Origin of the sequence: Enterococcus sp. AZ077 (assembly GCF_051714965.1) — a bacterium.
Lineage (GTDB): Bacteria > Bacillota > Bacilli > Lactobacillales > Enterococcaceae > Enterococcus_B > Enterococcus_B hirae.
In genome coordinates this window covers 2,725,172-2,782,842 of record NZ_JBIOSX010000001.1, presented here as the reverse complement: position 1 = coordinate 2,782,842, position 57,671 = coordinate 2,725,172, and the positions used below count along the sequence as shown (strand labels likewise).

The 57,671-nt window shown below is 36.7% G+C and carries 56 protein-coding genes and 1 other annotated feature (2 of these 57 running past the window's edge); of the genes, 44 read left to right on the top strand and 12 right to left on the bottom strand.

The features are described from left to right. The 6 genes in view from IGL28_RS12920 to IGL28_RS12895 are tightly spaced (at most 26 nt apart) and all read left to right on the top strand, a layout consistent with a single transcriptional unit that may run on beyond the window. On the top strand, window positions 1-17 hold the 3' end of the coding sequence (locus IGL28_RS12920; RefSeq protein WP_010720675.1) for a PTS sugar transporter subunit IIA. 445 nt of this gene lie to the left of the window's left edge; only the last 17 of its 462 coding nucleotides appear in the window; its start codon lies off the left edge, out of view; it ends in the stop codon at window positions 15-17. 23 nt (window positions 18-40) lie between these two features. Then, window positions 41-1,387 (top strand): PTS galactitol transporter subunit IIC, encoded by a 1,347-nt coding sequence (locus IGL28_RS12915; RefSeq protein WP_034700117.1) that lies wholly within the window; start codon window positions 41-43, stop codon window positions 1,385-1,387. Between the two features lie 22 nt (window positions 1,388-1,409). Further along, window positions 1,410-1,694: a PTS sugar transporter subunit IIB gene (locus IGL28_RS12910; RefSeq protein WP_010720673.1), complete on the top strand. Its 285-nt coding sequence runs from the start codon at window positions 1,410-1,412 to the stop codon at window positions 1,692-1,694. 26 nt (window positions 1,695-1,720) lie between these two features. Beyond that, window positions 1,721-2,548, top strand: a complete 828-nt coding sequence (locus IGL28_RS12905; RefSeq protein WP_081128970.1) for a class II fructose-bisphosphate aldolase — start codon at window positions 1,721-1,723, stop codon at window positions 2,546-2,548. Between the two features lie 12 nt (window positions 2,549-2,560). Beyond that, window positions 2,561-3,256, top strand: coding sequence for a triose-phosphate isomerase (locus IGL28_RS12900; protein WP_081128968.1), 696 nt, complete (start codon window positions 2,561-2,563; stop codon window positions 3,254-3,256). After that, window positions 3,253-3,768 carry a YjbQ family protein gene (locus IGL28_RS12895; protein WP_034700170.1) on the top strand — a complete coding sequence of 172 codons (516 nt, stop codon included), beginning with the start codon at window positions 3,253-3,255 and terminating at the stop codon, window positions 3,766-3,768. Before IGL28_RS12900 ends, IGL28_RS12895 begins: the two co-directional genes overlap by 4 nt. A 250-nt stretch (window positions 3,769-4,018) precedes the next feature. Here the strand turns inward: IGL28_RS12895 and IGL28_RS12890 are convergent, their stop codons facing one another. The 4 genes from IGL28_RS12890 to IGL28_RS12875 are packed head-to-tail and all read right to left on the bottom strand — an operon-like array spanning window position 4,019 to window position 7,362. Beyond that, window positions 4,019-4,624, bottom strand: a complete 606-nt coding sequence (locus tag IGL28_RS12890) for a response regulator transcription factor (protein ID WP_081128967.1) — start codon at window positions 4,622-4,624, stop codon at window positions 4,019-4,021. Then, window positions 4,617-5,732: a sensor histidine kinase gene (locus IGL28_RS12885; protein WP_034700105.1), complete on the bottom strand. Its 1,116-nt coding sequence runs from the start codon at window positions 5,730-5,732 to the stop codon at window positions 4,617-4,619. Before IGL28_RS12885 ends, IGL28_RS12890 begins: the two co-directional genes overlap by 8 nt. After that, window positions 5,729-6,481, bottom strand: coding sequence for an ABC transporter permease (locus IGL28_RS12880; RefSeq protein WP_081128965.1), 753 nt, complete (start codon window positions 6,479-6,481; stop codon window positions 5,729-5,731). The genes IGL28_RS12885 and IGL28_RS12880 overlap by 4 nt, the downstream gene beginning before the upstream one ends. Further along, window positions 6,478-7,362: an ABC transporter ATP-binding protein gene (locus tag IGL28_RS12875; protein ID WP_081125499.1), complete on the bottom strand. Its 885-nt coding sequence runs from the start codon at window positions 7,360-7,362 to the stop codon at window positions 6,478-6,480. The genes IGL28_RS12880 and IGL28_RS12875 overlap by 4 nt, the downstream gene beginning before the upstream one ends. A 585-nt stretch (window positions 7,363-7,947) precedes the next feature. Between IGL28_RS12875 and IGL28_RS12870 the strand changes: the two genes are divergently transcribed. After that, window positions 7,948-9,381, top strand: a complete 1,434-nt coding sequence (locus IGL28_RS12870) for a 6-phospho-beta-glucosidase (protein ID WP_034866477.1) — start codon at window positions 7,948-7,950, stop codon at window positions 9,379-9,381. Window positions 9,382-9,503: 122 nt separating this feature from the next. Here the strand turns inward: IGL28_RS12870 and IGL28_RS12865 are convergent, their stop codons facing one another. Continuing rightward, the gene (locus tag IGL28_RS12865) at window positions 9,504-9,872 is read right to left on the bottom strand and encodes a hypothetical protein (protein ID WP_063627656.1); all 369 of its coding nucleotides are present in this window, start codon (window positions 9,870-9,872) and stop codon (window positions 9,504-9,506) included. Between the two features lie 251 nt (window positions 9,873-10,123). Between IGL28_RS12865 and IGL28_RS12860 the strand changes: the two genes are divergently transcribed. The 13 genes from IGL28_RS12860 to essC all read left to right on the top strand — a co-directional run bounded on the left by IGL28_RS12860 (window position 10,124) and on the right by essC (window position 24,922). Next, on the top strand, window positions 10,124-11,773 hold the full coding sequence (locus IGL28_RS12860; protein ID WP_081128964.1) for a MutS-related protein: 1,650 nt from the start codon (window positions 10,124-10,126) through the stop codon (window positions 11,771-11,773). After that, a complete protein-coding gene (locus IGL28_RS12855) occupies window positions 11,766-11,945 on the top strand; it encodes a hypothetical protein (protein ID WP_053765963.1) in 180 nt (59 codons plus the stop codon). The genes IGL28_RS12860 and IGL28_RS12855 overlap by 8 nt, the downstream gene beginning before the upstream one ends. 131 nt (window positions 11,946-12,076) lie before the next feature. Beyond that, the gene (locus IGL28_RS12850; RefSeq protein WP_081128991.1) at window positions 12,077-13,012 is read left to right on the top strand and encodes an ABC transporter ATP-binding protein; all 936 of its coding nucleotides are present in this window, start codon (window positions 12,077-12,079) and stop codon (window positions 13,010-13,012) included. Beyond that, the gene (locus tag IGL28_RS12845; RefSeq protein ID WP_010720659.1) at window positions 13,005-13,775 is read left to right on the top strand and encodes an ABC transporter permease; all 771 of its coding nucleotides are present in this window, start codon (window positions 13,005-13,007) and stop codon (window positions 13,773-13,775) included. The genes IGL28_RS12850 and IGL28_RS12845 overlap by 8 nt, the downstream gene beginning before the upstream one ends. A gap of 260 nt (window positions 13,776-14,035) precedes the next feature. Then, window positions 14,036-14,554, top strand: coding sequence for a GNAT family N-acetyltransferase (locus IGL28_RS12840; RefSeq protein ID WP_081128962.1), 519 nt, complete (start codon window positions 14,036-14,038; stop codon window positions 14,552-14,554). Window positions 14,555-14,670: 116 nt separating this feature from the next. Further along, window positions 14,671-15,633, top strand: a complete 963-nt coding sequence (locus IGL28_RS12835; protein WP_010720657.1) for a tRNA dihydrouridine synthase — start codon at window positions 14,671-14,673, stop codon at window positions 15,631-15,633. Window positions 15,634-16,038: 405 nt separating this feature from the next. After that, window positions 16,039-17,529, top strand: coding sequence for a phytoene desaturase family protein (locus IGL28_RS12830; RefSeq protein ID WP_081128961.1), 1,491 nt, complete (start codon window positions 16,039-16,041; stop codon window positions 17,527-17,529). Further along, the gene (locus IGL28_RS12825) at window positions 17,516-18,385 is read left to right on the top strand and encodes a phytoene/squalene synthase family protein (RefSeq protein ID WP_010737250.1); all 870 of its coding nucleotides are present in this window, start codon (window positions 17,516-17,518) and stop codon (window positions 18,383-18,385) included. Before IGL28_RS12830 ends, IGL28_RS12825 begins: the two co-directional genes overlap by 14 nt. A 260-nt stretch (window positions 18,386-18,645) precedes the next feature. Beyond that, on the top strand, window positions 18,646-18,939 hold the full coding sequence (locus IGL28_RS12820) for a WXG100 family type VII secretion target (protein ID WP_010720654.1): 294 nt from the start codon (window positions 18,646-18,648) through the stop codon (window positions 18,937-18,939). A 151-nt stretch (window positions 18,940-19,090) separates the two neighbouring features. Then, entirely contained in the window at window positions 19,091-19,366 is a 276-nt protein-coding gene (locus IGL28_RS12815) for an EsaB/YukD family protein (RefSeq protein WP_010720653.1), read from the top strand. Continuing rightward, window positions 19,367-20,539 carry a type VII secretion protein EssB gene (gene essB, locus IGL28_RS12810; protein ID WP_081128959.1) on the top strand — a complete coding sequence of 391 codons (1,173 nt, stop codon included), beginning with the start codon at window positions 19,367-19,369 and terminating at the stop codon, window positions 20,537-20,539. 70 nt (window positions 20,540-20,609) lie between these two features. Further along, entirely contained in the window at window positions 20,610-21,383 is a 774-nt protein-coding gene (locus IGL28_RS12805) for a hypothetical protein (RefSeq protein ID WP_241546328.1), read from the top strand. After that, window positions 21,380-24,922: a type VII secretion protein EssC gene (gene essC / locus IGL28_RS12800; RefSeq protein ID WP_338323332.1), complete on the top strand. Its 3,543-nt coding sequence runs from the start codon at window positions 21,380-21,382 to the stop codon at window positions 24,920-24,922. The genes IGL28_RS12805 and essC overlap by 4 nt, the downstream gene beginning before the upstream one ends. A 348-nt stretch (window positions 24,923-25,270) precedes the next feature. Here essC and IGL28_RS12795 read toward each other — a convergent pair whose 3' ends face one another. Together IGL28_RS12795 and IGL28_RS12790 are read right to left on the bottom strand one after the other, a co-directional pair. Beyond that, window positions 25,271-26,503, bottom strand: a complete 1,233-nt coding sequence (locus IGL28_RS12795) for an SWIM zinc finger family protein (protein ID WP_010720649.1) — start codon at window positions 26,501-26,503, stop codon at window positions 25,271-25,273. A gap of 156 nt (window positions 26,504-26,659) precedes the next feature. Beyond that, a complete protein-coding gene (locus IGL28_RS12790) occupies window positions 26,660-27,127 on the bottom strand; it encodes an Rrf2 family transcriptional regulator (RefSeq protein WP_081128958.1) in 468 nt (155 codons plus the stop codon). Window positions 27,128-27,254: 127 nt separating this feature from the next. Here IGL28_RS12790 and IGL28_RS12785 point away from each other — a divergent pair, with 127 nt between their 5' ends. Beyond that, complete coding sequence (locus IGL28_RS12785; RefSeq protein ID WP_053765956.1) at window positions 27,255-28,103, top strand: SDR family oxidoreductase; 849 nt, start codon at window positions 27,255-27,257, stop codon at window positions 28,101-28,103. Window positions 28,104-28,547: 444 nt separating this feature from the next. Then, window positions 28,548-28,988, top strand: a complete 441-nt coding sequence (locus IGL28_RS12780; protein ID WP_010720646.1) for a DUF2798 domain-containing protein — start codon at window positions 28,548-28,550, stop codon at window positions 28,986-28,988. Between the two features lie 153 nt (window positions 28,989-29,141). On the opposite strand, the gene IGL28_RS12775 is transcribed toward IGL28_RS12780, so the two are convergent. After that, window positions 29,142-29,657, bottom strand: a complete 516-nt coding sequence (locus IGL28_RS12775; RefSeq protein WP_081128956.1) for a PadR family transcriptional regulator — start codon at window positions 29,655-29,657, stop codon at window positions 29,142-29,144. A 112-nt stretch (window positions 29,658-29,769) separates the two neighbouring features. Here IGL28_RS12775 and IGL28_RS12770 point away from each other — a divergent pair, with 112 nt between their 5' ends. Together IGL28_RS12770 and IGL28_RS12765 are read left to right on the top strand one after the other, a co-directional pair. Next, complete coding sequence (locus IGL28_RS12770) at window positions 29,770-30,984, top strand: MFS transporter (RefSeq protein WP_128427400.1); 1,215 nt, start codon at window positions 29,770-29,772, stop codon at window positions 30,982-30,984. A 262-nt stretch (window positions 30,985-31,246) separates the two neighbouring features. Next, the gene (locus IGL28_RS12765) at window positions 31,247-31,564 is read left to right on the top strand and encodes a hypothetical protein (RefSeq protein ID WP_010737260.1); all 318 of its coding nucleotides are present in this window, start codon (window positions 31,247-31,249) and stop codon (window positions 31,562-31,564) included. Between the two features lie 88 nt (window positions 31,565-31,652). Here the strand turns inward: IGL28_RS12765 and IGL28_RS12760 are convergent, their stop codons facing one another. The 3 genes from IGL28_RS12760 to proB all read right to left on the bottom strand — a co-directional run bounded on the left by IGL28_RS12760 (window position 31,653) and on the right by proB (window position 34,148). Further along, entirely contained in the window at window positions 31,653-31,997 is a 345-nt protein-coding gene (locus tag IGL28_RS12760) for a hypothetical protein (protein WP_010720642.1), read from the bottom strand. 103 nt (window positions 31,998-32,100) lie between these two features. After that, on the bottom strand, window positions 32,101-33,345 hold the full coding sequence (locus IGL28_RS12755; protein WP_034700060.1) for a glutamate-5-semialdehyde dehydrogenase: 1,245 nt from the start codon (window positions 33,343-33,345) through the stop codon (window positions 32,101-32,103). After that, window positions 33,342-34,148, bottom strand: a complete 807-nt coding sequence (gene proB / locus IGL28_RS12750; RefSeq protein WP_010720640.1) for a glutamate 5-kinase — start codon at window positions 34,146-34,148, stop codon at window positions 33,342-33,344. Before proB ends, IGL28_RS12755 begins: the two co-directional genes overlap by 4 nt. Before the next feature lie 201 nt (window positions 34,149-34,349). On the opposite strand from proB, the gene IGL28_RS12745 reads away from it, so the two are divergent. The 12 genes from IGL28_RS12745 (at window position 34,350) to IGL28_RS12690 (ending at window position 44,783) form a co-directional block, all read left to right on the top strand. Further along, window positions 34,350-34,880: a dUTP diphosphatase gene (locus IGL28_RS12745; RefSeq protein WP_010720639.1), complete on the top strand. Its 531-nt coding sequence runs from the start codon at window positions 34,350-34,352 to the stop codon at window positions 34,878-34,880. 51 nt (window positions 34,881-34,931) lie between these two features. Beyond that, window positions 34,932-36,302 carry a DNA repair protein RadA gene (radA, locus tag IGL28_RS12740; protein ID WP_010720638.1) on the top strand — a complete coding sequence of 457 codons (1,371 nt, stop codon included), beginning with the start codon at window positions 34,932-34,934 and terminating at the stop codon, window positions 36,300-36,302. A gap of 33 nt (window positions 36,303-36,335) precedes the next feature. Then, window positions 36,336-37,496, top strand: a complete 1,161-nt coding sequence (locus tag IGL28_RS12735) for a PIN/TRAM domain-containing protein (RefSeq protein ID WP_010720637.1) — start codon at window positions 36,336-36,338, stop codon at window positions 37,494-37,496. Window positions 37,497-37,712: 216 nt separating this feature from the next. After that, window positions 37,713-39,173, top strand: a complete 1,461-nt coding sequence (gene gltX, locus IGL28_RS12730; RefSeq protein WP_010720636.1) for a glutamate--tRNA ligase — start codon at window positions 37,713-37,715, stop codon at window positions 39,171-39,173. Further along, window positions 39,170-39,410 (top strand) — a binding site (T-box leader). (Overlaps the previous gene by 4 nt.) 75 nt (window positions 39,411-39,485) lie before the next feature. Next, window positions 39,486-40,022: a serine O-acetyltransferase EpsC gene (gene epsC / locus IGL28_RS12725; RefSeq protein WP_010720635.1), complete on the top strand. Its 537-nt coding sequence runs from the start codon at window positions 39,486-39,488 to the stop codon at window positions 40,020-40,022. Next, on the top strand, window positions 40,019-41,431 hold the full coding sequence (gene cysS, locus IGL28_RS12720; protein ID WP_053765951.1) for a cysteine--tRNA ligase: 1,413 nt from the start codon (window positions 40,019-40,021) through the stop codon (window positions 41,429-41,431). Before epsC ends, cysS begins: the two co-directional genes overlap by 4 nt. Next, window positions 41,428-41,823, top strand: a complete 396-nt coding sequence (locus tag IGL28_RS12715; RefSeq protein WP_010720633.1) for a Mini-ribonuclease 3 — start codon at window positions 41,428-41,430, stop codon at window positions 41,821-41,823. The genes cysS and IGL28_RS12715 overlap by 4 nt, the downstream gene beginning before the upstream one ends. Further along, window positions 41,816-42,703 carry a 23S rRNA (guanosine(2251)-2'-O)-methyltransferase RlmB gene (rlmB, locus tag IGL28_RS12710; protein WP_081128944.1) on the top strand — a complete coding sequence of 296 codons (888 nt, stop codon included), beginning with the start codon at window positions 41,816-41,818 and terminating at the stop codon, window positions 42,701-42,703. The genes IGL28_RS12715 and rlmB overlap by 8 nt, the downstream gene beginning before the upstream one ends. 4 nt (window positions 42,704-42,707) lie before the next feature. Beyond that, window positions 42,708-43,238, top strand: a complete 531-nt coding sequence (locus IGL28_RS12705; protein WP_034700055.1) for an NYN domain-containing protein — start codon at window positions 42,708-42,710, stop codon at window positions 43,236-43,238. Between the two features lie 77 nt (window positions 43,239-43,315). Further along, window positions 43,316-43,894, top strand: a complete 579-nt coding sequence (locus tag IGL28_RS12700; RefSeq protein ID WP_034700053.1) for a sigma-70 family RNA polymerase sigma factor — start codon at window positions 43,316-43,318, stop codon at window positions 43,892-43,894. Window positions 43,895-44,007: 113 nt separating this feature from the next. After that, the gene (locus tag IGL28_RS12695) at window positions 44,008-44,253 is read left to right on the top strand and encodes a Veg family protein (protein ID WP_005875105.1); all 246 of its coding nucleotides are present in this window, start codon (window positions 44,008-44,010) and stop codon (window positions 44,251-44,253) included. Between the two features lie 92 nt (window positions 44,254-44,345). Then, window positions 44,346-44,783: a GNAT family N-acetyltransferase gene (locus IGL28_RS12690; RefSeq protein ID WP_010720628.1), complete on the top strand. Its 438-nt coding sequence runs from the start codon at window positions 44,346-44,348 to the stop codon at window positions 44,781-44,783. Between the two features lie 89 nt (window positions 44,784-44,872). Here the strand turns inward: IGL28_RS12690 and mscL are convergent, their stop codons facing one another. Then, entirely contained in the window at window positions 44,873-45,337 is a 465-nt protein-coding gene (gene mscL, locus IGL28_RS12685; RefSeq protein WP_010720627.1) for a large conductance mechanosensitive channel protein MscL, read from the bottom strand. 235 nt (window positions 45,338-45,572) lie between these two features. Between mscL and yfmF the strand changes: the two genes are divergently transcribed. The 8 genes from yfmF to lanM form a co-directional block, all read left to right on the top strand. Continuing rightward, window positions 45,573-46,841, top strand: a complete 1,269-nt coding sequence (yfmF, locus tag IGL28_RS12680; RefSeq protein ID WP_081128942.1) for an EF-P 5-aminopentanol modification-associated protein YfmF — start codon at window positions 45,573-45,575, stop codon at window positions 46,839-46,841. Then, window positions 46,834-48,123 (top strand): EF-P 5-aminopentanol modification-associated protein YfmH, encoded by a 1,290-nt coding sequence (gene yfmH / locus IGL28_RS12675; RefSeq protein ID WP_010720625.1) that lies wholly within the window; start codon window positions 46,834-46,836, stop codon window positions 48,121-48,123. The genes yfmF and yfmH overlap by 8 nt, the downstream gene beginning before the upstream one ends. 230 nt (window positions 48,124-48,353) lie before the next feature. Further along, window positions 48,354-49,244 carry a RodZ domain-containing protein gene (locus IGL28_RS12670; RefSeq protein WP_010720624.1) on the top strand — a complete coding sequence of 297 codons (891 nt, stop codon included), beginning with the start codon at window positions 48,354-48,356 and terminating at the stop codon, window positions 49,242-49,244. Between the two features lie 169 nt (window positions 49,245-49,413). Beyond that, window positions 49,414-49,992: a CDP-diacylglycerol--glycerol-3-phosphate 3-phosphatidyltransferase gene (gene pgsA / locus IGL28_RS12665; protein WP_010720623.1), complete on the top strand. Its 579-nt coding sequence runs from the start codon at window positions 49,414-49,416 to the stop codon at window positions 49,990-49,992. 315 nt (window positions 49,993-50,307) lie between these two features. Further along, window positions 50,308-51,555 carry a competence/damage-inducible protein A gene (locus tag IGL28_RS12660; RefSeq protein ID WP_081204242.1) on the top strand — a complete coding sequence of 416 codons (1,248 nt, stop codon included), beginning with the start codon at window positions 50,308-50,310 and terminating at the stop codon, window positions 51,553-51,555. Between the two features lie 105 nt (window positions 51,556-51,660). Further along, window positions 51,661-52,701 carry a recombinase RecA gene (gene recA / locus IGL28_RS12655; RefSeq protein WP_010720621.1) on the top strand — a complete coding sequence of 347 codons (1,041 nt, stop codon included), beginning with the start codon at window positions 51,661-51,663 and terminating at the stop codon, window positions 52,699-52,701. Between the two features lie 569 nt (window positions 52,702-53,270). Further along, window positions 53,271-54,827 (top strand): ribonuclease Y, encoded by a 1,557-nt coding sequence (rny, locus tag IGL28_RS12650; RefSeq protein ID WP_010720620.1) that lies wholly within the window; start codon window positions 53,271-53,273, stop codon window positions 54,825-54,827. Window positions 54,828-55,301: 474 nt separating this feature from the next. Continuing rightward, window positions 55,302-57,671: the 5' portion of a type 2 lanthipeptide synthetase LanM gene (lanM, locus tag IGL28_RS12645; RefSeq protein ID WP_179133715.1), read on the top strand. Its footprint extends 534 nt past the window's final position; 2,370 of the gene's 2,904 nt are visible here — the first part of the coding sequence; the start codon lies at window positions 55,302-55,304; its stop codon lies off the right edge, out of view.

Sequence of the window (57,671 nt, the reverse complement as noted above, 5' to 3'; positions counted from 1 at the left end):
AAGAAGGATTCGTTTAATAACCATTTTGAGGGGGAGCATTATGTTAGATTTATTACAAAAATTTGTTGATCTCGGATCAATCGTTGTATTGCCAATCTTAATTTTTGTTTTTGGTTTGATTTTAGGAACGAAACCGAGTAAGGCTTTTATTTCAGCATTAACGGTTGGTGTTGGATTTGTCGGGTTGAATTTAGTTATCGATTTATTGACCAATAGCTTAGGACCAGCAGCACAAGCGATGGTTGAACGTTTTGGACTAAACTTAACAACCATTGACGTTGGTTGGCCGGCAGCAGCTGCGATTTCTTATGGAACCGTTTTAGGTAGTTTGGCGATTCCAGTAGCTATCGTAGTCAATGTGTTATTAATTATTGTTGGCTTAACAAAAACACTGAATGTTGATATTTGGAATATCTGGCATGCAGCATTTGTTGCTTCACTTGTCTACGCAGTAACGAATGACTTTGCAATGGGCATGTTGGCAACGGTTATTTATACAATGATGATTTTATTGTTTGGCGATATTTTAGGACCAATCATCAATAAATTCTATGGATTTCCAAATATTACCTTCCCACACGGAACAGCAGCACCTGGGTTTGTTTTTGCCTTACCTTTAAATTGGTTATTCGATAGGATTCCAGGATTGAAAGATTGGCATGCAGATCCAGAGACGATTCAAAAACGGTTTGGCATCTTTGGTGATTCAACAGTCATGGGCTTTTTAATTGGTTTGGTTATGGGAATTTTAGCTGGATATGATGTTGCGGGAATCGGTCAATTAGCGGTGAAAACTGGTGCTGTAATGGTCTTAATGCCTAAAATGGTGGCACTTTTAATGGAAGGCTTAACACCTATTTCAGAATCAGCAAATTCATTTGTTCAAAAACGTTTCCCAGGAAGAGAATTATATATCGGGATGGATGCCGCATTGTCAGTAGGGCACCCAGCTGTATTGTCTTCTTCGTTAATCTTAGTCCCAATCACGATTTTATTAGCAGTAATTTTACCAGGTAACACAACCTTGCCTTTCGGTGATTTGGCAACTATTCCATTCTTAGTTTGTTTGATGGCAGCTGTCTTTGGTGGAAACATTATTCGAACAATCTTAGGTGGGACGATCTACATGGTCACCATTTTATACATCACTTCATGGGTGGCACCATTTTTAACAAAAGCAGCACAAGCGGCAAACTTTGATTTACAAGGACATTCATCAGTAACTGCGATGGCAGAAGGTGGACTGTGGACAACACTTCTATACGTGGGTGGTGCAAAACTATTTGGTTACTTTGCCCTAGTCGGAATTGGTCTGATTATTACAGGTTTACTATTCTACGTGAATCGCATTTTACCTAAAAGAGCAGCTAAACAAACTGAAGCTTAATACAAAATAGGAGAGATGACAGATGAAAAAATTATTAATTATGTGCGGAACAGGTGTGGCTACTTCAACAGTGGTAACAGGAAAAGTAAAAGAATGGTTGAAATCAAAAGGACTCGAAAATGAAGTGAAACTATATCAATCAAAAGTTGCTGATGAGATTGGCAAAATTGATGACTACGATATTGTGGTCAGTACGACCGTGGTTCCTGACAACATTAAAGATAAAGTAATTATGGGGCTTCCTTTATTAACCGGAATTGGCATTGATGGGTTGTTTGACGAAATTGAAGCGAAGATTAAAGCCTAAAAAATACTTGAAAAGAAGGTAATCAAATGTTAGTTACAACGAAAGAGATGTTTGAAAAAGCGCAAAAAGAAAACTATGCGATTCCGGCAGCAAACTTTTTTGATTTAGATTCTGCAAGAACCTTTGTAGAGGTTGCAGAAAAAATGCAAAAGCCATTAATTTTAGCCTTTGCACAAGCGCATATTGAAGAATGTCCTCTTGAAGAAGCAGCATTAATTGCAACATATTTAGCCAAAAAAGCAAGTGTGCCAGTAGCACTTCATTTGGATCATGGACAAGATGAAGAAATCATCAAGCAAGCAATCGAGCTTGGGTTCACTTCTGTGATGATAGATGCTTCGCAGGATGAGATTGAAACAAATATTCGTCGTTCAAAGGCGGTTGCGGAATATGCTCATGAAAGAGGCGTTGTGGTAGAGGCTGAGATTGGACACGTGGGAACGGGAAATAGTTATGAATTTAAGGAAACCACGGACACCATTTATACCGAAGTGGAGGAAGCAGCACGTTTTGCGAAAGAAACCGGCGTCGATTCATTGGCAGTTTCGATAGGCACGGCTCATGGGCAATACAAAGGAACACCGAAAATCAGCTTTGAGCGGTTGGAAGAAATTAAAAATGAAGTTTCAATTCCATTAGTGTTGCATGGGGGCTCATCATCTGGTGATGAAAATCTCCACAAATGTGCTGTTTCAGGGATCAATAAAATTAATATCTTTACTGATTTTATCACAGCAGCAATGGATGTAATTAACGAAGAAAAACCTGAGGATTATTTTACACTTAAACGATTAGCGAACCAAGCGATTGCGGATACGTTATCGCATTATTACGAAGTATTTGCAACAAAATAGAGGAGGGTTCTCATGAGAACAGTAAGAAAACCATTTTTTGTGGTTAATCCTAAATCTTATTTGTATGGTGAACAGGCATTGGAACTAGCAAAAACAGCGGATCAATTAGCTGCAGCATACGACATCGATATCATTTTTACTTGTCAACATGTTGATGTTCGGCTGATTAAGGAAGAGACAACGCAGTTGATTGTGAGTGTTCAACATATCGATGGGATAGTCCCTGGTAGAGGGATGGGACACGTTTTACCTGAAGGCGTTGTAGCGGCTGGAGCAGAAGCGACCTTTCTTAATCACGCAGAACGTCCTTTATCGGTTAGTGAGCTGTGCGATGCCGTCAAGCGAGCAAAGGAACTTGGTCTATTGACTATTGTTTGTGCAAATTCTTTAGAAGAGGCGAAGCTCGTAGCTTCCTTGAAACCTGATGTGATGGTTTGTGAGCCTACGGAATTAATAGGTACAGGTCAAGCAAGTGACATTTCTTATATGATTCAAACCAATGAAGCTGTACGCAAGATGGATCCTGAAATTTTTGTTCTGCAGGCAGCAGGGATTTCAACGGTAGCAGATGTTCGCAAAGCACTTGATTCGGGGGCTGATGCAACGGGTGGAACCAGCGGGATTGTTTGTGCCAAAGATCCTGTGGACACATTGAAAGCGATGATTGAAGAAGTAAGTAAATGGAAAAAGGAGCAATCGACAAAATGATAACTTATACTGAGCAACTTGTTTTGACTTCAAATGGACAGCGAGTGACGTATCATAATATTACCGAACAAGTAAAAGAAATTGTGGCAAAAAGTGGGATAAAAAATGGCATTTGTCTTGTTCAGTCGCCACATACTACTTGTTCAGTTATTTTTGAGGAATTCATGCACGATTTGGATTTTAATGGGGATGAATTTTTGCAGGTTGATTTAAATCGGATTCTTGATCGGATCATTCCTCGAGAATTAACGGAAAATACCGATTATCGTTATCCTGGTCCGAAGCATCTTGATTTCTTGCTGTCCTTAGATGATCCAGACTATGCTGGTGATGCTGGAACGATTTTAAATGGAGATGCACATATCCGAGCATCATTCTTCGGAGCAAGTGAAAATTTCATTGTCAAAGAGGAAACATTAATGACAGGAGCTGTCGGCTCGATTTATTTCATTGATTTTGATCAAAACCGTGTTAGAAATCGAAAATGTCATATTTTAGTAATGGGTGAATAGAAAAGTAATAAGAAACAAACATTTGGGAAACTAATTGAATGATCACACCTATAAAAATTAATACGAAAGATAATAGTTAGTTCATTCCGTTTTTTTGGTTAAACTACTAAAATTCATCATAGAGAATACTATAGGGAAACAAAAACTATTTAGTTTAGAAAAAGTATAGCCAGTTATCTGATCGGTAAATAAGATCATTGGGAAGACCTTGCTTAAGGCGTTCTTCTCAGTGATCTTAATTTATTGTTATTTAAATCCATCCTTGCTTTATTGCAAAATTTATCGCTTCAATTCGTGAACGTGATGCTGTTTTGCTTAGAATAGCAGAGATGTAGTTGCGTACAGTTCCCTCACTTAAAAATAGAGTTTGGGCAATTTGTTGGGTGCTGATACCGGTTTTTAACAACGTTAAAATTTCAAGCTCTCTTGGGGTTAAAGGGTTTTTTTGAGTAATGAATGATTGAATAACCAATCCAGGTGAAAAAATCGTATCACCCGCCATGATTGAGCGGATCGAACGAATAAGTTCTTCACTGGGACTATCTTTTAGCATATAACCGTTGACATTGTTCTGTAAAGCTTGCTGAAAATAGTGTTCTTGCGCAAAGGTAGTCAGAACCATAATTCTCACATCCTGTTTTAATAAACGAAGCTGCTTAGCAATTTCCAAGCCAGTCAACTTAGGCATTTCAATGTCTAATAAAACGATATTTGGTTTCAATTTGATGATGTCAGATAATGCCGTATCACCATCTGTTGCAGAACCAATAACTTCAAAATCTGTTTCAAGATTCAAAATCATCGTTAATGCAGTGTTCAATAATTGTTGATCCTCTGCCAAATACAATTTAATCATGCTCATTCTCCTTAGGCAACGAAATGACAATCTTTACTCCTTGTGTTCCAGTGATCGTCAACTGTCCTTTTTCAGTTTGAATCCGTTCTTTCATTCCGCTGATTCCATAGCCGGTTGATTTTAGTTGAGTGAATCCTTGTCCATTATCTTGAATGGTAATAAAATAGGTGTCTATATTCTCGGTAAAATCAATCATCGCAATACTAGCTTTGCTGTGACGAATCATATTTGTGATGGCTTCTTTAATAACTGCGGATACTGTATGTTGAATGTTCGTCGGCCATTTTTCGGCTAGTTCCTCTCCTACAGAATGAAGCTGAATATTGGTAAGAACTAAATTTTTTTCTTCTTCTAGCATCGTTTGGGCAATTGTCCGCTCTTGTAAATTTGAAACGATCCCACGAACTAATGATAAGTTTTTTCGGGAAGTCTCAGCAATATCATGTAATTCATTGGTTGCTTGGCGTGAATCAATTGCTATTAATTTCTCCGCTAATTCAGCCTTTAATGAAATGATGGAAAACGCTTGGCCTAAATGATCATGGAGATCACGAGCAATACGATCTCGTTCATTTTGGCGCACAACTGCTTCTAAACGTTTATTTTGTTGGTTGAGGCGATAGATCCTCCGATAAGATTCCCCTACCGACTTAGCTGCTAGTGGTGTAATAATAGCAGCTATGATAGTGATACCTACATTAATGTAACTGGATGAATGGGTGAAACGAGTGGTCCACAACATAGCGCCAAGACTAATCATGACGCTTACATAATAACCAGTCAAATAATGATAGAATAAACGTTTGGTTACTGGCAGGGAGCCAATCTCCCAGGCAACGAAAATAAAGAGATATCCATTTTTTTGAAAGATACCAAATAAGCAGGCAATCAATAATTGAAGGAAAACGTCCCATGTTAAAAATTTATGAACTTCATAGCCATCTCGGTAAGCTTTTAAAAAAATAACTAAAAGTAATATAAATAACCAGTCAAACCAAGAATTAAGGGGGAACAATGAATAGATCGTCGGTATTAAAAATACTAACCAGAAATAAGGTGCAATGCCGAATCGTTTTGGGAAAAATATGTGCTTTTCGAAAAAACTCATATGGTAGAAACCTCACTTTTACTTTGAAAAAAGACGACTACTTTGAACAGTACGAATAAAATAATCGTCCAAACTAAGAGTACCCCAAAACTAACAAAATTAAAACGTTGATAATTGATAAATCTTCTTAAAATTACAGCTGTTTGATAAGTTGGTAGCCAGTGTCCAACCTTTTGTACCCATGGGGGCATTATGCTAAGTGGCCACCATAGTCCGCTTAAAATTGCCATGGGAAAAACGATGAGATTACTAAGCAAATTTACTACGTTATCTGAACCTAATAGAGAGATGATCATTCCAATCAATATAAGTGGGAATGATAACAATGGAACGAGGAATAAAAGACCTATTAAATGAAACCAATTAATTGTTAGCTGATTTACTAAAATTCCAGTCATTATTAGTGCCAAAATCGAAAGTATATTTAACGATAGAAAGACGATTAACATCGATAGATAATATTGTGATTTTGAACCTGGACGTAGTGCTACAAATAAATCGAACTTTCTAGTATGATCTTCTAACAGAGTATGTGCGACTGTCATAACAGAACTAATCAATGAGCTATACACCATCATACTAATCATATAAGCGATATTCCATGTTTTCGAAGCTGCTGGTTGTGTTATTACCTGAGTAAATATAAGGTAAAAGCCTGTTGGCATGGCGATACTGAATAAGAGGAAGCGCAAGTTACGAAATACGATGCGTTTATAGTTGATTTGAACTTGAAACAAGAATTTTTTCATTTACCGCTACCTCCAATTACTTTTTGAAATAAAGAAGCCAACGAATTTTGCTGAATGGCTAATTCGTCTAATTGATTAAGATAAGGAATTAAAGCTTCCATCACTACGTTTGGCTCATCAGTTATTAATTGAAGCTGCTGATTAGTTTTTAAACATTCTTTAACAGCTGAAATGGATGTGAATGTTTCTTTTGGTAATGGAGTGGTAAATTGGATGGTTATATGACCACTTTTTTTCCGCAATGATTTCAAGGTACCATCGTATACTAACCTAGTATCTTTTAAAATAAGGATTCGATCTGCAATCTGATCTAGTTCCTCCAGATAATGGTTAGTGATAAAAAAAGTCTTTCCATTTTGCTTCAAACGGTCAATACTTTCCCAGAATGATTGTCGACTATTACTATCCATTCCAGCAGTCGGCTCATCTAAAAAAATTAGTTGAGGGTTTCCTGCCATAGTTGTTGCAAAAGTCAACCGACGTTTTTGTCCGCCAGACAATTGATCTAAGTAACACTTCTCCTTTTCTTTTAAGTTGGCTAAGCGAATCAAGGCTTCATAAGATAATGGGTTGTGATAGTAACTACGAGCAAGATTTAAACACTCTTTGACGGTGACTCGTTCGAGTGACAAGTTTTGTTGCAACATTACACCGACTTTGTCACGGACTTTCCTGATATCTTGGGTTCCCATCACATAAGTAGTCCCTGAATTTGGTTGAATCAATTGGTTAAGTAGATTGATCAGAGTGGATTTTCCTGCACCATTTTCTCCTAATAGTGCGACAGTCTCTCCGGGTGCAATCTGAAATGAGATATTATCTAAAACGGTTGTCCGGTTATACACCTTCGATAAGTTTTGTACATCGATTATTGGATTCATATTCTTTCCTCCTGCTGATGTTATCTTAGCTATTTTTTGAGTTGTAAAACAGTCATGGATGTCATCAGTTGGACATGACAATTGTCATGTCTAAAGAACACAGAAATGTAGACTGCTGACTGAATAGTCAAAAAGTTGTTATTATTAATTAAAGAAGTGGAGAAAAGCTAAACTACCTTGTTGATTGTTCATTATGGAAACTCTTTTCACTTATATCTACTATTAAATTTCGCTAATTTTGATGTGGGGGAGGACTTTTGTTACTTGGCAACCAACTGATTTTTTTCGGAAGTTTGTGATTCATGGGGCACGTAAATTACTTTTATCAGACGTTCTACGGTATAATAAATGACGAACATGTTTCATTCATTTTCCTCTTACAACCAATTGAAAGCGTTTGTATTTTTGATTCAAGAAAGATACTTAGATGCTTGGAGTATACTTTCGTTGATATCATTGATTGGAAAACGATACCTGATGCGCTTGTCACTAAAGTTTTTCCTGACAAGTGTGCATTTGGTGGTGTTCTAACTTCGTTTACTAAAGCAATTGAAATAAATTTGAGATGAAAAAGGAGCGGATAGGATGGCTTTTCCAGAGAATTTTTTATGGGGCGGTGCATTAGCAGCCCATCAATTTGAAGGTGGTGTAATTGGAACGTCAAAAGGGCTTTCGGTGGCTGACGTGATGACAGCTGGCTCACATGGTGTACCTCGAGTAATTACAGATGGAGTTGTGGAAGGTAATTATTATCCCAATCATGTAGGGATTGATTTTTACCATCGCTATAAAGAAGATATTGCACTGTTTGCTGATCTTGGGTTCAAATGTTTTCGTACATCGATTGCTTGGTCACGTATTTTTCCAAATGGAGATGAGCTGGAACCTAATGAAGAAGGTCTTCAATTTTATGATGATGTCTTTGACGAGCTGTTGAAATATGGGATTGAACCGGTTATTACATTGTCCCATTTTGAAATGCCCTATCATATTGCCAAAGAATATGGTGGATTTATGAATCGTCAAACGATCGATTTCTTTCTTAAGTTTGCAGAAGTGGTATTTGAGCGCTATCAAAATAAGGTGAAATACTGGATGACATTCAACGAGATCAACAACCAAATGAACTATTCAAATGATATTTTTGGTTGGACCAACTCAGGGGTTCATTTTGGCGATTATGAAAATCCAGAAGAAGCGATGTACATTTGTGGCCATCATACGTTAGTTGCTTCTGCTAAGGCGGTTAAACTAGGAAAATCAATTAATCCAGATTTTGAGATTGGGAATATGATTGCGATGGTTCCTATTTATCCATTTTCTTCTCGACCAGCGGATCAAATCTTAGCGCAACAGATGATGCATGATCGTTGGTTCTTCTGTGATGTACAAGTTCGTGGACACTATCCAAATTATGCCCTTAAAATGTTTGAGCGTAAAGGGTACCAGATCGATATAACAGAAGCAGATCGACAAGCACTCGCTGAAGGTACAGTGGATTATATCGGTTTTTCATACTACATGAGTAATACGGTCGATTCGCAAGTCCATCAAGATGTTTCAACGAATGTTAGTGGTGGAAGTACGTACTCCGTAACGAATCCATTTATTAAGGAATCCGACTGGGGGTGGGCGATCGATCCAGAAGGTCTCCGTTATTCATTGAATGCTTTTTATGAGCGTTATGAACTCCCATTATTTATTGTTGAAAATGGGTTTGGTGCCATTGATGTTTTGGAGGCGGATCACACGATTCATGATCCTTACCGTATCGAATATTTACGTAGTCATATCCAAGAGATGGAAAAGGCGATCAATGAAGATGGTGTCGTGCTTTTGGGTTACACGCCGTGGGGTTGTATTGATTGCGTGTCATTTACAACAGGGGAGATGAAAAAGCGTTACGGTTTTATCTATGTTGATCGGAACAATGATGGTTCTGGTACGCTAGAAAGGTATAAAAAAGACTCCTATGATTGGTATAAGCGGGTAACAACCTCTAATGGAACAGAGCTTTAGACGAGCAAACATGTAAATAGACCACAAAAAATCAGCTGGTTGTTTTCAAATCAGCTGATTTACTATTTATTTGTATTAAATTGAAAGAGAGTAAAAAGTTTATGCAAGTTGACCAACCTTATTTATAGAACCGTTTTTATTTTTTCCCATAAGTGATCCAGATCCATTGTTCCGTACTCTGCTTTAGAAATAGCTATCACTGGTATCTGAGGGAATTTCTTTTCAATTTCTTCTTTGGCATAGGCAAACGTTGGGGTTAGTAAAATAATATCTGCTTCCGAGGCGTGTTCGTCTATCTGACTTGCTTCATATATTTTAAGAGCCCAAGGTTGATTTTTTTCTCTTAAAAACTTCGCTAATTTCATTTCTAAGAACTGGGTTTGCAAACTACCATTGGTAGAAATAAAATTAAAAGACAGATCAAAAATGACAATAGTTTTCATTTTTTGTTCCGCATGTTTTTGAGGATTGTTCATCGAAGTAGTAGCCATTTGTTTTCTTCCTTTCGTTTCACCTATTCGTTATCTCTAGTATACGACAATTATTTTGTAAGCGCTATTTTAAGTTAGTGGAAATAAGTGTGCTTTTTCTTTTAATTTCATTTCATATAGCTACATAGTGAATAAATTGAATAAATATGAATAAACAGCTATTTTATGTTGAACTTTCATTATTCAGCTCATAAAAGGTGTCAAACAATGCTATACTTTATCCAATGGAAAACAGAATAGGAGAAAAATGTATGGATCAAAAAACATTTATTGTGCTATTGATTTGTGGCGTGATCGTTTTGCTCATTGCTCTAGATTTCAATGCGCGTCGAAAATTAAAAGAAAGTGTCCATCAGAAATGGGGAAGAGTGCCTTATCAACCTCGATTTGATAAAGAAAAAAGTTTAAAGGAAGCGTGGCTCACAGAAAAAGAATTTCGTTCATGGTCAAGTGAAGTGGATGACTTGACGTGGTACGATTTGGATATGTTTGAAGTTTTTGAAGGCATCAACCTGACATACTCTAGTATTGGTTCAGAAGCTTTATATCAACGGCTGAGGAGCTTTAACTTTGGAAAAGATCAGCGATTAGAAAAGTTAATTGCTTTTTACCAAGAAAACCCTCAAACAAGAGAAAAAATCCAATATCAATTTGCACGACTAGGGAAAAAAGATGGTAATTTTACGAAGCAATATTTAGCGGATGGCCAAAGTAAACAGATCGGACATGTCGGCTTTTATACTTTTTTAGGTCTCTTACCGATCATTGGTTTAATTTTATTATTATTTGGACAAGTCTTAGGTATCTATCTAGCGATTGGTAGTTTGATTTTTAACACACTTTATTATCAAGTCAAGAAACAGACATTAGAAACTGAGATTAATAGTATGGGTTACCTAGTCTCAACGATCTCAACAGCGAATCAAGTAGCAAAGATTGCTACACCGGTTCAAGGTGAATTACGGCAAAATGTTAAACCATTAAAAGATATTCCTAAATTTGGGTTTTCCTTTCGAGTTAAAAGTGGGTCGGAAGCAGAAATTTTATTTGATTATGTCAATATGATGTTCATGTTGCCGTTTATTTCTTATCACTTTGTTATTAGCAGGTTAGAGAAAAAAACGAAAGAGGCAATGAAGGTTTGGGAATTATTGGGAGAAATGGAAGTAGCGGCTGCAGTTCTCAACTACCGTACCTACATGCCTATTACCTGTCAGCCAGAATTTACGGATAATGGCGTAGAGGCAGAAGACCTCTATCATCCTCTCTTGAAAGAAGCGGTAGTGAACCCGGTAGATTGGCATCAGAACATTTTAGTGACGGGCTCGAATGCTTCAGGTAAATCTACTTATGTGAAAAGTATTGCGATCAATTGTATCTTAGCACAGACGATCCAAACAGCCCTCGCAGAAAAGTTTACCTTGCAGCACGGTCACGTACTGACTTCTATGGCGATCGAAGATGACTTGTTTGCAGGAGATAGTTATTTTGTTTCAGAAATCAAATCGATTAAACGTCTACTAGATCAAGTGGAAAAAGGGGAAAGATGTTATTGTTTTGTGGATGAGATTTTAAAGGGAACCAATACGATCGAACGGATTGCTTCTTCTGCAGCAGTAGTAAGATGGTTGGCAGATTACCCTTCACTAGCTTTTGTGGCAACTCACGATATTGAATTGACTGAGATCTTGAAAAATGAATGTGAGAATGTCCATTTTGAGGAACAGGTCACAGCAGAAAAAGGAATCAGTTTTGATTTTAAATTAAAGCAAGGTCCAGCAAAAACCAGAAATGCGATTGCATTATTGAAAGTCTTAAATTATCCGGAAAAACTAGTTGCGGATGCAAAAGAAGCAGCAACATTTTTTGATCAACATCGAAAATGGGAGATTTTTGACTAAAACGTACGGACTTAATATGTCAGGCTTGAATGGTCTGTCGCAAACTCATTTTAAAGCAAAAAAGGAAGAAAGCGTACCTTTTCCTGATGGAGAAATCATGCTTTCTTCCTTTTTGGACATGGATAAAAGGATTCGATTTATTTTAGTAGAACAACTGATCGAAAGAAGATGAAATGATTGATTTTATATTGGATGCTCGAATACATAAAATTCTATTTTTATTTTGAAAACTTTATTCATTTTCTTTCAATCATTCCATGTTACAATAGAGAATCAGATGGAAAAAAGGAGATCGTTAAAAAAATGACACAGGCTCTTGAAATAAAGAATTTAAAAAAAGTATACGCAACGGGAGTTGAAGCGTTGCGAGGGATTGATTTAACGGTGGAAGAGGGCGATTTTTATGCCTTGCTTGGTCCTAATGGTGCGGGGAAATCTACGACAATTGGGATCATCACTTCACTTGTGAATAAAACTTCTGGTGAAGTAAAAGTGTTTGGTTATGACTTGGATACTGATTTGGTTCGTGCCAAACAACAAATCGGATTAGTACCGCAAGAATTCAATTTTAATCCTTTTGAAACAGTTCAACAGATCGTAGTGAATCAAGCAGGATATTATGGTGTTTCACGACAAGAAGCAATCAAGCGTAGTGAAAAATACCTTAAGCAATCCAATCTATGGGAAAAAAGAAATGTTCGTGCACGCATGCTTTCTGGTGGGATGAAACGGCGACTGATGATTGCTAGAGCATTGATGCATGAACCGAAACTATTGATTTTAGATGAACCTACTGCAGGTGTAGATATTGAACTAAGACGTGAAATGTGGGAGTTCTTGCGAGAATTAAATGAACAAGGTACCACGATTATTCTAACGACTCATTATTTGGAAGAAGCCGAAATGTTGTGTCGGAATATCGGGATTATCCAATCAGGTGAATTGATTGAAAATACAAGTATGAAATCATTACTTTCTAAATTACAATTTGAAACGTTTATTTTTGACTTAGCACCGTATGAACAAGCGCCAGTTCTACAAGGGTACACTAGTACGTTTGAAGATGATCGGACCCTTGCTGTTGAAGTAGAACGGGATCAAGGGGTCAACGGAATCTTTGATCAATTAAGTGAACAAGGGATAAAAGTGCTTTCGATGAGAAATAAATCGAATCGCTTAGAAGAATTATTCTTGAAAATCACGGAAGAAAATGGTCATGTGGAGGAAAAAAATGTTTAGTCTTTATTTTACAGCTTTAAAAAGTTTAGCCATCAAGGAAACCAATCGCTACTTGCGGATTTGGGTCCAAACACTGGTTCCACCAGTGATTACCACCTCACTTTATTTTGTGATCTTTGGGAAAATGATTGGCGGACGTATTGGTGATATGGGTGGATTTTCCTACATGGAATTTATTGTTCCAGGGTTGATCATGATGTCCGTTATCACTAGTTCTTATTCCAATGTTTCGTCCTCATTTTTTTCTCAAAAATTCCAGAAAAATATTGAAGAAATTTTAGTTGCGCCCGTTCCCACACATGTGATTATTTGGGGATTTGTGATTGGTGGACTGGGACGTAGTATCTTGGTCGGGGCGTTGGTAACGATGATTTCGCTATTCTTCGTTCCGCTAAATGTCTTCTCTTGGGGCATCGTGATTGTTACTTTGCTGATGACCTCGATTTTATTTTCACTAGCGGGTTTGATCAATGGTATTTTCGCACAGTCGTATGATGATGTGTCGATCGTGCCGACCTTTGTCCTTCAGCCATTGACATACCTCGGTGGTGTCTTTTATTCGATCTCTATGTTGCCACCAATCTGGCAGGCAATTTCTAAAGTTAATCCGATCGTTTACATGATTTCAGGATTTCGTTATGGGTTCCTTGGAACGACAGATGTACCCATCATGGTTTCGATCACGATTCTTGTGTTATTTAGTTTAGTGCTTTATTCACTATGCTGGTATTTAATCAATAAAGGTAGAGGGTTAAGAAGCTAGAGTTTGTGGAATGATCAAAAAAACTTATTCTATTTTCTACAGAAACGGATTGACTTGATCAAATTTTTGGTAATAGACAAGAAATAGTTGAGTCTAGGATAGATGCTTATCCTAGACTTTTTTTGTTCGATTAAAGGACTTCCTCATACAAATTTAGACGATCTACTCTTAAATTAACTAAATATAATATGTTAAAATGATAACTAAACTTTAGTTTTTAGTGTTTTATCTAGTATAGAAAAATAAAAAGGGGATATGGAATGACAATTGAATTTCGCGAAACGACGTTAGCTGATGTGCCAGCCGTCATGAAAATCATTAATGAAGCAAAACGGTTGTTAGCTTCCGCTGATAGTCCGCAATGGCAAAATGGTTATCCAAATGAAGAAACGATCAGGCAAGATATCGAAAAAACATGGTCTTATGTTTTGGTAGTCGATGGAATCATTGCTGGAACATTAGCCTTACAAAAAACACCTGATAAAAATTATCAAGAAATCTTTGAAGGAAGTTGGGAAAAAGCTGATGCGCCCTATACAACAATCCATCGCATTGCACTAGCTGATGCATTTCGCGGACAAAAGCTGGCTTACCGACTCGTTGAGTATGCAGAAGCAGAAACAAAGGCCTTAGGAATGGCACAAGTAAGAGTTGATACGCACAAAAAGAATACTAGTATGCAACGTATCATGGCTCATTGTGGGTTTGAGTTACGTGGTATCGTCTATGTTGACGATGAGATAGACAATGAACGATTGGCGTATCAAAAATTGCTTTAGTAAAGGAAGCAGTGGTTTTGCTTCTTTTGTTGATTCCTAGTATAATGACTCTGTTTTTTAGAATAGTGAACGAAGAGTATTACATGGCGAAACTACAATGAAATGGAGAGTTATCAGTGAAAGAAAATTTTTGGGCAGAATTACCGAAGCCCTTTTTTATATTAGCACCAATGGAGGATGTCACAGATGTGGTGTTTCGACATGTTGTGCAGGCGGCAGGAGCGCCCGATGTGTTTTTTACAGAATTTACAAATTCCGATAGTTTCTGCCATCCTGATGGTAAAGAAAGTGTCAGAGGTCGCTTGACATTTACCGAAGATGAACAGCCGATGGTTGCTCATATCTGGGGTGATAAACCAGAATTTTTTAGACAAATGAGTATCGAACTAGCAGAAATGGGTTTTAAAGGGATCGATTTGAATATGGGATGTCCGGTTCCTAACGTTGCTGAACGTGGGAAAGGGAGTGGCTTGATTCTTCGTCCGGAAGTTGCAGCGGAACTGATCGAAGCAGCGAAAGCAGGAGGATTACCTGTAAGCGTCAAGACAAGAATCGGCTATACAGAACAAGAAGAGTTGGAAGGTTGGTTGAGTCATTTATTGAAACAAGATATCGCCAATCTTTCTGTTCATTTACGTACGAGAAAAGAAATGAGTAAAGTAGATGCTCATTGGGAGTTGATCCCTCAAATCGTAGCATTAAGAGATCAACTTGCGCCACAAACGTTGCTTACGATCAATGGCGACATTCCTGATCGGCAAACGGGCTTGGAATTAGTTGAAAAATATGGTGTAGACGGGATTATGATCGGTCGTGGGATCTTTAAAAATCCTTTTGCTTTTGAAAAAGAACCAAGGGAACATTCAGCAACTGAATTGATTGATCTTTTACGTCTGCAATTAGATCTCCAAGACCAATATGCCAAAGAAATCCCCCGTTCAATGACTGGGCTACATCGTTTCTTTAAAATCTATGTCAAAGGATTTCCGGGCGCAAGTGACTTACGTGTTCAATTAATGAATACTAAATCGACCGACGAAGTCAGAGCGCTTTTAAATGCTTTTTCTAATCAAGAGTAACCGATGAAAATTTCAAGAATACTGTATTCTGTTTGTATTTTTGAATCTTATAAAAGAAATCAGAGGTAGATAAAATGCCGAATGATCCGAATGAATTTTCGTGATCATTGGGCTTTTTTTTGTAAAAGTAGTTATTTAATGAGAAAATTGAATGGCAAATGAGACAAAAGTAGCATCTTCGGAAATAAGCTGAAATTTACCAAAAATTTGAGAAGCACCAAGTAGGTAACAATCAACATCAAAAACTAGTTTTTGTGTTTCTTGTCAATTTTCGGAAATTCCTTCTTATTTCTTGATGCTAAACACTTTTGTCTCAACCTCTTTGAGCATATTAGTTTATCACTTGATAAATTTTGCGTTATCATTAAATTTATCAAGTGATAAAAAAGGTAAGTAGGTGATCCCATGAAAAAAATTATTGTCATTGGGGCGGGAGTAGCTGGATTAAGTGCCGCAGTTCGGTTGCAAAAGCTAGGATATGAAGTCACACTGTACGAAAAAGATCGTCAAGTTGGCGGGAAAATGAATCAAATCAAAACGGCAGGATTTACCTTTGATTTAGGACCAACGATTGTGATGATGCCAGAAATTTATCGGGAAGTATTTGAATTTTGTGGGAAAGACCCCGATGACTACATTCCAATGAAAAAAGTTGATCCAATGTTAAAACTGTATTTCAACAAAGAGGAACCAATCGAGTTTTCCAATGATTTAATTGAATTGACAAAGACGTTGGAAAACATTTCGCCAGAAGATACACAAGGTTATTTCGCATTTTTAGCAGATATCTATCAGCGATATACGATTGCAAAAGAAGCCTTTATCACGAAATCATTTCGTGGTTTTTGGGATTTTTATAATCCTAAATCATTATGGGCAGGGATCCGCTTGCGGACATTCAGCGATGCGTATACGTCTATTTCTAAATTTGTGAAGGATGACCGTTTGCGTAAATCATTGGCTTTTCAAACACTTTATATTGGGGTATCGCCTTATCAAGGACCCTCTTTATATACGATTATTCCAATGATCGAATTATTTTATGGTGTTTATTTTATTGAAGGTGGAATGTATACGTTAGCGACTTCATTGGCTCGATTGTTTGAAGAATTAGGTGGAAAGATCGTTTACGAAACATCAGTAGATGAAATCCTAATTGACAATAAGATTGCTAAAGGGATCCGAATCGGGACAGAACAAGTGATGGCTGATGCTATTGTATGTGGCGCTGATTTTCCTTATGCGATGAAGGAATTAATTCCTGATGAAAGAAAACGGGGAAAGTATACAAATAAAAAAATCGCTAAATTTGAATATTCATGTTCTTGTTTTTTGATGTATCTTGGCTTAGACAAGAAATACCCAGAGGAACACTTGCATAGTATTTATTTTGCAGAAGACTTTAAACAAAATGTTGATGATCTCTTTGAACGAGGAAAGTTACCAGATGATCCATCTTTTTATTTGTACCGACCGTCATTGATGGATGATTCGCTTGCACCTGAGGGTCAGGAAGGCTTATATGTCTTAGTACCAGTGCCAGAATTGTCAAAATATGAGAAGTGGACGGAACAAACGATGCAAGCCTATCGCCAAAAAATCATCCGATTGCTCAAAGAAAAGACGATTTTTAAGGATATCGATGAGCATATCGTATCCGAAACATTGATCACGCCCAAAGATTTTTCTGAACGTTTCAATGCTTATAATGGAGCGACTTTTGGCTTAAAACCGACATTGAAACAAAGTAATTATTACCGCCCGCATAACAAATTTTCTGCAGCAGAAAATTTATATTTTTGTGGGAGTAGTACCCATCCTGGCGCAGGGGTACCAATTGTTATGCAAAGCGCAAAATTAGCGGTAGAGGAGCTGTTGAGAGATGATAACCATTAACAATGATCCTTTTCAAGAATACCAAAAAGATTTTGCCTATTGTGAATCAATCATCAAGAAAAATTCAAAATCGTTTTACCTGGCTTTCTCACAGTTGCCTAAACGAAAAGCTCAAAGTGTCTATGCCGTGTATGCGTTTTGCCGACGTGCAGATGATTTGATTGATCGCGACAACAATCAAGCGGGATTGAGACAGTTAGAACGGCAATTGCTAGATTTTAATGAGGGAAAGGTTCCCAACGATCCAGTCTGGCGTGCGCTATCAGTGGTCTTTGACAATTTCCCCATGGTAACCGCTCCTTTTTTTGATATGCTGACTGGTCAACGAAAAGATGCTGATTTTAAGCAACCAGAAACAAGAAAAGATCTTGAAGAATATTGTTATTACGTTGCAGGTAGTGTAGGTTTGATGTTGCTTCCGCTTTTAACTGAGCGCCCAGCTGACATCGTTGTACCAGCTAAAAAATTAGGAGAAGCGATGCAGTTAACGAATATTTTACGAGATGTTGGAGAAGATTATCAAATGGGGCGAATCTACCTGACAAAAGAAGACATGACTAGATTTGGGGTGGCAACTACCATGTTAAAAGAAAAGCAAGCCCAAACACAATTAGTCGCTTTATGGGAATCACTGGCTAAGCAGGCTGAAAACTTATATGAAGAATCATTTGAAATGTTTCCTCTTATTACAGAAGATTGTCGTCAAGCACTTGCCAGTGCTGCGTTTATTTATCGTGAGCAATTAAATATCGTGAGAAAACAGCATTATTCTTTATTTGATAATAAGAATAAAGTTAGTCATTATCGAAAAGTACAGCTTTTAAAAGAGGTCAAAAGTTATCTCAAAAGCTATTGAACCGTCTGATTATTAAAGAACCGAATATAAATTCAATATTGTTGTTTTCAAACGATCATTAGTTGAAAAAATTGAAAGCAATGAGCCCGAGACCAAAAAGGTTGTCGGGCTTTTTATCACTGTTTTGTTACATAGGTCTTTCTATGCGAGAAAAATTTTCAGATAAAAATAAAGATTTAGCGGAATATTTTAGAACTTGTCGTATATTATTCATGACCAAGGTAATAGTTTTACCAACTAAATGCTAGGAGGATGGAAGAATGGGACCAATTGCAGTTACGCCTGATCAATTAAAATCACAAGCGAAGATCTATCAGCAATCAGCGCTCCAAATACAAGAGGCTATCCGAAAAGTAAATACGATGAACCAGCAAATTGCTCATAATTGGAAAGGACAAGCTTTTCAAGCATATCTTGATCAGTATCACCAGTTAGAAGGTAGCGTTAAACAAATGACACAATTATTTGAAAGTATTTATGAGCAACTCAACAACTATGCGAATACCGTTTCAGAACGGGATCGTCAAGATGCTCGGAATTTTGGGTTGCTATAGCGTTTATCAGTAAAAACAAATCTTCGTTTGACTTGTACCCATTAAAACAGCAAATGTCAGTTGTTTTTTAGCTATTTTCATTTGGTTTTTGTTTTGATTCCTTGACTTTGAATGTAAAAAATAAGCCATACATGAAAAAAGGGGTAACTCAATGAAACAGGGAATAGTCATTGATATTTGTTTACAAATCGAACAGCAAACGATCGACTTGCAAATACCTAGGGAAATAACCATTAGGCGCTTAAAGGAATTATTTGTGAACGCGCTTCAGGTTTCTTCGATCGTGCTACCGGCTGCGTTCGATTTAGAAGTGACAAATAAATCAATACGATTGAATGAAGAATTTCTTTTATCAGATTATCCAATTAGTCATGGTGACCAATTGTTAATCAAGCCACGTATCCTTAATGGTGGTGATAACAAGTAATTGAAGAGCGGAAAGGATGTATTTGAAAAAGAAGGTATTAAAATAACCGATGAACGAGTGGAAATTCAGCTACAAGCGAATCAATATGCGCTGGATCAGATCGAACAATATACATTTTTTTTAAAACCTAAAAGAAATTTATTGGCAGGTGACGTTAGCTATTTATCTACAGAAAAATTAATCATTCAATACAAAAAAACAAATCAAATGAAGTGTTTCTCACAGGTTTTGATTAAATTAGATTTTTACCAACGATTATTGCTTGCCCAAAAAGTCAATCAATTGTGTGATTTTATGAATGGACCGATCCAACCATTGCTTCATCCCGATAATTTGTTTCTGTTTGGAGAAGAGATTTTTCTTGCACATCGAGGGTTTATGCAAGTTATCGCTCCATATACGGTCACTGAAAATGATTTTCTGAAGCAATATCGGGCACTGGTGCTGGCTATCTTATATCCTAATTTGAGTTATGAGAGTTTAAATGGAGGAAGTGAAGGATTAACAGATGACTTGTCGAAATTGCTCCATGGAGCAAAAAATGTAACAGAAATCAATCAGATTATTAGCGACCAAATCGAAACACAAAAGGAGATTCGAGCGACAGAATTACGTGTGGTCAGTAGGAAAAATTACTTTATTTTTAAATGGGGTAGCCTTTTATTCAGCTTGTCAACCATCCTTTTTGCTTTATTAACAGGAAATTATGCGTTTTATCAATTACCACAGATAGAACGGAGCGTGGATGCACAAGCAAAATATATAGCCAAGGATTATGCAGGTGTTTTAACGGCTTTAGCAGATGTATCCCCCAGTTTGTTTTCTCAAAGTATCAAATATATAGTGGCTGTTAGTGTCATTCAATTAGATCATTTAACTTCATTAGAAAAAACAGCTATTTTAAATCAATTATCTCAAGAGTCAAGTGAGAATCGTTTGCTTTATTGGATTTACATTGACAGAAATAATCTCCAACAGGCATTGGATATCGCTCAAAACATTGGAGATGAGCAGTATCTTTTGCATGTCTATACTAAGTTATATCTGACAGTAAAAATGAACGATCAAATGAGTGGTGAAAAAAAGCAAAAATTACTAAAAGACTATCAAGAAAAAATTAGTCAATATAGCAAAAAGCCAGGAGAGAATAAATCTGAAAATCCCACAAAATAAGACACTATGCACCGAAAATCAGATGAATATCAGTCTTTCCATCCTTTTTGATCTCTTTTATTTTGGGGAGATGTTTATTCATGAAGTATTTACTCAAAATGATAAAGAGCTGGTGATCGCCGGCAAAAAAATCTGTTATATCAAACAGCATATAAATTTTTCAGACTCTTCGATCAAAGATGATCCGAGGTTTCTGATATTAAAGCATGAAACATTGCAGAGAAAGTGGATCGATCCACCGAAGCAATTGATTGATATTTCATGTGCAACAACCTCTGCCTTGATGATTGAATCAGATGCAATAATTGCGATAGATTATCAGGATAATAACTATCAATTGAGTATATATCCTAGTAAAGCACCCGTTTATTATAACCAGCAACTTGTAACAAAAGGTATATTTACTTTCCAAGTAGGTGATCAGATCGTAGTGGATCAGTGGATTATCGAAAGGCGGGAAAAGCAGTGGCAGATCATCGGTTTAGGTCAAGCGATCCAATTAAATCCATGGGTACTTTCTGAAGTCCCTTATATACCTGAATATCCTAAGCACTTCCCCTTTTTTAGAAGAAGCCCTAGAATCTATCTGGAAGAGCCAAAAGTACAAGTGGAGGTTCGATTACCGAGACACGAAGCAGCTCAGGAGAAACAATCCTTTTTTAAATTGGTTCTCCCGTCTTTAGGTATATTTATCTTAAGCGGAATGTTTCTATTTTTTAGCAATCGAAACCTGCTTCTGATACTAGGTATGTATGGACTTAATTTATTGACGTCCAGTATCTCTACTATCAATTATTTATTAAATAAAAAGAAAATAAAACGAAAAAAAGTGAACAAAAAATAACTATCCAACAATATAGAATCAAAAAAGCTTTTGAATTAAACAGGTTACAGCAAAGACAAAAAGAAGTTTTACAGTACATGTATCCTTCTAATAATCAATTAGCACGAATGACAAAGGAATGTCATCCAAGAATCTATGAACGTCGACCAAAGGATAAAGATTTTTTAACCGTTTGCTTAGGAATAGGCGAACGTCCATCCAGTTTTAAAATTGTTAGTTCTTATTTGGATGAGGATCAATGGAATGATGAAATTCTATCCGATTTTATTCGTCCTTATCAAAAATTAAAGAACGCACCTATTGCGATTTCGTTAGCAACTCAGTCAGTGGGGCTTGTCGGTCCATCGAATGTTTTGCAGGAAGCTCTTCAATCTTTACTATTTCAAATTTCTGTCTTGCACTCTTACCAAGAGGTTGAGTTTATCACTCTTCTTCAAGAAAAAGAATATGAAAAAACATGGAAAAATTGGCGTTGGTTACCACATCATACGTTGCGATCCTTTCCACTTAAACAAAGAGGGCTCCTATTCAATTTAAAAAATCGAGAGTTGGTTTTGAGTGCATTTTATAAGATCCTTTCTAAAAGGAAGCAGCAACTACAACATGCTGATTATCAGAAGATAGCTTTTAAACCAACTTATGTTTTTTCAATTATCACAGAAGAAGGCTTGTGGGAGCATGAAATCAGAGAGTTTTTAACGGAAGAATTAAATCGGTATGGTGTCGTAGTTATTTGGGCGAAGGAATCTATCGATCAGTTGCCTGAAACTGTAACGACGTTAATAGCGTATCAAAGTCAAGATATTGCTATGTTGATCAATCATAAAGAACAACACATTAATCAACCATTTACACCTAATCGTTTACCAACTAGTTATCCACTTGAACAAGCAATTTTTCGCTTAGCTAACTTATTCCATGAAGAAATTGAAAATCAAAATCTGCCAGAAAAAATCAATTTATTAGAGCAATATCAAGTTCAGACTGTTGAGGAGTTAATGATTTCTAAGCGCTGGTTGAACGCAGAGCCAAGTAAGACATTGCGTTCATTGATCGGCTGGCAGAGGAAAAATCAGGGGATCTACTGGGATCTCCATGAACAGGCACATGGACCTCATGCTTTAATTGGTGGCACGACTGGTTCAGGGAAGTCAGAATTTCTGATTACTTATTTAGTGGGATTAGCCATCAATTTTTCTCCTGAAGATGTAGGGATTCTAGTGATTGATTGGAAAGGTGGCGGCCTCGCACAAACAGTAAGTAAGTTGCCACATTTTATGGGTGCGATCACTAATTTAGACCGAGTTGGTACGTCCCGTGCATTGATCAGTATCAAAGCGGAGCTGGAAAAGCGACAAAGGTTACTTGCGACCTATGAAGTAAACAACATCAATGAGTATATGCAGTTATACAAACAACGAAAACAAAGGAACGTTTCTGCGTACCCTGATCAGCCGCTGCCTCATCTTTTTCTAGTATCCGATGAGTTTGCCGAATTAAAAGTCAATGTGCCAGAATTTTTGGAGGAGCTGACTTCAGTAGCGCGGATTGGTCGTTCACTTGGCGTCCATTTAATTTTAGCTACCCAAAAACCAGCCGGAGTAGTCAACGACCAAATCGAGGCGAATAGTAAAAGTAAAGTGGCATTGAAAATGGCAAGTGTTCAAGACTCAAAGGAACTTTTACAAACAACAGATGCAGCTTATGTGTCAAGATCAGGGAGGGGTTATCTTAAGGTAGGAGAAAATGACGTCTATGAATTGTTCCAAAGTGGTTATACAAAAGCACCCTACGCACCAAACCAATCTCTTGAAGATGAACGGATCGTTGCTGTGAATGAATTTGGTCAAAAGGAAGTCCTCTTTGCTCCTACTGAAAAAGATCCGAGGAAAGCAGCGGGCAGTATAGTTACGCAATATGAGGCAGTCAGAAGGTTGATTGTACAAACTTTTCAACAATCAACATTCAGCCAACCATCACAACCTTGGTTACCAGAATTACCAACGTGGTTAGTAATGCCTGTCTTTAAAGGAAATGAACGGAATACATTAAAGGTTCCCATAGGCTTGTTAGATGTACCTCATGAGCAAAAGCAAAGTCATTATTACTATGATTGCGAGAAAAGTAGTCATACCGTTGTATTCGCTAGTTCTGGATATGGAAAATCTACGTTATTACAAACAATTGTTTTAAGTCTTGCAAGACAAAATACTCCAAATCAAGTATGGTTTCATCTAGTTGATTTTGGTACTAATGGCCTTTTACCGTTGAAGAAGTTGCCACATGTCGTTGACATCGTCACTTTAGAAGAAGAAGAAAAAAGACAAAAAATGTTTGTGAGAATCAATCGATCATTGGCGGAGAGAAAACAACTGTTTAAAGAAAAGGGTGCCACAAATCTCTACCAATACCAAGAAAAAACGAGCATCCAATTACCGATCATTTTTATTATATTAGATAGCTACGAGAGTTTGGGGATAGAGGATAAACGAAAAGATTCCATCGATGAAACAATCGTGCATTTACTAAGAGATGGTGCAAGTTTAGGGATTTATCTTATTCTATCTGCAAATCGTGCCGGGAGTATTCGCCTAAATATGATGAGTCAATTTGCAACAAAGCTGTTTATGTATTTACATGATGAAAGTGAAATCAAACAAGTGCTGGGAAGAGAAGCGATTGTTGCGTTGCCTATTAAAGGAAGAGGGCAAGTGATGCTTGACCGACCAACGATATTACAATTTTATTTACCCACTAATGGTCAAAATGAATCAGAAATATTCGAAAAAATGGCAGAAGAAATAACAAATATAGATCAAGACTGGGTAGGAAAACGTCCTGAAAAAATCCTGATGGTGCCCGAACGGTTAACGACAAAAATTTTCAGTCAGTTTGTGCGCAATAAAGAAAAAGACTTGGTGTATCTAGGTTTGAATAAGCAAACAGTTGAGGTGGAATCATTTGCATTTTTTCTTGGAAAGCAGCTAGGTTTATTTTTTACTTCCAATGTACAATTGCAGAGGATGTTTTCATGGTGGTTGTCACAAATGATAGATGTGGAAGAAAATGTTATTTTAATCGATGTTTCTGGAACATTGGAGCAAATAAAAAACGAAGTGACTTCGTATTTTAGCTTGCATGATGTCGCAAAACGAAGTGAGAAATTTACTCATTTCTGGGATGAACTGTGGTTCACGCCAAAAACGAGAAAAATCGTGGTTCTTAATGGACTGGCTGATTTCGTGGAAGAAATGGGGTTACTCTCGGGAGAAGTGGGCAAGTTATTAAATAGAGGAAATTCGTGTTTTCAATTCATTTTTATTGATCTGTTAGCGAAAACTGGCAATTTTTATGGTGGAATGACTCAAATAGTAAAAGAAAATGTTTCTCAGATCCTTTTTGATGGGAGTCTCCAAACTCAAGGATTTGTTGATGATTTTACATTTACAAGAGAAAATAACCCAAATAATAAAAATAGTTTTTACAGTTTAAAGGATGGAAAGTTGGAAATCATAGTAGTTCCTGTCGAAGAAGAGTGAGGGTAAAAATGATAACGCACTAAAAATAATGTACCCGAACAAGAGGGAACGGGCGCAAGGGTTAGCTCCAACAACAGAAGGAAGAATTTTTTGTAATAGCTTCTCAAGTGTTCGAAAATTCATGCGATTTCGAGGAATTAATTCTGGAATGTCTATTTGGTAAGAAGGTATGCTCACCATTTATTCATTTTTACACCTAAAAGAGTCTGGGAAGTCCTTTTTTGTCCCAGACTCTTAACGGTAATTTTTTTTGAAAACTTCTTCTTATTATTGAAGTTTAAAGCATTTTTTTCTGTCTTTGGCAAAAAACTCAGGATCACTCGTAAATAACGTTGGCATAATAAATAGTTACATTTTTTTTTCGAGTAATTTTAATTCTTGGATCATTGCTTTTTTTCGCGGGTATTTTTCTTTTAATTCTTTGATCAACAATTGAACTGAGATCATGCTGTTTGGTAAAGTAGCCATTTCTTCAATATATCTCACCAGTTTATGATAATGATTCCGAGTAGTCATAGTGTGGGCTATTTTCCGCAATTCATATTCATATTTCTGTAATAGTGCTTCGGGAGTCTGTTTTTTTAAAATATTGAAATAACGATTAGCTTCTTTGATTCCAGAGGTCTCTAACACACGATTCAATAATAGATCATAGCATTTTTCCTGTGAATAAAGTAAGCCAATGTCTTGATGATTATGTAATTCTTGGAACAAACGGTTTCGCAACGATATCCATTCGTCTTTTGAACAAGTTTTTTTCAATTGGTGAACTAGATTCATATCTAATGCATCATTCTCAATCAATAACTTAAAAACTTGATTTATGTATGCTTCTTTTTTTCCTAATTTATAATAGAGTTTTTTTAGAGAATAACGATGAAGTTGAACGAGATCAGGAGATTGACGATCCAAAAGCAGACTCTCCTGTAATACTTTTTCTGCTTCTTTGTATATTCTGTTTTTAAGTAAGTAATTAACATATTGTGTTCTGATAGTAGGGGAGTGCCAGTTTTCTTGGATTGTATGTTGAATTTTTTGCTTGGAATAGTTTAAGTACTCCATTTGTTTAACAGATAAAATTTGTTTCTTTTTTTTCAATCCTCTTTTTTTGTCTGCGGGTTCTTTCTTCAACGAGGAAGCAGATTGTTTCTCATAGTATGCTTGATATTTATTGATATCAAAAGAATCATCTGAATAAATATATTGTTGAAAACGTTTTGCTAAGTGGTCATTTTCCTTTAAAATCATCTTTAAAAAAGGACGGATTTGTGAATCTTCCGCGTAGGAAACCAAATATGCGCTGTTATTTGCATCTTTCTTTTGTAAGTATTTATTGTATTCGAATAAAACGGCTACTAAATGGGGACAATGATCGTTCGATAAGCAGGGGCAGCTACAAACCATTTTTTCTAAATAAAAGTGGTCAACGAGGTCAATGATTGCATGATAGTTTTCATTACTAGTAATGTTGGCAGTAATCTGTTTTTGCTTAACCTTAAAGTTTTTTACCTGTTCCCCAATAAAATAGGAGTATCCTAAATCTATTGTAGTTTCTAAAAAATATTCTTTCCAGTTGTTCACCTAATCTCCTCCTTTATATTAATTCTTACTTAATAAGTTTAACGGATAAATGAATGAAAAACAGTATTTTTTTGTTGATACGTAAGTTATTTAATTTTAATATAAATGGCTATTTTTAGGTATATTTTTTATAGTAAAATAATTACCAATTGTTGTTTAAAGAAATTTTTTTATTCTTTCGTGATTGTGAGGGTGTTTTTCAATTTCTAATACAGCAATTTTGTGTAGCAAAGAGTCTAACGTGATATGTGACATTTCTTCCTCTACTTTTGCTTGGAGTTGGGTATAGCTTGCCGTCAATGTTTCTTGAATATTCGCACCAACGATACAATTTGGGTTTGTTTTCGGATCCACTTGAATGAGATTAGTATTTCCTTCAATACTTTTATAAATATCTAAAAGTGAAATTTTTTCAGGAGAACGAGCTAAAGAAGGTGCAGCTTTTCCGACTTGTGTAATAATCAAATTCGCTTTTTTTAGTCGGCTCATGATTTTACGGACATTAGCTGCACTGGTTTCAATACTTTTCGCAATCATCTCACTAGATAACATATCGCTATCTTGAAAAATTGCTATGTAGGCTAAGATGTGGATCGCATCGCTCAATTGTAAAGAATATTTCATACTATCCCATTCCTTTCGACGTTTATTCTTGACTTATTTTAACATACTCTTTAAGATAATGGTGTAACTTAAAAATGTACAGGTTTTATTTAAAAAATTTATCAATGTGAAAAAAGGAGTGGTTAGAATGAATTATCTCATTACTGGAGCAACTGGTGGTTTTGGTAACTATGCTATGGAGTACTTAAAACAGCTCGTTCCTCAGGAAAATATCTATGTGTTGGCGCGGAATGAAGAAAAGGGGAAAACACTTGAAGAAAAGGGTTGGAATGTCCGTTTCGGAGATTATGCTGATTATTCTTCTATGAAAAATGCCTTACAGGGAATTGATCGCTTATTGTTTGTGTCTGGTGCACCTGGTAATCGGCAAGCTGAGCATGAAAATGTTGTGAAGGCCGCAAAAGCAACTGGTGTTTCTTACATTGCTTATACTAGTTTTGCTGATGCCGATCACTCGACCAGTATTCTAGCGCCAGATCATCAGTTTACAGAGAAAGTAATTGCTGATTCTGGAATTGCACATACTTTTTTACGTAATAATTGGTACTTAGAAAATGAATGGCCACTCATTGAACTTGCCTTAAAGAATGGGCGCTTTATTTATTCAGCAGGTGAAGGTAAAACTGGCTGGGCATTAAAACGAGAATATGCCGAAGTTGCAGCAAAAGCACTAGCGAACTTGAACTTTCCAGAAGTTCTTGAATTATCGGGTCAACCGATTACGTATAAAGAACTAGCTAAAGAATTAAAAGAAGTGACAGGCAAACCTATTGATATCGTGGCTACCAATGACCATGAGTTCATCAAAAATTTAGAGGAGGCTGGTTATCCTGAATCTGCTGCACAAATGTTTGCAGCTATTCAAAAAGATATCAAGAATAATCAACTCGATGTTTCCTCAAAAGATTTTGAACAAGCTTTGGGACATCCACTTGTCTCTTTAAAAGATGGACTAGAAGAATTGTTGAATCAATAGTTGTAAAAAGCGGTTGAGACAACGTTTTTAATTTTATAAAACAAGGGTAAATTCTCACAAGTGACAAGAAGTATAAAAATAAGGTTTTTACGGTTGACACTTACCTGCTTACTGTTTCTTATTGAGTTTATTGCTGAAAGTTTAGTCAGTGAAAACCGTGAACAAAAGGTCGTGAAGCATCGTTTAGCTCTGATAACCATAAGAAAGATTTTTTGGAACCAGTTTTTTGGTTTTGAAAAATTCGGACTTATTTCAAAGAGTAGCTGGTTGAACACTGTTTATTCGTTTTCACACCTATTTAAAGAGTCTGGAATCAGGCTCTTTTTTTGCATTTAAGTGATAAGTAGAAGATTGACTTTTTTGAATGTAATAAAAAAAACACTTACGAGAAAATGAGAAATATGCTACGATACTTTTCGTGACAAATTTAAAGGAGTGGTATAGTTGCCTACAAACAAAAAAGAAGGAATTATTTTTACATCACTAATGTGTTTTCTCATGGTCTTAGGAATGAGTGTGTATAATCTCTGGCTTCATGGGGATTTATATTTTTCAAATCTATTGATTGGTTTAGTTCCAGGATTCATCGTGGCGTTTATTCTAGATGTCTTTATTGTTGGTGTGATTGCGAAAAAAATAGCTTTCAAGTTGCCAGTAAATTCAGAAAGTAAATTTCAAATGATCGTAACGATTTCTTGTCTGATGGTCCTAGGAATGGTTACCTGTATGTCGTTGTTTGGTGTTGTGATTGAGCAGGGAATACCTGACCAATTACTTTCAGCATACCTTACCGCATGGAAAATGAATGTGATTGTTGCATTGCCTTTGCAATTACTAATCGTAGGTCCCATCTCTCGATTGGTATTAAGCACGATCCAAAACTAAAAAGATCTTTTAGATTATAAAAAAAGAGGATGCGACTTGTATAGCATCAAGAGATAAAAGAACTTGCCTAAAATTGCGTATACGCTTATTAGGAAGTTTCGTTTATTTTTTGAATGAGCTACTTCAGTCACATGCTCTTTTTTTTAAGAACAATTAATCAAAAAATGTTTGCATCATTTCACGAACCTGTGTACACCATTGTAGTTCTTGCTGGCAAAGTAAAATTCTTCGTTGAATAACGACATAACGTCCAAATTCCTCTTTTTTATTTACTGAAAGATCTGCTAGTTTTGCTTGGTTTTTTTGCATGATTTTGTTTAATTGTTGTTCTCTTGTAAATAAAAGACCCGTCGCTGTTGTTTTATCTAAGGTAGAAAAAGCGTACAGTTTGGCTAAAAATTCATCTTTTTGAGTAGGAGCAGGGGTCTCTTCTTTGATCCATTCTTCTACGATCGCTTTTCCTTCATTGGTAAGGGTATAAATTTTTTTCTGCGAATGTTCTTCGATTTCCATGACAGAAATATAACCTTTCTGGTCTAATTTAGCCAGTGTCGTGTAAATCTGACTGTGGTGAGCTTCCCAGAAAATGGTGATTAATTGTTTTAGTTCATAACCGGAACGAGGTTTAGACAAAAGAACGCATAATAAGATATAGGCTAAAGTATTCATACGATACCTCCTGACTGATTTTCTCTTATTATAGCATATTTTTTGTTTTTGTTTTTACATGTGCATATTGACATGTAAAATAAATCATGTATGATGCTAGATAGAGAAAGGAATGGGGAATTTGGAGAATCAAATAGAAATCAAAGAAGAACTAACAGAGGAAGGACAGGAACAAAGTAAAGGAAAGAATTCAGCGTTAGTAGTCGCTGCAACTTGTATGTTTGCGTTTATGGGAGTTGGCTTAGTAGATCCCATTTTAAAAACGATTGCTGCTCAATTAGATGCAACACCTGCCCAAACGACATTATTATTTACGAGCTACATGTTGGTAACGGGAGTAGTGATGTTGTTTACAGGTTTTTTATCGAGTCGAATTGGTTTGAAAAAAACATTGATGGCAGGTTTGGTCATTATTGTTGTATTTGCTGGCTTAGGTGGATTATCCAATGATATTGGTACATTGATCGGATTGCGTGCTGGTTGGGGTGTAGGGAATGCTTTATTTGTTTCAACAGCACTTGCGACTATTGTAAGTATTTTAGCGGGTAACACTGAAAAAGCTATTATGATGTATGAAGCAGCACTAGGCTGTGGGATGGCTGTTGGACCATTAGTTGGCGGCATACTAGGAAGTGGCTCGTGGCGTTATCCTTTTTATGGGGTAGCTACGTTGATGTTTATTGGCTTTTTAGCATTGGCGATTCTTCTTCCAGAGGCAGGAAAACCACAAAGGAAGGTTGGTTTTTGGGAAGGGGTCAAGGCATTAAGTAATCACAAATTGCGTTCAATTGGTCTGATTGCCTTATTATATAATTTTGGTTTCTTTACGTTGCTTGCCTATGCACCATTCTTATTAGTGGGGTATAGTGAGTTAGAGGTAGGTTTTGTTTTCTTTGGTTGGGGCGTTTTATTAGCAATTGCTTCGATTTTTGTCGCACCAGTACTAGAACAAAAATTCACTACTTACCGAACGATTTTAGCAGCGTTTGTTTTCTTTATTATTTGTTTGGCGTTACTGGGTGCCGGTTCAACTATCCAAATTTTAGTGCCAATCAGCATTGTACTTTCAGGTTTTTTCCAAGGGATCATCAATACATTATTGACAACGATTGCTATGGAGATACCAGGTTTACCAAGAAATGTGGCTTCTTCAAGTTATAGCTTTGTTCGTTTCTTTGGTGGGGCATTAGCGCCATTTATTGCAGGGATCATTGGCGAAAAACTAGGTGAAAGTTATGCTTTTTATTTTGCTGCGATCATTGTCGTAATTAGTGTCTTTTGTATTATCCATCATCAAAATTATTTTGTAACAGATGAAGATCAATAAAAATGAGGTTTTGAAAGAAAGAATAAAAAACGAAAAAAATAGTTAATGACGAATCAATAAAACCTTGAATTTCACATACTGTGTTTCAAGGTTTTTTTTCTGTTATTTGTGACGTTCGATCTACAGTTCTGGTAACTGATATCGTGAGAGGGTTTATTTTTAACATGTGTTTCAACGAAAAAGGTCAATGAATACACTGTTTTTGCCATAAATCATGTTATGATGAGAATAAGACACAGCCAGTAAAAAGTAAGGAAAAGCGATGATTGAAGAATATTTCAAAGAAGTAGGTATCACGTTGGTTGAACTTCCCATCGAGTTGGTGGATGATCGACCCGTTTATGGTGGTTATCTAAAAGAGCTGCCTGTAATCAATGCGACAGGAGAATCTCGAAAAATCATGCACCAGAAACTAGCGAGTATGTATCAAGCCTATCGTGAACAACTACTTACAGATATGGAAATAGAAAAAGAAAAAACAATGAATCTGTCGACAGAAGAATTGTTAAGATATTATGATGGTGAGACATTCGATGGGTTTGCTATTTTTTCTAACGATAATGAAGATCATCTTGGCTAAAATAAGCTATTATCGACTTAAAGTTACGCTAAATGCGTTTCTTTTAGTCGATAATAGCTTATTTCAATCATTGTAGTTATGAGGCATTCTAGTTAAAGCGCTTGGGTAAGTTATTTTTGTTTAATTGATATTTGAAAGACAAATGGAAAATCCCGGCAATCAATAAAGTGATCGTATAAGCAATCGAATGGTGGAACGCTAGATTGTAATTGATCACAGCTAAAATGCCTAAAGCGAGCATATAACTAACATGTAGCCTTTGAACAATGCCTTTAGGACCAATTTTTTGAAGATAAACTTGCCATTTTTCCTGAGTGGGATTAAAATTTCTTTTTTTTATTTGGAAAAAAGTGGCTAAAATCATCACTCCTATAAAGGCAGCGATGTTTAAAGAAATCAAGTATACTAAAAATATCGTGAAAATTTCGAACATAAAAGTAACCTTTCTAACTAAAAAACTTTTCAAGAATCAAAAAATAAAGAAAAATTTTGTCATATTTTTATTGTGAAGACTAAAATGTTTCGTGTGAAACATTTTAGCGGATTTGACCTTCGCCGTAAATGATATATTTCGTAGAGGTCAGTTCATTCAATCCCATCGGACCTCGAGCATGTAATTTCTGAGTAGAAATACCGATTTCAGCACCAAAACCAAAAACAGCTCCGTCAGTAAAACGAGTTGAGGCATTCACATAAACCGCAGCGGCGTCCACTTCGTTCAAGAAACGTTGGCTTGCTTGGTAACTATCCGTAACGATGGCTTCAGAATGTTTTGTATTATGGCGATTGATATGGTCGATTGCTTCATCTAAAGAATCAACGACTTTCACAGCCAGAATATAGTCTAGATATTCCGTATCCCAATCAGCTTTTTCTGCAAGGGTTGCAGTTTCTAAATATTCCATGGCACGCGTATCTGCACGTAGAGAAACCCCATGTTCTACTAATGCTTTTTCAATAACAGGTAAAAAGAAAGGGGCAATCTCTGAATGGATCAACAATGTTTCTGCAGCATTACAAACAGATGGACGAGAAGCTTTTGCATTGACGATGATATTCGTTGCCATGGTCAACTGAGCATCTTTATCGATATAAATATGATTGTTACCAGTGCCAGTCTCAATGATTGGGACTGTGGCTTGTTCCTTCACTCTTCTGATCAAATTTGCGCCGCCTCGAGGAATCAACACATCTAAGTACTCTGTTAATTTCATTAATTCAGCAGCCGTTTCATGAGATGTATCGTCCACAAATTGAACAGCGTAAGGAGACAAGCCAGCATCAGTTAACGTTTGTTGCAGAAGCTTCACTAATAATTGATTGGAAAAGAAAGCTTCCTTTCCGCCTCGAAGAATAACAGCATTCCCTGATTTAAAAGCCAAGCTAGCTGCATCAGTCGTCACATTCGGTCTAGATTCATAAATGATTCCGATGACACCAAGTGGGACACGTTTTTTTCCAATCAGTAACCCATCAGCATTCTTCCACATTTGTTCTACTTTTCCAATTGGATCCTCTAATGAAGCGATTTTACTGATTTCTTCAGCCATATCATGGATACGCTCAGGCGTTAAGCGTAAGCGGTCAAGCATCGTTTCGCTCATCTGATTTTCGGTTGCTTGCTCTAAATCTTTCTGATTGGCTTCAAGTATCGCTCCTTGATTTTTTTTGAGCATCAATGCCATCTGTTTGAGAAGGTCATTTTTCTGTTCTGTACTCATCAAAGCAAGAGTTTGGGCGCTTTGTTTTGCATTTTTTCCAAGTTGATTTAAATCAGTCATACGTGTTCCTCCTTAAATAAGGTTCCAAGTTCTTTACCGGCTAAAAGATCGAAGATAATGGTAGGATTTTTTCCGTTTGCCAGGATCATTGTACTGTTGGCTTCAAAAATACGTAATGCTGCTTGTAACTTACTAGACATTCCTCCTGTTCCAAAGGTGCTGCCAGCACCACCCGCTTGTGCCATTAAACACTCGTCAATGACCGAAACGGTTTGATACATCTTTGCGTCTGGATTTTTTGAAGGATCAGCGGAATAAAATCCGTCAATATCAGATAAAACAATTAATAAATCTGCTGTGATCAATTTTGTAACGATCGCAGATAGTTGATCATTATCACCAAATTTCGTTGTATGTTCAAGTTCATCGACTGCTACAGTATCATTTTCATTAACGATCGGGATGGTTCCCATTGCTAATAACTGTTCAAGTGTGTTGATCACATTGACTCGACTTTGAGGAAAGTCAATCACATCCCGAGTAACGAGGATCTGAGCTGTTTGCTGATTGTAAACACTGAAACGTTGATTATAAATGTTCATCAATTCTGCCTGCCCGATCGCAGCGATTGCTTGTTGTTCCGGGATCGTTGTGGGGCGTGTAGCTTGATTCATTTTGTGCATCCCGACACCAACAGCGCCGGATGAAACTAATACGACTTCTTTCCCTTGATTCCGAAGATCAGACAAGACAAAGGCAAGCTGATCAATCGCAGCGAGGTTGATGTTTCCATTGGGATAGATTAAAGTACTCGTTCCCACTTTAATAACAATTCGTTTGGCTTTTGTAACTTCTTTTCGCATGTGACACCTCTAACTAAATACACGTTTTGATTTCGTTCTATTCTACTTGTTTTACACCATAAAGTCATGTATAAAATTTATTTTTTTATGACAGCAGTATTTTATTCATCTTAACATAAATTAATGAAGAATTTTTTAAGTCGTCCTTTTGGTATCATGAATATGGTAAAATAAATATAGTCTATTTTGGGAGGAAATTCGGTGAGAAAAAGAGGATTTGAAGTTATTTCAACATATGCACAACAAAAGATACAATTACCTCAACGAGCAACTCATCATGCTGCTGGATATGATTTTGAAGCGGCAGAAGATATTGTTATTCCAAGTATTTGGAAAGCTGGATTAAAACAAGGGATAACAGCTCTTTCAGAGGTATTGAAAAATGAAGAAACAACAGTCGACGAGAAAAAATTAAAACCAGTTCTTGTTCCTACTGGGATCAAAGCCTATATGGGAGAAGATGAATTTTTACAGTTAGCCAATCGTTCAAGTAATCCGTTGAAGCGTTTTTTAGTTTTAAGTAATGGAGTAGGTGTCATTGATAGTGATTACTATAATAATGATGCAAATGAAGGGCATATCATGTTCCAATTTACTAATTTTGGTTTGAAGGATGTTGTCATCAAAAAAGGTGAGCGAATTGGACAAGGAATTTTCTTACCATTCTTAAAAGCAGATCAAGACCAAACAGAACAGGCCCGTAAAGGTGGCTTTGGTTCATCAGATGTATAACTACTCAAGGTTTATTTAATTCAAAAATAATTATTTAAAGGAGGCGGGACAATGGCAAAAAAAGCGAAAGTCCAGTTTGTTTGCCAAAATTGTGGCTATGTTTCGCCTAAATTCTTAGGGCGTTGCCCAAATTGCGGGAAATGGAACACGATGGTCGAGGAAATCGAGCAAGATACGACTGACCGTAGAACACGAACAAGTTTGACTGGAGAAAAAGCCAAACCAACGAAAATTGCAGAAGTGATTCCTAAAAAGGAACCACGAGTCAAAACAAAATTAGATGAATTGAATCGTGTTTTGGGTGGGGGCGTAGTTCCGGGGTCAATGATTTTGATTGGTGGCGATCCAGGCATCGGTAAATCCACATTACTTTTACAAGTATCCCAACAATTAGCTGATATCGGCGGGAAAGTATTATATGTTTCTGGAGAAGAAAGTGCAGAACAAATTAAATTACGTGCCGAGCGTTTGGGCTCAATCAATACAGAATTTTACTTATATGCTGAAACTGATATGAATGAAATTAGCCGTGCCATCGAACAGATTTCACCAGATTATGTGATCATTGATTCGATTCAAACGATGACACAACCTGATATTACGAGTGTAGCAGGGAGTGTCAGTCAAGTGAGAGAAACGACTGCTGAGTTGTTGAAAATAGCGAAAACAAATGGGATTGCGATTTTTATCGTAGGACATGTAACAAAAGAAGGATCGATTGCGGGTCCACGTATGCTTGAACATATGGTTGATACTGTTTTGTATTTTGAAGGAGAACAGCATCATAGTTTTCGTATTTTGAGAGCAGTAAAGAATCGATTTGGTTCAACAAATGAAATTGGTATATTTGAAATGCATGAACATGGATTAGAAGAAGTTGCGAATCCTTCCCAAATCTTTTTGGAAGAACGATTAGAAGGAGCAACAGGCTCAGCGATTGTTGTGGCGATGGAAGGTACCCGCCCAATTTTAGTGGAAATCCAAGCACTGGTAACACCAACAATGTATGGAAATGCTAAACGAACCACTACTGGCTTAGATTTTAACCGAGTATCATTGATCATGGCAGTTCTCGAAAAACGAGCAGGCTTACTGTTGCAGAATCAAGATGCTTACTTAAAAGCAGCAGGTGGGGTAAAATTAAATGAACCAGCCATTGATTTAGCGATTGCTGTGAGTATTGCTTCCAGTTACAAAGAAAAAGGGACACAACCGACAGAATGTTTTATTGGCGAAATCGGGTTGACGGGCGAAATTCGCCGTGTCAGTCATATTGAACAGCGTGTCAAAGAAGTACAAAAGCTGGGTTTCACAAAAGTTTATTTGCCAAAGAACAATCTAGGAGGGTGGAATCCTCCGACTGGCATTGAAGTCGTAGGTGTCGCTACCTTGGCGGAAACGTTAAAACGTGTCTTTCGTTAAAAATAGTAAAATTAAAGAAATGGAGGAAAGAGTATGCAAAAACGTGTCATCACCTTGCTGATGATTATTGTCGGTGCCAGCTTAGGTATTTCTTTTTTACCAATGGCTTGGCAGACAATTGGTCAGCAAACAAATGGATGGCTGAATAATACATTTACCAATAGTCTGTTAGGTGCACTTATTTTCTTTTTATTGTCTTTGCTATTGGCAAAACATATCTCAGCTGTTATCAAGCAAATTGAGGAAAAATTAAGTGAGGTTAGTTTAACTTACCTATTGTTTGGTGCAATTGGTGGGATTATCGGGCTAACTTTAGGTGTAATTATTTCAACGCCACTATATAATTTGAAAATTCCGTTTGTAAATAGTGTTCTTCCCATCTTATTAATGGTTATTTTAGGCTATTTAGGATTCAGGATGGGAACCACTCGAATCGATGAATGGAAAAAAATCTTTGGTTCAAGAAACAAGAAAGTGGAACAAGAAACACCTAGTCAAGTGGAGAGCCAAATACTGGAACGAAAATTAGGCGAGAACTTTCATAAATACAAGATCTTAGATACTAGCGTGATCATTGATGGACGAATCTATGACATCACCAAAACTGGTTTTTTAGAAGGCACACTGATGATTCCGAATTTTGTGCTTTATGAATTACAGTATATTGCTGATTCTGGCGATAGCCTAAAACGTGTTCGCGGACGCCGCGGGCTGGATATCCTCAATGCTTTGCAAAAAGAAGAAGGAATCTCTGTTGAAATGTATGACGGTGATTTTGAAGATATCACTGAAGTGGACAGCAAATTGATCAAATTAGCGAAACTTTTAGATGGTGTCATCGTGACAAATGATTATAACTTAAATAAAGTCTCAGAGTTTCAAAATGTACCAGTGTTGAATATCAATGCTTTAGCGAATGCAGTAAAACCGGTAGTTATTCCAGGTGAAAACATGAATGTTTTAGTCGTAAAAGCAGGAACAGAACGTCAACAAGGGGTTGCTTATCTCGATGATGGCACCATGGTGGTCGTGGAAGATGGACAGCATTATATGAACGAACATATCGAAGTGGTTGTTACAAGTGCCTTACAAACAGCTGCCGGGCGGATGATTTTTGCAAAACCAGCCCATGCAGGTCGTGGGATCGATAATAAAGACAATAAAAAAGAAACTGAAAAAAGTAAACATGCTTAACGAAAGAAAAATCGGAATATGAGTATAAAAAGTAGCCAACTGGTAAGGAAATTCAACCAGTTGGCTTTACTATTTCCCATATTAAAGGTAAAATTTGTGCTGAGTGGCTTTCATTTTAATGAAAAAGCCTTTAAGAAATATGAGGATGTAAAACAGAACATGTTTTTCGTGTTTTGTCTCATATTTTAAAATCTAGTTTGAAAGAAGAGGAAGAAAATGACGAAAGTACGCGTACGCTATGCACCAAGTCCAACTGGGCACTTACATATTGGGAATGCTCGAACAGCATTGTTCAATTATCTATTTGCTCGCCACAACGATGGAGACTTTATTATTCGTATTGAGGACACAGACCAAAAACGAAACATTGAAGATGGTGAAAAGAGCCAATTGGAAAATTTGGCTTGGTTAGGTATCGATTGGGATGAATCTCCTGAAAATCCTGGAGAATATGGTCCTTATCGTCAATCTGAAAGAAAAGAAATTTATCAGCCTTTGATTGATCAACTTCTTGCAAGTAATCGGGCATACAAATGTTACTGTACAGAAGAAGAGTTAGAAGCAACTCGTGAAGAACAACGTGCACGTGGAGAAATGCCTCATTATGCGGGTACTTGTGCAAATCTAACACCAGAAGAACAAGCAGAAAAAGAAGCGCAAGGGATTGAACCAGTGATCCGATTCCGTGTACCACGTAATACGGAATATGCGTTCAAAGATATGGTCAAAGGGGATATCACTTTTGAATCAGATAATATCGGTGGCGACTATGTCATTCAAAAACGTGATGGTATGCCAACATATAACTTTGCTGTAGCTGTAGATGATCATATGATGAAGATTACTCATGTCTTACGTGGGGATGACCATATTGCAAATACACCTAAACAATTGATGATCTATGAAGCTTTTGGTTGGACACCACCAACATTCGGTCACATGACATTGATCATCAATACAGAAACTGGGAAAAAACTAAGTAAACGTGATGAATCGATTTTACAATTTATCGAACAGTATCGTGAATTAGGTTACTTACCAGAAGCAATGTTCAACTTTATTGCATTATTAGGTTGGTCACCAGTAGGCGAAGACGAAATTTTCAACCAAGAAGAATTGATCAACATGTTTGATCCAAATCGTTTGAGTAAATCACCTGCAGCCTTCGATGCGAAGAAATTACAATGGGTGAATAACCATTACATGAAAGAAATGGATTTAGATAAGTTAACAGACATGTGCTTGCCTTATTTGATCGCTGACGGTCGAGTACAAGAAAATCCTGATGAAAAAACGATCGAATGGGTCAAAAGAATCGTTAGTCTGTATCAACCACAAATGAGTTACGCAGCTGAAATCGTAGAAGCTTCTTCCTTATTCTTCAATGAACATCCTGTATTGAACGATGCGGCTAAAGAAGTATTAGCAGGCGAAACTGTTCCACTTGTTCTTAATGCGTTTAAAGCACAACTAGAACAAATGGAAGTCGTGGATGCCCCAACCGTAAAAGCAGCAATCAAAGCTGTCCAAAAAGAAACTGGCGTTAAAGGTAAAAATCTTTTCATGCCGATCCGAGTAGCTGTTTCAGGACAAATGCACGGACCAGAATTACCAGATACGATCGAATTGCTTGGTCGTGAAAAATCATTAGCACATTTAAATCAAGTCATCAACTAAACACGATGAACAGAAAGAAGTAAGTAATCATTGATCTCAAGAGAGGTGACGGGCGGTGGAAGTCACTGATCGATGTTTACTGAAATGCCTCTGGGAGTGGTTTCGGCGAGTGAAATAGACACATCTCTTTGTGACGAATTTCAGGTAGTCGAGAACGTATAAGCTTACGTTAACAGCTAGAGGTAATCATATCTGATTATAAATAAAAGTGGAACCACGCCAATTAGCGTCTTTTAATAAGGAAACTTGTTAAAGGCGCTTCTTTATTTGTCAGAGAACTACATAAATTATTGAGAGGAAGGAGCGATGACGATGGGGTGGTTTGCCCGAGCGGTAGAGGCAGCTAAAAAAAATGACCCGGCTGCTCGTTCAACATTAGAAATCGTTTTGACATATCCAGGGTTTCATGCCTTATTTTGGCATCGGGTGTCACATTACTTATATCAGCATAAACTTTACTTGCTGGCAAAAATCAATGCACAATTTTGGCGATTTATAACAGGAATCGAGATACATCCTGGAGCCCAGATCGGACAAGGTGTTTTTATCGATCATGGGATGGGGATCGTGATTGGAGAAACCGCAGAGGTCGCTGATGATGTAGTTCTTTTTCATGGAGTTACGTTAGGTGGTACAGGTAAAGAAACGGGCAAAAGGCATCCCACAGTGAAACAAGGGGCAATGCTTTCTGCCAATGCTCAAATATTAGGACCGGTCACGATTGGGAAACATACGAAGATTGGTGCCGGTGCAGTCGTTTTAAAAGACATTCCAGATTATGCTACAGCCGTGGGGGTTCCTGCAAAAGTAGTACGGATTAATGGAGAAAAAGTGAGGAGATCAGAATGATAAAAATTTACAATACATTGACTAGACAAAAAGAGGAATTTGTACCGATTCAAGCAGGAAAAGTCGGTATGTACGTGTGTGGTCCGACTGTTTATAACTATATTCATATTGGAAATGCCCGCAGCACGATTGCTTTTGACACGATTCGACGCTACTTTGAATATCGGGGATATCAAGTCGATTATGTTTCCAATTTCACTGATGTAGATGATAAAATCATTCGTGCTGCTAATGAATTAGGGATCACGGCGCCAGAAGTAGCCAACCGTTTTATCCAAGCATTTGAAGAAGATACCAAGGCGTTGAATGTGGAGCCAGCTACTGCGCATCCTCGTGTGATGGAACATATGTCAGATATTATTTCTTTCATCCAAGTATTGATCGAAAAAGGTTATGGATATGAATCAAATGGCGATGTCTACTACCGTACAAGAAAATTTCCAACCTATGGACAACTTAGTGATCAATCGATTGATGAGTTAGAAGTGGGCGCGAGTCAACGGACGGGAGCAGAACAAAGTCAGAAAGAAGATCCGCTTGATTTTGCACTATGGAAAAAAGCAAAACCTAATGAGATCTCTTGGGATTCTCCATGGGGACCCGGACGTCCAGGATGGCATATCGAATGTTCCGTTATGGCAACGAAACATTTAGGGGAAACAATTGATATCCATGGTGGTGGGCAAGATTTAGAGTTTCCACACCATGAAAATGAGATTGCCCAAAGCGAAGCAAAAACGGGAAAGAAATTTGCCAATTATTGGATGCACAATGGTTACGTCACGATTGGCGATGATGATCAGAAAATGAGTAAATCATTAGGTAACTTTATTACTGTCCATGAAATGATCCAAACAGTAGATCCACAAGTGTTACGCTTCTTCATGGCAACAACTCAATATCGCCGACCGATTCGTTATAGTGAGGCAACGATGAAGGAAGCAGCGACAAACTTGCAACGCTTAAGAAATACATTTGATAATCTTAAATTCCGCCTAGCAACAGCAGAAAAATCTCTGGCGGATGACACAAAGTATTTAGCTGAGCTTGAACAAATCGAACAACGCTTTATTGAAGAAATGGACGACGATTTTAATGCTGCGAATGGAATTACCGTCGTTTATGAATTGGCAAAATGGTTAAACACGTATTTGGAGAAAACAACTGTTTCAGCGGATGTTCTAGCCAAAGGGGAAGCATTATTTACCCAATGGTTGGCTATTTTTGGTATTTTATTTACATCTGAGGAATTACTTGATGAAGAGATCGAACAGTTGATCGAAGAACGTACGCAAGCAAGAAAAAATCGTGATTTTGCCCGTAGTGACGAAATCCGTGACCAATTAAAAGAAAAAGGGATCTTGCTTGATGACACACCGCAAGGAACTCGTTGGAGAAGAGAAGCATGAAAGACTATACACAATTAAACGGACTAGCTTTAGCTTATGTAGGGGATGCCATCTATGAGATCTATATTCGTGACTATTTGATCGAACAAGGGGCGACTAAACCGAATAAACTTCATAAAGCAGCCACGAATTATGTTTCAGCAAAAGCACAAGCCTATCTGATCAAAGAGATGCTAGAAGAAAAATTGATGACACCAGAAGAAGAAACTTTTTATCGTCGTGGTAGAAATGCCAAAAGTCATACAAGTGCAAAAAATGCAGATGTCACAACTTATCGAATTGCCACAGGTTTTGAAGCTTTGATGGGGTATCTGCATTTGACGAAACAAACAGAACGGTTAGAAGAATTAATTGAATGGTGTATCCAGAAAGTCGGTGAAAAAAATGGGTAGAGAACAAAAAGAACGTCATTATAACAAACGTAAAAAAGCAACGAAACAGCCAATGAACGCTTTATCACAGAAAAAATCGCAAAAAAAGCGAAACCATTATGACACTTCCTATGAACCTGTAGTTGGGGAGAAAAAAGAGGAAGCAATCGAAGATAATTTTGTCTTTGGTCATCATGCAGCAGTAGAAGCCTTACAACAAGGCAGAGGGAATAAATTATTTTTACAAGAGGACTCACGGGGAGAAAAAACCGAAGAGTTAAAGAACATTGCTAGAGATCAAGCTGTACCAGTTAAATGGGTTCCAAAACAAAAATTAGATACCTTAAGTGATCATGGTGTACATCAAGGAGTAGTTTTAGCGATTACCCCGTATGAATATTTATCTTTAGACCAGCTTCTTCAGCAAACCAAAGAAAAAACAGAAACACCTTTCTTTGTCATTTTAGATAGTATTGAAGATCCTCACAATTTTGGTTCGATCCTACGAACAGCGGATGCAAGTGGGGTAGATGGCGTAATCATTCCTAAGCATCGGGCGGTAGGCATTACGCCAATCGTTACAAAAACCTCTACTGGAGCAGTCGAACATGTACCTGTAGCACGAGTGACCAATCTTGTTCAAGCAGTCCAACAACTAAAAGAAGCCGGTTTTTGGGTTTTTGGGACAGATATGGATGGTACAAATTTCCAAAAATGGAATGCAAAAGGCGCTATTGCTTTAGTGATTGGTAATGAAGGACGAGGAATGAGTCCTGGATTGAAAAAAGAAATGGACGAACTTTTGACCATTCCAATGGTCGGTCACGTTCAAAGTTTGAATGCGAGTGTTGCTGCTGGATTGTTGATGTATCAAGCTTTTTCTCAACGTCAAGGAGAGTGATCAGATGAAAAAGCAGCTCCTGATTGTTGATGGTTATAACATGATCGGTTCTTGGCCAGAACTCGTTTTGTTGAAAAAACAAGAAAAGATGGCGGATGCTAGAGAAGCTTTGTTGCATCGTTTGTCAAATTATGCCAAATACGAAGGAATTGAAGTGATAGTTGTTTTTGATGCACAATTGGTTCCAGGCATTCAGCAAAACTATAAGAAATACCAATTAGAAGTCGTCTTTACAAAAGAAGATGAAACGGCAGATAGCTATATTGAACGTATTGCTGGTCAATTAAATGATCGTTTAACGCAAGTAACTGTTGCCACGAGTGACTTAGCCGAGCAATGGATGATCTTTTCACAAGGGGCTTTGCGGACTTCTGCCTATGAATTATATAAAACGATCCAGAAAACAGAGAAAAACATTGCACAAGATAATATAAATATGCAATTTGATAATTTTCGTCGTAATTCGCCTTGGAGTAAAGAACAATTAGAAAAATTGTCCCAAAAGTTAGACGATTTAATGCGAAAAGATAGATAACATAGTTATATGATTAGTCAATCGGATGATTGATGGTAAGATTCCTCCATAATCGAAAGAGATGGAGGAATTATTTTATGTCTGAGGAGTTATTGCGCGCCGCACGTGACGGTGATGAAGAAGCATTCGCTATCCTATATCAAAAATATTTTCCACTTTTGTTACGTTTAAAAAATATGTACTACCTAAGAAATTATGTGTATGAAGATTGGGAACAAGAAGCAAGGATCGCCTTATATCAAGCTTTAAAGACTTATGAAAATAACAAAGGCGTTAGCTTTGGCAGCTATTATAAAAGCATTATCAGTAATCAAATTTATTCATTATTAAGAAAACAAAATGCCTTGAAACGTAGAGACCAAAAAGATGAATTATCGATTGATCAGAAGGTTGAAACAGAAGGTCCGGACTTTTTAGCAGAAATCACTACTCAAGAACCACTTGCGATGCAACGATTACTGTTAAATGAAGCCATTGAAGATTGTGAAATCAAATTTTCAAAAAAGGAAGCAAAAATATTTTATTATTATATGCAAGGAACCGATTTCAAGAGGATGGCAGAGGAACTTTCGATGGATGTCAAACAAGTCAAGAGTGCGTATAGCCGTGTGAAATTTAAAATAAAACAACATCTCAAAAATTATCATGAGGAATAATTTATAAAATTATTAATGTTTTTCTTATTTGTTTTTATTGCATTTCTTTTTTTTATATGGTAAACTTGAAAATTTTTATAAAGTGTGGTATATTGGGTAATGAGGTGAACTGTATGCCAACAACTTTAGCTACAATCAAAAAAGATTTAGAAGGTCGTATCGGCAGCCCAATCATGCTGGTTGCTCAGACAGGAAGAAAGCGTCAAACAGAACGCCGAGGCGTTTTAACAGAAACCTATCCTTCAGTATTCGTTGTTGATTTGGATCCTGAAGAAAATTCTTTTGAACGAGTATCGTATAGCTATTCAGATGTACTTACTCGAACAGTCGAGATTGAATTTTTAACTGAAGCAGTTTAAAAAGCAAGCGAGCCTAGTTTTTTATAAGGTTCGTTTGCTTTTTTGTTTGGAAATAGGTATGCTGAAAAAAAGAGAATTGGAGGCACTTTCAAATGGAACATTATGTAAAAAAATTTGCAGATTTGACCACTCAAGAATTTTATGAGATTGTCAAAGAACGCATTGCTGTTTTTGTCGTAGAACAAAATTGTCCCTACCAAGAAGTGGATGAAATTGATAGCCAAGCTTGGCATACGTATTTCAAAGATGAAGCAGGGAAAATTTCTGCTTATACACGTATTTTTGAAGAAGATGGAACCATTCATTTTGGTCGAGTGTTGGTCAATAGTGAGCATCGTAAAGAAGGGTTGGGACGTAAGATCGTGCAACGTACGATGGAAGTGATTGAAGCCAATTACCCGCAACGACCGATCGTCATTGGGGCGCAAGTCTATCTTCAATCTTTTTATGAGTCATTTGGATTCGAGGCCATTTCAGATGTTTATTTAGAAGATGACATTCCCCATATCGATATGAAAAAATCGAGCTAAAGTGATCATGACGATAGGTAGCGCAATACAAAAAAGAACAGTTACAGTGAAAACTGATAGCTGTTCTTTTTTGTGTTATTTAGTTGTCTTTATTTTTCAGTTGTCTGATCAACGGTTGCTTGTGTAGTTGGTCGTCCGTTGTTTTCTGCTGTTTGTTGTGCAAGTAGATCACGAATGTCGCTCAAATAATCTTCAGCAGTTGGTTTGGCAGGTGCTTCTTCTGTTTCTTTTTCAGGACGTAATCTTTTAGCGTGGTTGGCTGCTTTCACCACTAAGAATAAGACAAACCCTGTAATAATAAATGTTATGATTGCACTAATAACATTGCCGAAAGCAAACGTAACTCCTTTAGTAGGTGACCAGTCCAAGATAGAAAGGGCGCCTTCCAAATCAGACGTGCCAGTAATCATCGCTACAACCCAGCCTACAAGAGGTGTGATCAAACCTTGAACGATCTGATTGACAATGCTAGTAAATGCACTCCCGATAACAACCCCAACGGCTAAATCTAATACGTCGCCACGCATAATAAACTCTTTAAATTCTTTAATCATTTTTCTCCTCCTCTCACTTATCCTTAGTATAACGAAGAATAAAAAAATATAAAAACGACATGCATTTATGGCTAAGGTCTGTCGTTCAAGTACTTATATGCTATACTAGAAGGTGACTCTTAAGTGATGCAAGAGAGAATTAAAGCAGTAAAAAATAGTAGCCACATATTCTTTTATCCTCCAAGATAAAATCAACCATGTCGGAGAACGAACTGCTAATAAAGGAGCATGTACTATGACATATCAACTGGCAGAGGGTGTAAACCTCCACGTCTTGCAAACAAAACAATATAAAACGGTTCGTATCTTTGTTCGCTTTACTACGCGTTTAAAAAAAGAAGTCATCACGAAACGTTCCCTTTTAAGTAGCTTGTTAGAAACGAACAGTTTAAATTATCCTGACCAGACTCAGTTAAGTGCAAAATTGGCGGATCTTTATGGTGCTAGTTTTGGAACGTCCGTGAGAAAAAAAGGCAATCTTCACTGGTTGGATGCTAGCATCAACTTTGTCAATGGCAAGTATATCAACGATACCAGCATTTTAAACCAAGCTGTTGCTTTTTTGAAAGAAGTTCTCTTTTATCCAAACATTACGGGGCAAAAATTTGATCCAGCCACTTTTGCTTTAGAAAAAAACAATTTGAAACTTTATTTAGAGAGCTTAAATGAAGACAAGCAAATGATGGCTTCACTGGCGCTTCAAGAGTTGTATTTTGATCAGTCGGAGGCGCAGAAAATACCAAGTTTTGGAACAATCGAAGATCTAGATGAACTCACAGCTGAAGTGTTAGCTGACTATTATCATCAGATGATCACAGAAGATCAGATCGATATCTTCGTAGTGGGAGATGTCTCTCCTGCAGAAGTCCAAGCAGCTTTTAGTGAATGGGCATTTCCAGAGCGAGAAAGATTACACCCGGAAATTTTTTATAGCCAACCGCAAGAAAATATCATCAAAGAGCGACAGATCGAAGAACCAGTGACTCAGGCGAAATTAAATCTGGCTTATCAAACCAATGTCTATTATGACCAACCGGATCGTTTTTCATTGATGGTCTTCAATGGATTATTTGGCGGTTTCCCACACTCTAAATTATTTATGAATGTTCGTGAAAAAGAGAGCCTAGCTTACTATGCTTCCAGCAGCATTGATACTTTTCGTGGGTTCCTAAGTGTACAAACAGGAATTGATGGACGTAAACGTAACCAAGTATTGCATCTGATCCATGAACAATTAGAAAGTCTACGAAATGGGGAAGTCACAGAACTTGAATTGACACAAACTAAGGCCATGTTACGAAACCAATATCTATTATCATTAGATGCCCCGCAAGTAGCTGTCGAGACTGCCTATTTAGAGAATTGGTTGCCAGAAACGAAATTAACAGCTGACGAATGGTTAAAACGGATGGAAAAAGTAACGGTCGAAGACATCCAAAAAATAGCTCGACAAATCGAGTTGCAGGCAATTTTCTTTTTAGACGGAGGTACAACAAATGAATAAAACAGAATATGATCAAATCAACGAAACACTGTACCATGAAGTATTACCAAATGGTTTGACTGTTTATTTATTACCTAAAAATGATTACCATAAGACATATGGTTTATTTAGTACAAATTACGGTTCGATCGATAATGAATTTATTCCATATGGTTCAGATAAAAAGATAAAAGTTCCAGATGGTATTGCCCATTTCTTGGAACATAAATTGTTTGAAAAAGAGGATGGCGATGTCTTTCAATTATTTGGACAACAAGGGGCCTCAGCTAACGCGTTTACCAGTTTTACCAAAACAAGTTATTTATTTTCAACGACAGATCAAGTTGAAAAAAATTTGACGACTTTACTTGATTTTGTCCAAGCACCTTATTTTACGGAAGAAACTGTTAATAAAGAAAAAGGGATCATAGGACAAGAAATACAAATGTATGAAGATGATCCAAATTGGCGGATGTTTTTTGGCATTTTGAATAATTTATACCCTGAACATCCTTTGCATATCGATATAGCTGGCACAGTTGAAAGTATTGAAGCAATCACTGCTGATGATTTATACACCTGCTATCGGACATTTTATCAGCCAAGTAATATGGTCTTGTTCGTAGTAGGAAAATTAGAGCCGGAAAAGTTGATGGAATTGATTCGAACCAATCAAAATGCTAAGGATTTTCCACCAGCTCAAAAAATCAAACGTTATTTCCCTGACAATAATGGTGATATTATTGCGAAAAGCTCAATGCGCTCAGCAATCACTAGAGATAAGTTTGTCTTGGGAATCAAAGGGCTAGATGTTTTACCAGCAGAAGGGAAGGAATTATTGAGATACAAGACCGCTCTCAATCTTTTATTCCAATTGTTATTAGGGAATACTTCTCAAAATTATTTGAAAATGTACAATGATGGTTTAATTGATGACAGCTTCGGTTTTGAATTTAGTTTAGATCGAGAATTTCATTTTGCTGACTTTAGCGGAGACACGGATCAGCCAGAAAAAGCAGCTGAAAAAGTGAAAGAAATTCTTCTGCATTTTGAAGAGGATCAAGAACTGTCTGAAGAAAATCTAACATTGTTGAAGAAAAAGATGTTAGGACAATATTTCCAAACATTAAATTCACTGGAATACATTGCAAACCAATTCACGCAAAGCCTATTTGGGGATCAAACATTATTTGATTTACCAGAAATTATTGAATCCATTCAATTAGCAGATGTATTAAAAGTAGGTCGTTCTTTTATCAAAGAAGAAGCGTTCAGTGAGTTTTATATGCAGCCAAATGTCTGATATAGAAGTAGAGATGACGAATGGGAAAGTAGTTAAACTCTTAAATTTCGTTATAGAGTGTATTCAATGTTACCCTAAGATAACTTCGTTTATGGTATTCTTAAGAAGATAAAGAATAAAAAATGGGCGTTGGTGTATGGCGTGTTACATTCTTAACGAAAAGGAACAATTAGACGACTAGCGTTTATACAATTGCTGGTTAGAATAAAAAGACTGGAGAAGATGAACGAGTGGCTTTTGAAACCATCGGAGAAACATTAAGGCAAGCTCGCCTAAATAAGAAAATATCTTTAGATGAATTACAGCAGATTACGAAAATTCAAAAACGTTATCTAGAAGCAATCGATAATGATGATTTTGATCAACTACCTGGAAAATTTTATGTTCGGGCATTTATTCGTCAATATGCAGAAGCTGTCGGTGAAGATGGCGATCATTTAGTTGATGTATTTGATGGGAAAAGCAAATTATCAGCTGGAGAAGTTGTCGCACGTCCTGAACCAGAAACAGTGAGTGGTTCGAGAAAAGCGATGCATCAGGAAGAAGCCAATCCAAGTAAGTTTTGGACAAGTCTACCGGTTATTTTACTTGGTTTAGTCGCTTTAGCAATTATTACTGTTGTGGGTTATATGACTTGGCAGGATCGAAAATCTGACCCGATTATTGATACAACGGCAACTTCAGTTTCGGTTGACGGTGCAATTACACAAACGACATCTAGCACTAAGAAAGAGCGTGAATCCTCTTCTTCAACAAGTACGACAACCACTTCAACAACACAAGAAGAGAAAAAGATGGCGATTACGGCTGGTGAAGACACAGGTAGTACGATCGCAGTGAATGTTACGGATGCGAAAAAACCTGTTACACTTGAATTTGCAGCGACTAACCGAATTTGGATCGGTGTATTAGTGGATAATGCCTATGTTTATCAAGGGACATTAGCAGCAAATGAAACACAAAGCACGCAATTACCGGAAACGGCAACCAATGCAACGATTCGATTAGGAGCTGCAAGTAATGCAACGGTTAAGATAAACGGGGAAGAAATCCCTGTTAATCCAGGAGCGAATAATCAAAATCCTAAAAATGTCACATTGACACTACAGTATGCAGAGTAAATCGCTTATAAGTAGAATGATGTGAAAAAAGAAAACAAGATAAGTACCTGGGAAGGCAGATTCATCTTAGGTGCTTATCTTTTTTTCACGACTGCTGATAAAAACTGATCATTATCGGTGGAAAGTTTAGAACGAGTCACGTAGAATAGGGAAGAAAGGAGTCGATAGTGTGAATTTACCAAATAAATTAACTGTACTTAGAATTTGTATGATCCCGATTTTTATTTTAGTTGTCGGATTACCCTTAGATTGGGGACAAGTAACCGTAGGAACAACATCACTTGCTGTGACGCAATTAGTAGGAGCGATTATTTTTGCTTTAGCAAGTATTACCGATTGGCTCGATGGAAAAATTGCTCGTGCCAGAGGATTAGTCACCAATTTTGGAAAGTTTGCTGATCCATTAGCAGATAAAATGTTAGTGATGACCGCTTTTATCATGTTGGTGGGGCAAGGTAAGGCACCAGGATGGGTAGTTGCGATTATCGTTTGTCGAGAACTAGCTGTTACCGGTCTGCGACTATTGTTAGTCGAAGATGGGGAAGTTATGGCAGCAGCGTGGCCAGGAAAAGTAAAAACGGCTACGCAAATGGTGGCTATTATTTTGTTATTCATCAATAATATTCCATTTAATCTGATCAATTTACCGATGGATCAAATCATGCTGTATGCTTGTTTGATCTTCACGATTTATTCAGGTGTTGATTATTTTATGAAAAATAGTGGTGTGTTCAAAGGTTCGATGTAAGATTCCTTACAAAGATGTACCATTTCGATAATTCGTCTTACCCCAAAATAACATTTTATATTTTGGGGTAAGACGAATTTATTTATGCTGATTCACGTTTCAATCATTTATTTGATCGCCATTTTTCTAAACTAGCTAGATGCATAGCTATCTTATGATGAAGATGAAAATGATGAAACTCTTTATCAGAAAATGAGCAAATGATAAATGAAACGTTTAGCAAATGGCGTATACTATTAGTAGATAAAAAGAGATTGAGAAGAGACCAAAACAGGCCAACGAGAATTCGTCTGTTGTAATGAAGGAAGCGAAAAAATGAAATCAGAAATCATAGCAGTAGGGACAGAACTTTTACTAGGACAAGTAGTCAACACGAATGCCACGTTTTTATCCGAACAGTTAGCAGACCTCGGGATTGATGTGTATTATCAAACGGTGGTTGGTGATAATCCCGACCGCTTAGAATCATTACTCCAATTAGCAGAAACCAGAAGTGACTTGATCATTTTATGTGGAGGGTTGGGACCGACAGAAGACGACCTGACGAAAGAAGTTACTGCGAAACATCTAGGGGAAGAATTGATCCAAAACACCGAAGGCTATAAAAAATTGTTAGCATTTTTTGAAACGACCAAGCGTAAAATGACTGAAAATAATTTACAACAATCACAAATCATCGATGGGGGTATTGCTTTACCTAATCGCACAGGCTTAGCATTAGGTACGTTCTATCAAACAGCAGACCATGTCTATCTCTTGTTACCTGGACCACCGAGTGAATTAAAGCCAATGTTCATTGAACAAGCTCGCCCATTATTGGAGCAAAACTTTCCATCTGAAGAAATGCTGATCTCAAAAGTTTTACGTTTTTACGGTATCGGGGAATCCCAACTAGTCACAGAATTAAAAGACTTGATTGAAACACAGATCAACCCAACGATTGCCCCTTACGCAAAACCTAACGAAGTCACTTTACGATTAACTGTGAAGACCAAAGACAAACATGCAGGAAACCAAGCCTTACTTGCTTTGGAAGAAAAAGTATTGGCGAGAGTAGGTGAGTACTTCTATGGATATGGTGATGATAATTCATTGCCTAAAGTGGTCGTAGAATTATTAAAGGAAAGAAACCAAACAATAACTGCAGCAGAAAGTTTGACTGCTGGAGCCTTTCAATCAGCTTTGGGAGAGATCTCTGGTGTTTCTCAAGTCTTCCCAGGAGGCTTCATTACCTATTCTTTAGAAACTAAAGCAGAATTTTTACACATCGATGATGCACTATTGAAGCAGCATGGAACCGTCAGCCAAGAATGTGCAGAACAAATGGCTATCCAAGCACGTAATTTAGCAAAAACAGATTATGCGATTTCGTTTACTGGAGTGGCTGGACCAGATACCTTAGAAGGACAGCCAGCTGGAACAGTTTGGATCGCGGTTGCAACAAGTGAAGGGGAGGTCATTTCGCAGAAATACCAATTTACCAGAGACCGTTCTCATATAAGGAATAGCGCAGTAATGCAAGGATTTGATCTCATTAGAAGACAACTATTAAGAAAAAAATAAATGCGAATATTTGTTCGGTTTTTTCTTGCTTTTTGTCATTAAAAACGATATGATTAGTACAATGAAATGTCGCACTGATTTGTGAATATAAGGAGGATTATCGTATTGGCAGATGATCGTAAAGCAGCCTTAGATGCTGCGTTGAAAAAAATTGAAAAGAACTATGGGAAAGGCTCGATCATGAAACTTGGCGAAAAAATCGACCAACAAGTTTCGACTATCCCAAGTGGTTCTCTTGCATTAGATGTTGCTTTAGGTGTTGGTGGTTACCCACGAGGACGTATCATTGAAGTATATGGTCCTGAAAGTTCAGGTAAGACAACCGTTGCCTTACATGCAATCGCTGAAGTACAAAAAAATGGCGGAACAGCCGCTTTTATCGATGCTGAGCACGCTTTAGACCCACAATATGCTCAAAAATTAGGGGTAAACATTGACGAATTACTTCTTTCACAACCAGATACTGGAGAACAAGGACTAGAAATCGCTGATGCGCTTGTATCAAGTGGTGCAGTAGATATCGTAGTAGTCGATTCGGTTGCCGCTTTAGTTCCGCGTGCTGAAATCGATGGAGAAATGGGTGACTCTCACGTAGGGTTACAAGCTCGATTAATGTCACAAGCATTGCGTAAACTATCTGGGTCGATCAATAAAACCAAAACGATCGCTATTTTCATTAACCAAATTCGTGAAAAAGTTGGAGTGATGTTCGGTAATCCTGAAATCACACCTGGTGGACGTGCATTAAAATTCTATGCAACGATTCGTTTAGAAGTGCGCCGTGCGGAACAATTGAAACAAGGAACAGACATTGTTGGTAACCGTACGAAGATCAAAGTAGTTAAAAATAAAGTAGCGCCACCATTCAAAATTGCTGAAGTCGATGTGATGTATGGGCAAGGAATTTCTCAAGAAGGAGAATTGCTTGATATGGCGGTTGAAAAAGATATCGTTGATAAAAGTGGTGCTTGGTATTCTTACAAAGAAGATCGTATTGGACAAGGTCGTGAGAATGCAAAAAATTACATGTCCACTCATCCTGAAATGATGGCAGAAGTTTCTGCTTTAGTCCGAGCGGCTTATGGGATCGGTGAAGATGTAGAAATACCCGAAGAAACGCAAGCAGAACTTCCTTTAGAGGAATAAGACGAAGTAAGAATAGAAATAATCGAATAACTATTCAAAGGATGTTTGAGCATCGAGAGAACTCGCGTCGTTCAGAGAAAGTGTTTTCCTTTGATATGTTGTCGATTGAATCTAATAAGCCGAAATTTTTTAAAATTTCGGCTTATTTTTTGTCTTTTAAGTAGTCATTTGACTATACTTTCTCCTAAAACATAATGGAAAATGGGGGATGTTTAAGCAGTGATTGACTACATCGACAGAAAGGGACTATTCTACTTAAATGAAAGGATAACATGTTACTTAAAAGTCATTTTTTGTTCTTAATTTTCATTAATGCAAAGTTATTTGTTCTTAATATGTTTTGGTTATTATTTAATATTATCTTTTATTCATAAAATGACCTTTAAATGAAAATCGAGAAAGCCGTTTCTTATGTATTTAAAGTTGACACTACGGGGTACAAACATTAGAATAAACTTGTGCATGTTTTTGTACACCTATGCATAAAGCATATTAACAAGTTTAGAGTACTTTATCATAAAAGTTATATAGATGATAAAAATGAAAAAGATAGTATGGAGGTGGATTTTATGGTATTCAATATTCTCCTCGCTATCATCGGTTTAATTGTCGGTCTTGGTTTAGGGTTTATGGTTGCAAAGTCACGTCATGAAAAAGAAATTGCAGGTGCTCAATCATCAGCAGCTGGAATTATTGATAGTGCAAAGAAAGAAGCAGAAACTCTAAAAAAAGAAGCATTGTTAGAAGCTAAGGAGGAAAACCAGAAATATCGTTCTGAAGTGGAGAGTGAGTTGAGAGAAAGCAAGTTAGAATTAAAATCTCAAGAAAATCGTTTAATTCAGCGTGAACAAACGTTGAATCGTAAGGATGACTCATTGGAAAAACGTGAGACCTCACTTGAAAGCAAAGAAGAAGCACTTAGTTCAAAACAGCAATTGATTGAAGAGCGAGAAAAAGACGTTGAAAAGTTGATTGAAGAACAACAAAGAGAATTAGAAAAAATTGCTGGTTTATCTAAAGAAGATGCAAAAGATGTCATCATGAAATCAACTGAAGAAGAATTGAATCATGAATTGACGTTAATGGTCAAAGAATCGGAACAACGTGCAAAAGAAGAAGCAGATCGTAAAGCCAAAAATCTTTTATCGTTAGCGATTCAGCGCTGTGCGGCAGACCAAGTATCTGAAACAACTGTATCCGTAGTAACTTTACCAAATGATGAAATGAAAGGACGCATCATTGGTCGAGAAGGACGAAATATCCGTACACTAGAAACATTGACTGGAATTGACTTGATCATTGATGATACACCAGAAGCAGTGGTCCTTTCAGGTTTTGATCCAATTCGTAGAGAAATCGCTCGGATGACTTTAGAAAAACTGATCCAAGATGGACGGATCCATCCTGCACGAATCGAAGAAATGGTCGAAAAATCGCGTAAAGAAATGGATGAACGAATCCGTGAGTATGGGGAAGAAGCGGCGTTTGAAGTTGGTGCGCATACCCTTCATCCAGATTTGATCAAAATCATGGGTCGTCTTCATTTTAGAACTAGCTATGGACAAAATGTTTTGAAACATTCAGTAGAGGTTGCTAAATTGTCAGGTATACTAGCCGCTGAGTTAGGCGAAGATATCCAATTAGCTAAACGAGCTGGTTTGCTTCATGATATCGGGAAAGCATTAGATCATGAAATCGAAGGTTCTCACGTAGAGATCGGCGCAGAGTTAGCTGCTAAATACAAAGAAAATCCTGTAGTGATCAATGCGATTGCATCTCATCATGGAGATGTTGAAGCAACGTCAGTTATTTCTGTCTTGGTAGCTGCTGCAGATGCCTTATCCGCTGCACGACCAGGAGCTAGAAGTGAATCCTTGGAAAATTATATTCGTCGCTTAAGAAGCTTAGAAAACATTTCAAATAGCTTTGCCGGAGTAGAATCTAGTTTTGCTGTTCAAGCTGGACGAGAAGTTCGGGTTATGGTAAAACCAGAAGAGATCTCTGATTTAGATGCAGTTCGTTTAGTACGAGATATCCGTAAACGAATTGAAGAAGAATTAGATTATCCAGGGCATATCAAAGTCATCGTTATTCGTGAAACGCGTGCGACAGACTACGCTAAGTAAAAAATAAAAGAACGTTACGATTAGTTAGGATAATCGTAGCGTCTTTTTTGTTTTAAACCACTATTTAATCAAGCTTGATCGTTTTAACATTATTTTGATAAGAGGTTGAGCAGCTATAAACATGGTGTGTTAACTTTGAGTTCTAAATTAGCTTCTTAATAAGAAGTAGGCATAATCTAACTAGAGACGATTATTCTATCATTAAAGTAGATCAAAATTATTCTTAATGACTACTAGAAAATCAAACTAGGATGAAGAATAGTTAGGAAATAAAATTTGTTGCATTATTGTACATTTTGTTAACGAGAGATAAAAGTTGTATAAACTAGTAATATATTGATCTATGAGTTTGAAATCAATTTTATGTACAATTTTTTACTAGGATTTATTGGGTAGAAAGATATAGTTTTTGTTCTTGAAAACACAAGTAATTGATTCTATATGATCTAAATATAGATGAGGTGGGGTAAGCAGATGGATAATTATGAGTTGTTGGAATACAATTTAGCAGAATTTATGACTTCAGATATGCAAGAGGAATTTTTACAATTTTTTCATTTTCAGAATATTAATGAATTTAAGGAACAGTATGTTCATTCAAAAAAACTGCTAAAAGATCAGAACGAAGAGATGTTGAATGAACTAAAAGAATGGAGACAAGTTGATTCAATTGAAAAATTCTCGCAACAAGTAACAATAAAGCTAACTGAGCAATATTTTATGAAGTACCCAAATCTAATAAAATACAAAAATGTTAGCAATAACATTAATGAAAACCTTTGCAAAGATATTCATGAGATTCTTTTGCGAACGATTGTTTATGACTTTAATCTATTAAAGTCACAGTCACAAAAACTCTCTGTGAAAAGTTATATTAGAAATTATTTATCTAATGAGAAATACGTCACAGGTTTGTTTCAAAGATTTCCTGTTTTATTCAATTTAATAGATAAAAAAATCAAAGAAACAATCTGTTACATTTCTGAAGTTATCCAACATGTAGAGTATGATTCAAAGGAAATTAACGAATTGTTTAGTATTCAACTTGATCAAGAAATAGGAGTTGAATTTTCTTTGGGTGATCCGCATCTGTCAGGAAAATTTCCACTCGTGATAACAGGTAAAAAGAATAAAATTATTTATAAACCACGAAGTAATTACAATGATTTATTATTTGGAGAATGCGTTGCTTTATTTAATAAAAATAATTTTAACAAACAACTAGCACAAATAAAATTATTGAATCGTAAAACGTATTCTTGGTCAGAATTTATTGTAAGTGATCCTTGTCAATCAGAAGAAGAAGTTCAAGATTTCTATTATAAAATGGGGGCAATTATTGCAATTCTTTTCTATTTAAATGCTTCGGATATTCATCTTGAAAATCTAATTGCAAGTGGTGGTTCACCCATGCTCATTGATTTAGAATGCTTGTTTAACAATTTAGATCGTATGGAAGCATTATCTGTAAATGATAAGATACATGAAATTTTGACTAATTCTGTTCTTAATTCTGGAATTGTACCTATGTACAACGAATTTTTTAAAGATGATATTTCGGCTTTAGGAAGCCATGAAAACTTATTCCAACGTTTTTCAGTACCACAATTGATTGTTTCAGAAGATGATTTAGAAATTAAATTCACTGAAAATTCTGATGAATTTAAATATTCATATTCTAATGTTCCGATGTATCATGGACAAAATTATCGTTTTTTAGACTATAAGCAACAGATCTATCAAGGATTTACAGAAACATTTCACCTATTTTTGGATAAAAAATCAGAGCTGATTGATATTGTTGAGCGCTATAAAAATGATATTACTATCCGACATTTAATAAAACCAACAGCAACTTACAGTAAAATAGCGACTTTAAGTTATCATCCTAGGTTCTTGACAGCACCGTTTGATCGCTTGTTATTTGTCTATTCTCAAATGGCAAGATTTGGTTCTACACCATTTCTTACCTATGAAATTGAGGACATACTAGAGGGGGATATCCCTTATGTTTTTTCAAAACTTAACTCAAATACACTTAACATTTCAAAAAAAATGACATTTACGAATAACAGTCGTATAGATTTCTTAACACTATGGAAAAAAAAGATCCATTCTCTTAGTGAGAAAGATTTAAACTACCAATTAAATATTTTGCAAAAAAGCTTTGGAGATAAAAATATTACGTTAGAAGATCTTTTTATAATTGGAGAAAAAAATGATGAGATCAAGACTTTAGAATCTTACATCCATAGTAAAAGGATAGTACACAATAAGCAGGTGACGTGGCTTCATACCGGTTATGAAGATTTAACAAAAGACAAAGATTTTAAAATTCGTTTAAAACTGCAGCCAATGAATAACAGTTTGTATAATGGGAAAATTGGTGTAGCAATCACTTACTATTATTTATGGAAAACAAAAAATGATTTTGATTACAAAAACAGATTTCTATTAATATTGAATGATTTACTTGATCATTTTGATTTATCTAATCAAAAAAATTATGATATAGGGGTTTTTTCTGGATTAGGTGGTTATATCTATTTATTTAATTTGATTGCTCCATCCTTGCGAACATCAAAACTGATCGCAATTGAGCAAGATATCCTTCAATATCTGGGACAAAAAATAAAAAAAGACAAAATTCTGGATATTATGAGTGGTACGGCGGGGTTATTACTACTTTTTTGTAATATTTATAAAAAGAGCCCTAATAAAGAATTAAAAAAATTAATTGGACTTTGTGTGGAGAATTTATTAAATAATTTAATAGAATCAGAGGGAAAAGGAAGTTATTGGGAATCCTCTGTAGAAAAGAAACTTATTTTAGGTTTTTCTCAC

Excerpts from the sequence above, each read along its gene's own strand:
- proB (WP_010720640.1), bottom strand. The coding sequence starts at position 34,148 with ATGCGAAAAGAAGTTACAAAAGCCAAACGAATTGTTATTAAAGTGGGA.
- IGL28_RS12775 (WP_081128956.1), bottom strand. The coding sequence starts at position 29,657 with ATGAATACTTTAGCCTATATCTTATTATGCGTTCTTTTGTCTAAACCT.
- cysS (WP_053765951.1), top strand. The coding sequence starts at position 40,019 with ATGATAAAAATTTACAATACATTGACTAGACAAAAAGAGGAATTTGTA.
- yfmH (WP_010720625.1), top strand. The coding sequence starts at position 46,834 with ATGAATAAAACAGAATATGATCAAATCAACGAAACACTGTACCATGAA.
- IGL28_RS12850 (WP_081128991.1), top strand. The coding sequence starts at position 12,077 with ATGACACAGGCTCTTGAAATAAAGAATTTAAAAAAAGTATACGCAACG.
- IGL28_RS12840 (WP_081128962.1), top strand. The coding sequence starts at position 14,036 with ATGACAATTGAATTTCGCGAAACGACGTTAGCTGATGTGCCAGCCGTC.
- IGL28_RS12705 (WP_034700055.1), top strand. The coding sequence starts at position 42,708 with ATGAAAAAGCAGCTCCTGATTGTTGATGGTTATAACATGATCGGTTCT.
- IGL28_RS12735 (WP_010720637.1), top strand. The coding sequence starts at position 36,336 with ATGCAAAAACGTGTCATCACCTTGCTGATGATTATTGTCGGTGCCAGC.
- IGL28_RS12790 (WP_081128958.1), bottom strand. The coding sequence starts at position 27,127 with ATGAAATATTCTTTACAATTGAGCGATGCGATCCACATCTTAGCCTAC.
- IGL28_RS12825 (WP_010737250.1), top strand. The coding sequence starts at position 17,516 with ATGATAACCATTAACAATGATCCTTTTCAAGAATACCAAAAAGATTTT.
- IGL28_RS12765 (WP_010737260.1), top strand. The coding sequence starts at position 31,247 with ATGATTGAAGAATATTTCAAAGAAGTAGGTATCACGTTGGTTGAACTT.
- IGL28_RS12760 (WP_010720642.1), bottom strand. The coding sequence starts at position 31,997 with ATGTTCGAAATTTTCACGATATTTTTAGTATACTTGATTTCTTTAAAC.
- IGL28_RS12830 (WP_081128961.1), top strand. The coding sequence starts at position 16,039 with ATGAAAAAAATTATTGTCATTGGGGCGGGAGTAGCTGGATTAAGTGCC.
- IGL28_RS12815 (WP_010720653.1), top strand. The coding sequence starts at position 19,091 with ATGAAACAGGGAATAGTCATTGATATTTGTTTACAAATCGAACAGCAA.
- IGL28_RS12910 (WP_010720673.1), top strand. The coding sequence starts at position 1,410 with ATGAAAAAATTATTAATTATGTGCGGAACAGGTGTGGCTACTTCAACA.
- IGL28_RS12875 (WP_081125499.1), bottom strand. The coding sequence starts at position 7,362 with ATGAATCCAATAATCGATGTACAAAACTTATCGAAGGTGTATAACCGG.
- IGL28_RS12860 (WP_081128964.1), top strand. The coding sequence starts at position 10,124 with ATGGATCAAAAAACATTTATTGTGCTATTGATTTGTGGCGTGATCGTT.
- IGL28_RS12770 (WP_128427400.1), top strand. The coding sequence starts at position 29,770 with ATGGGGAATTTGGAGAATCAAATAGAAATCAAAGAAGAACTAACAGAG.
- IGL28_RS12885 (WP_034700105.1), bottom strand. The coding sequence starts at position 5,732 with ATGAGTTTTTTCGAAAAGCACATATTTTTCCCAAAACGATTCGGCATT.
- IGL28_RS12660 (WP_081204242.1), top strand. The coding sequence starts at position 50,308 with ATGAAATCAGAAATCATAGCAGTAGGGACAGAACTTTTACTAGGACAA.
- IGL28_RS12715 (WP_010720633.1), top strand. The coding sequence starts at position 41,428 with ATGAAAGACTATACACAATTAAACGGACTAGCTTTAGCTTATGTAGGG.
- gltX (WP_010720636.1), top strand. The coding sequence starts at position 37,713 with ATGACGAAAGTACGCGTACGCTATGCACCAAGTCCAACTGGGCACTTA.
- mscL (WP_010720627.1), bottom strand. The coding sequence starts at position 45,337 with ATGATTAAAGAATTTAAAGAGTTTATTATGCGTGGCGACGTATTAGAT.
- IGL28_RS12805 (WP_241546328.1), top strand. The coding sequence starts at position 20,610 with ATGTTTATTCATGAAGTATTTACTCAAAATGATAAAGAGCTGGTGATC.
- IGL28_RS12785 (WP_053765956.1), top strand. The coding sequence starts at position 27,255 with ATGAATTATCTCATTACTGGAGCAACTGGTGGTTTTGGTAACTATGCT.
- IGL28_RS12865 (WP_063627656.1), bottom strand. The coding sequence starts at position 9,872 with ATGGCTACTACTTCGATGAACAATCCTCAAAAACATGCGGAACAAAAA.
- IGL28_RS12880 (WP_081128965.1), bottom strand. The coding sequence starts at position 6,481 with ATGAAAAAATTCTTGTTTCAAGTTCAAATCAACTATAAACGCATCGTA.
- IGL28_RS12700 (WP_034700053.1), top strand. The coding sequence starts at position 43,316 with ATGTCTGAGGAGTTATTGCGCGCCGCACGTGACGGTGATGAAGAAGCA.
- IGL28_RS12695 (WP_005875105.1), top strand. The coding sequence starts at position 44,008 with ATGCCAACAACTTTAGCTACAATCAAAAAAGATTTAGAAGGTCGTATC.
- IGL28_RS12900 (WP_081128968.1), top strand. The coding sequence starts at position 2,561 with ATGAGAACAGTAAGAAAACCATTTTTTGTGGTTAATCCTAAATCTTAT.
- rlmB (WP_081128944.1), top strand. The coding sequence starts at position 41,816 with ATGGGTAGAGAACAAAAAGAACGTCATTATAACAAACGTAAAAAAGCA.
- radA (WP_010720638.1), top strand. The coding sequence starts at position 34,932 with ATGGCAAAAAAAGCGAAAGTCCAGTTTGTTTGCCAAAATTGTGGCTAT.
- IGL28_RS12820 (WP_010720654.1), top strand. The coding sequence starts at position 18,646 with ATGGGACCAATTGCAGTTACGCCTGATCAATTAAAATCACAAGCGAAG.
- yfmF (WP_081128942.1), top strand. The coding sequence starts at position 45,573 with ATGACATATCAACTGGCAGAGGGTGTAAACCTCCACGTCTTGCAAACA.
- IGL28_RS12895 (WP_034700170.1), top strand. The coding sequence starts at position 3,253 with ATGATAACTTATACTGAGCAACTTGTTTTGACTTCAAATGGACAGCGA.
- IGL28_RS12890 (WP_081128967.1), bottom strand. The coding sequence starts at position 4,624 with ATGATTAAATTGTATTTGGCAGAGGATCAACAATTATTGAACACTGCA.
- IGL28_RS12690 (WP_010720628.1), top strand. The coding sequence starts at position 44,346 with ATGGAACATTATGTAAAAAAATTTGCAGATTTGACCACTCAAGAATTT.
- rny (WP_010720620.1), top strand. The coding sequence starts at position 53,271 with ATGGTATTCAATATTCTCCTCGCTATCATCGGTTTAATTGTCGGTCTT.
- IGL28_RS12905 (WP_081128970.1), top strand. The coding sequence starts at position 1,721 with ATGTTAGTTACAACGAAAGAGATGTTTGAAAAAGCGCAAAAAGAAAAC.
- IGL28_RS12870 (WP_034866477.1), top strand. The coding sequence starts at position 7,948 with ATGGCTTTTCCAGAGAATTTTTTATGGGGCGGTGCATTAGCAGCCCAT.
- IGL28_RS12755 (WP_034700060.1), bottom strand. The coding sequence starts at position 33,345 with ATGACTGATTTAAATCAACTTGGAAAAAATGCAAAACAAAGCGCCCAA.
- epsC (WP_010720635.1), top strand. The coding sequence starts at position 39,486 with ATGGGGTGGTTTGCCCGAGCGGTAGAGGCAGCTAAAAAAAATGACCCG.
- IGL28_RS12845 (WP_010720659.1), top strand. The coding sequence starts at position 13,005 with ATGTTTAGTCTTTATTTTACAGCTTTAAAAAGTTTAGCCATCAAGGAA.
- IGL28_RS12915 (WP_034700117.1), top strand. The coding sequence starts at position 41 with ATGTTAGATTTATTACAAAAATTTGTTGATCTCGGATCAATCGTTGTA.